Genomic DNA, 57,671 nt, shown 5'->3' on the forward strand with positions numbered 1-57,671 from the left:
TCATGAACCTTCTTCTCTAAATCTTCATCTGTTCTTTCAGCTTCGTATTCACGAACGTCTTTCTTTCCGAATGCTTCAGCTAATCTTACTTGAGCAGCACATTGTACTTTAATCGCTTCATGAGCAAATTTAATAGCATCTGCCATTTCTTCTTCAGAAATCTCATCCATTTCACCTTCTACCATCATTACTGAATCTGCAGAAGCACCAATCATCATGTCTAAATCAGACGCTTCCATTTGTGCTGGTGTAGGATTGATAACAAATTCTCCGTTTACACGACCAACTCTAGCTTCAGAGATAGCACATTCAAAAGGGAAATCTGATAATTGAATAGCTGCCGAAGCTGCTAATCCTGCCATTGCATCTGGCATAACGTCTTCATCATGAGACATCAACTGAATCATCACCTGAGTTTCAGAGTGATAATCTTTTGGGAATAATGGACGTAATACTCTGTCTACTAAACGCATTGTTAATACTTCACCATCACTAGGTCTAGCTTCTCTTTTAAAGAAACCACCTGGATAACGACCTGCAGCTGCAAATTTCTCTCTATAATCTACCGTTAATGGTAAAAAGTTAAGATCTTTTTGTTCGTAATTGGAAACTACTGTACATAATAACATACATTTTCCAGATTGCACAACAACGCTACCATGAGCTTGTTTTGCTAATTTTCCAGTTTCGATAGAAATCTCTCTACCGTCACCAAGGTCAATGACCTCTCTAAATACTTTTGGAATCATAAATTTTTTAATTCTAATTCTAACGCATTATTGCTCGCTAGAATACTGTTAAACAATGGTCGTTGTGTTGTTGTAGTTGTTGTGTGACATGTGATGTCGTGTGACCAATGAAAAACTATTTGTCCCGTTCCGATAGCTATCGGGATTCAGGATCCAGCTTCTTATTTACTATTGTTATACTCTACCGTAAGAGTTAATTGTATAAAAAAAAGAGGCACGAAGCCTCTTTAATATTATTTTCTTAAATTTAATTCTTTAACTATTGCACGATATCTTAAGACATCTTTCTTAGTTAAGTAATCTAGTAAGCTTCTTCTTTTACCTACTAACTTTACTAATGAACGCTCAGTGTTATAATCTTTACGATTTTGCTTTAAGTGTCCAGTTAAGTAGTTAATTCTGTAAGTGAATAATGCGATTTGACCTTCTGCACTTCCAGTGTCTTTTGCATTTTTGCCATGTTTTTTAAAGATGGCTTCTTTTTCTTTTTGATCTAAATACATGCTAATATTGTTGTAAATGATTTTTATGTACGCTGAAAGTCGTTCTTTCAGGCTGCAAATATAGTGATTTTTATAATATCTAATACTGTAAAATTGAAACTTTTTGAAGCGACGTTTCTTTTATATTATTATGCAGTAAAATCGTATATAATTAGTAACTTTAGTTTGATTAATTCTTTGATATACAAGACCTATGCCTATAAATATGAGCTTAATCAAAGACGAACTCTTTGAAAATATTTTCACCCATGCTCATGGAGGAATTGCTATTGTAAGTTTAGAAGGAAAATGGGTTAAAGTCAATAAAAGTATTTGTGAATTATTTGGATACAGTGAAGAAGAACTCTATAGTTTGTCTTTTCAAGAACTTACTCATCGTGATGATTTAGATGCAGATTTAGAGTCAATGACGTATTTAATTGAAGGTGATGTAGATAGCTATCAAGTTGAAAAACGCTATTTTCATAAAAAAGGTCACGTTATTTGGGTTCTTTTATCTGTTTCAATAGTTAGAGATTTAGATAATAATCCTTTATATTTTATTTCTCAAATAGTTGATATATCAGCTCAGAAGTCTGCAAATTGGCATTTACAGTTTTTGATGAACGTTGTAAAAGGGCAAAATGAAAAACTAAATGATTTTGCACGTATCGCAACTCATGATATTAGAACCCATGTTGGTAATTTAGGATCGATTACAGAATTTCTAGAGGAAGATATTGTTACGATTATTGATAACGATAATTATAAAATGCTAAAAGAATCCATATTAAATCTAGACGAGACCATCGAGCATCTTAATAGTATACGATTAGATAAACCTAAAAAGTTTAATTCATTGAACGAATTGAACTTATCAGATTATGTTAAAAAGGCCATGTATAATATTAGCGCTATTGCAAAAAAGGAGCAATGTCAAATTATAAATCATGTTGATAAAGATGTTATGGTTTTAGGTATAGAAGCGTATCTAGATAGTATCATTCTAAATTTTATAACCAATGCTATTAAATATAAATCACCGAATCGCGATCCAATAATTGAAATTAGTACATCTACTAAAGGAGCATTCGTAATCCTAAACATAAAAGATAATGGTCAAGGTATTGATTTAGAAAAGAATCAACAGAAATTATTCACACTCAACGGTACCTTTCATAAACATCATGATTCTAGAGGAGTGGGTTTATACATCACAAAAAACCATATTGAAAGCATAGGAGGTAAGATCGAGGTAGAGAGTAAAGTGGGTGAAGGGACTTGTTTTTATATTTATTTATTGAAGGCATAAAAAAACCTCAAACTTAAAAAGCATGAGGTTTATATTTATTTTGAAGCCACTTCAATAATTGGCTTTCCACGTAAAGGTTGATTTGTAATCAAATCAATATACAAATTGACTTTATCTTTTAATTTATTACTTTTTCCATTCTGTTTTTCCATCTTTTTTTTCTATTGATATGATTTTATCAGCTAAATAAATTGGCTGGTCAAAAATTCCATCAGAATCAAAAACTCCGTCAGAAATTTTGTTACCTTTAAATACTACCTCTATTTTTTCTTTATACTTATCAAAATTTTCTAATGTACTTTGTAGTTCAGAATATTCAGTTTCAGTTGTATAAACATTAATTATCTTACCTGAACTTATTTTTAATTTAAAAAATGGCTTCTTTATTAAATCTTTTTCTAGTAAAATTTTAAAATAATTATTTGATTTTTTTTCAGATTCAGTAAGATTTGTTTGATCAGCGTTTGCAATACTTTTTTTACTTCTTCTAATTTGTTATCTGGTATATTAGATACAATGTTTCTAACATCGATTAATTTGATGAATATTTCACCTTGAATAGTGCTGTTATTATTCTTTGTTTTACAAGAAAATATCATTAAAAGTATAAATGTATAGGTTAATAGTTTTTTCATGAAATTTAATTATCAATAAGGCTAGATTTAACAAGTTTGTTATGTATTAATTAAAAAGATTTTTTATACATACTTTACTTCTTGCAACCATTTAATCCTTCTTTTTCACTAATAGTCCAAACGTTTAAAACTTTAGTCTTATTTGTAACATCTTTAATAACCACATCAATTTTCGAGATACTATTGGATGCAATTTTATAATTAGAACTTTCTAAAAGATATCCATTAACATAGATTTCATTATTTTTTTTAAATCCAAAAAAGCGATTTAGCTCAGATTGAGTTCTATAATCTGTTTCTATATTTAAGCTCACGAAAACAATTCCATTTTCGGTAAGATTATAAAATTTGTGTTCTTGTTTATTTGGTTTATCGACTAATACACTTATATTTTTTATTTCCTTTTCATTTATATCTAAAAAACTTTTGTTCGCAATAATATTGTTTTCAACAATTATTGTAGGACTATTTACTTTTATGCCTGGTAATTTCACATAATTATTGTCTTGTGAGTAAATTGCTGATGAAATAAAAATGTGTAATAGAATTAATATTTTATTCATTTGATTTTTGTTTTAATTTTAGTTAGGACAGTCTCCTTGGCGTTCTTGAGAGTTACTTTGAGTAGTTGTAATGTAGAACTCATAGCTCTTATTTCTTGACCTAATTTACCTTGGACTTCTACCTTTAAAACCATAATCGTTTACGATAGTTGAAGATAAACTCATGCTTCCTAAATTATCAATAACTATTGCAAAATCTGTACAAGCATAGTTATCGGTATTTTAAATACAAGTAAAATTTACGTAATAAGTTAAAATTATTTGAATGCTTAATCTTAATAAAAAAACCTGTCCAGTGTAGACAAGACAGGTTTGGTTTTCTTTGAATTAAAAATAAATCATATTAGGGCTTATTTTTTCCAATCTGTTTTTCCGTCTGTTTTTTCTATTGATATAATTTCATCTGCTAAATAAATTGGCTGGTCAAAAATTCCATCGGAATCAAAAATTCCATCAGATATTTTGATCCCTTTGAATTTTACCTTTATTTTTTCTTTATATTTATCAAAATTTTCTAACACTTTTTGTAGTTTAGAATATTCAGTTTTAGTTGTGTAAACATTAATTATATTACCTGAACTTATTTTTAACTTAAAAAAGGGCTTCTTTATTAAATCTTTTTCTAGTAAAATTTTAAAATAGTTACTTGATTTTATTTCAGATTCAGTAAGATTTGTTTGATCAGCGTTTGCAATACTTTTTTTTACTTCTTCTAATTTGTTATCTGGTATATTAGATACAATGTTTCTAACATCGATTAATTTGATGAATATTTCACCTTGAATAATACTGTCATTATTCTTTGTTTTACAAGAAATAATCATTAAAAGTAGTAATGTATAGGTTAATAGTTTTTTCATGAAAATTTATTTAATATTAACAATCATCCGATCTTTCTGGAGCATTTCCTCCTTCATCATCTCTTGTAGCTCCGAGAGGTAATGTGAATTCTCTCATGTCTTCTCCTAAATCTGAAGGGTTTGCTCCTTCAAAAACAGTAACTCCCCATTGAGATTTAGTTCCAATTGTCCTTGGTAAATTTATTCCCCCTAAAGAAGCAGTTACAATTCCAAAATCTGTACAATTATAATTATTTAAATCATATAAACTAGAATAATTTTCTATATAATTAATGATATTTGTTAATTGATTTGAATCTATATCTGCTGAAATACTGATGTGGTATGGAGAGGAAGAATTATTATGAAGTTCACTACCTTGAGGTCCTAATAGATTTGCTGCACCTGAATTATCTGGATAAAAACCAATATTTCTTACAACTCCATCTTGTTCAATACCGATAAATGTATGGCCCAATCTAGATGTTACTTCTCTTGAATTTTCAATGCATTGTTCTGCATAAATTGTTAGTTTAGCAGGTAAAGTTTTATCAAAACATTCTAGTTCTTCAATTATATTATCAATCTTTTTTTCAGGATCTGCGTTTATTTCTAAAATGAAATCTTCAAATTGTGAAGTAGGATTAGCAGTCATTAGATCAATAATCGTATTGATTGCGCTTATCGAAGATGAATCACAATTATTTGAGTCTATCAAAAATTCATGAATTAAGTTGATGTCATTATAATCAAAGTTTTCGTTGAACCATTCTTGATTATAGCTTTCTTGAAGACAATCTGCTAAATCTTGTTTTTTAACAACTAAATTTTCTAATTCAATAATTACGCCAACATCACCATCGCAAGGAGACGATGTGCTTGACAATCCTCTACCAGCTGAGCTCCAAGTATCACCAGTACATGTGTCTATTGCTACGAGAGGAGTCCCACCACAGCATGGTCTGCCAGATGGTTCATGGCCAGTCATAGTTGGCAAATCTTCATCTGCACAACCGCAATTACCATAATAAAAATCCATACCACATGGTTCATCTTGATCTGGATCTACAAACTCACCATGACCACTGCTTGTAGTATCTCCATTGGAGTCTGGGTCATCATTGTCGTTTCCAGTATTTGTGTTATTGTTTCCACCACCACTAGTATTAGAATTGTTGTTATTGTTATCATCAGTATCATCCTCAACAATATCTTCTGGACATGGATCAATGTCTCCATTATTTTCTATTAAACTACCATCATCCAGAATAAAATTCCCTATAATTAAACCATCCATATCATAAAAAGTCATTCCTCCAGTAAATCTTGTCATATCTATCGCTCCAGATGGAGTACGAGGTATAGAAATTGTTGAATCAAAAATATATTGAATAAAATATTCAATAATATCACCATCCATATCTACAACAACTAAATTTATGACGCTATTTGAATTGGCGGGATTACTAACTTTAAAGGTGTATTTTGTGTTACGCTCATTATAGACTTGTACTACTTTGTTAGTTTGGACAATTCCTAAAGGTGTTTCTCTACTTAATTCATTAACCCCAGAAGAAGATAGCTTAACTTTATTTTTAACAATACTCACTCCAAAATTGTTATTAGTTTTTGTTTTCACAAAGTCTAAAATGTGAGATGGTATTTCTCTAGAGTTTAAATTAAAAGCATTTAGACTTTCAATCTGAGTTTCTTCTTGTAGAATTGGTGTGTCATCTTTTTGACAACTAAAGACAGAAAACACTATGAGTAAGCATGATAATGTTCTAATAAGGTACTTCATTTTTTATTGATTTTAAATTAGTTATAAAAGCAATGATATATGAAAAAAATAATTTGAAAGTACAGTATTTATAGATAGTTAAAGATTTCGGACATATTTTTTATATTCATTTGGTGTTTTATTTGTGAATTTTTTGAATGCTGAATAAAAACTGGATTTAGAATTAAATCCTGCCTCTAAACCAATAGCTATTATCGTATAATTATCATACTCTATGTTAGAAAGCATTTCTTTGGCTTCATTTATTCTTAATGAATTTATAAAATCATTAAAATTTAAATCAGAATTTGTATTAATTAATGTTGAAATATAGCCTTCACTCAAATTAAACTCTTTTGATAATGTCGTTAAAGAAACTGATGGTTCTAAAAATATTTTATTAGTAAGAATGACAGATTCTAGTTTAGTGAATGTTGTTATACCATTATTAGTTTCAGGTTTTGATATCTTATTTGATTTTAATTTATTTCTTATTTCTGTTCTTTGATTATATAACTGTTTTTGTAATATCGCTGTGTAGCCTACCCAATAAATTAAAATTGACATACCAATCCAAAGAGGATAAAATCTATAAAAACCTGAACTGATAATGTCGATGAAGATATTTAAAGAAATAAACCATACCACACAAAGAATTATTCCAATAATTAAAATTCTTTTAAGCCATTTCGTTTTAATTAAAACCGTATTATTAACTTGTTTTTTGTTAGATTTTTCATGTCTATATAACATTCTAAATACTAAAATTATAATAGTCAATGATAGACAAATTGATAAATATTCAACAATTAAGTTGAAAATTTTTATGACTTTAAGGTTATCATTTAAAGTGTTTCTAATTATGAGATATATGACACATAAGACGAATGGTGAAAAAAGAGCAAAGAGTTCTGTTTTATTAAGTTTTTTATTAATGTAGCTTTTAACAAAGAGGTAAAAAAAAGGTAAAATTAAAAACTCAAAAGGGATGAAAATGATTGAATTGTTATCGTATTGATATCTTTGAGTTATACCTGTATCTAAGAACCAATATTGAAGATTACTGAAAGCTAATGCTAATACTGTGAAAGATAAATAAAAGTTTGGTTTTGAATTTAACTTCTTGTTTATTAGTACTACAGAACTAAAGATAAAACCATGTATAATTCCAGTAAATATAATAATGTTGAAAATATTGAAATTTAAGTTTTCAAAATTCATTTATCAAAAAATAGATTATTTGGTCTGTAGTATTGAAAAAACCTCAAACTAAAAAAGTATGAGGTTTATATTTATTTGGTAGCCACTTCAATAACTGGCTTTCCACGTAAAGGTTGATTTGTAATCAAATCAATATACAAATTGATTTTATCTTTTAATTTATTACGATGTGTGATGAAATCTAGGAATCCATGCTCTAATAAAAACTCAGACGTTTGAAATCCTTCTGGTAATTCTTGACCGGTAGTATCTCTTACAATTCTTGGACCTGCAAAACCAATTAATGCTCCAGGTTCTGCAATATTAATATCTCCTAACATAGCAAACGATGCTGTTGTACCACCTGTTGTTGGATCTGTACATAAAGAAATATAAGGAATTCCAGCATCTGCAAGTTGAGCAAGTCGTACTGAAGTTTTTGCTAATTGCATTAAGGATAACGCAGCTTCCATCATACGAGCACCTCCAGATTTGGAGATAATCATAAAAGGTATATTGTTTTTTAAAGAATATTCTGCAGCTCTTGCAATTTTCTCACCTACAACACTTCCCATTGATCCACCAATAAAAGCAAAATCCATACAAGCAATGACTAAGTCTTTACCTTTAGATTTTCCTACAGCACATCGAACTGCATCTTTAAGTTTCGTTTTTTCTTGAGCAGCTTTTAAACGGTCTGGATATTTTTTTGTATCCTCAAATTTTAATGGGTCTTTAGAAGTAAGATTAGCATCTAATTCTTTGAATTTATTATCATCAAATAGGATTTCAAAGTATTCTTTGCTTCCAATTCTTACGTGATATCCATCCTCTGGACTTACGTAAAAGTTTTTTTCAAGTTCTTCTGTATCTATTATTTTACCTGTTGGAGATTTGTACCACAGCCCTTTGGGTGTATCTTTTTTCTCTTCGGTAGAGGTTGTGATTCCTTTTTCTTTTCTTTTAAACCAAGACATATTTTTAATTTTCGATATTAAATATACGAAATTAGAAGTGTTCTAAATCGGAAATGCGTTAAGGATTGTAGCGACATCCTTTTTTAAAAGTTGGTTTTGTTTTAAAACCAACTTTTAAAAAAGATATAGCGTAAAGCCTGACGACAAAATTAAACACAAAAAGTTTAATTTTGTGGTAACGCCCAAAAAAATATTCAATTCATTTAGACTTTTTGACTTTTAGCGAAAATTAAAAAAGTCTAAATGAGTTTACTATAAGGTATTTACATTGTTAAGATCTTCAAACGCTTTTTTAAGACGTTCTACAAATGTAATTTCTCCTTTACGTAACCAAACACGAGGATCGTAATATTTCTTGTTTGGAGATTCTGGACCATCTGGAGAACCGATTTGAGATTTTAAATATTCAGCATTTTCTCCCATATAATCACGAACACCACTCATAAATGCATATTGCATATCTGTATCGATATTCATTTTTATTACTCCGTAACCAATAGCTTCTCTAATTTCTTCTAATGTAGAACCTGATCCACCATGGAACACAAAATCAATATGGTTGTGTGGTAAGTTGTGTTTTTTAGATAAAAACTCTTGAGAATTTTTAAGAATTTTTGGTGTTAATTTTACGTTTCCTGGTTTGTAAACGCCATGAACGTTTCCAAAAGCTGCAGCAATAGTAAATTGGTCACTAACTTTGCTTAGTTCTTCGTATGCATAAGCTACTTCTTCTGGTTGTGTGTATAATTTAGACTCATCAACATCACTGTTATCTACACCATCTTCTTCTCCTCCTGTGATACCTAATTCTATTTCTAAGGTCATCCCTATTTTGCTCATACGCTCAAGGTATGTTTTGCAAATGGCGATGTTTTCTTCAATTGGTTCTTCGGAAAGATCAATCATATGTGAACTGTAAAGTGATTTACCAGTTTCTTTGAAATGTTGCTCACTTGCGTCTAATAAACCGTCAATCCAAGGTAATAATTTTTTAGCACAATGGTCTGTATGTAAAATTACAGGAACTCCATAAGCTTCTGCCATTAAGTGAACGTGTTTTGCACCTGCAATAGAACCTGCAATTGCAGCTTTTTGATCGTCATTGCTTAATCCTTTTCCTGCGTTAAAAACAGCACCACCATTTGAAAATTGGATGATTACTGGTGCATTTAAAGCTTTTGCAGTTTCTAAAACACCATTAATGGTATTAGAACCAATGACGTTAACTGCTGGTAAAGCAAATCCTTTTTCTTTTGCTAATTTGAAAATTGCTTGAACTTCTTTTCCTGTAGCAACTCCTGGTTTTATGTTATGACCCATGATTGTTTTTTCTTTGAATGTTAAGTTTCAAAAGTACGTAAATTTTGAATATATATGTGTGTTTTTAGGACTTTACTAGCTGTTATTGTAGCTAAAACGTTGTAGTTAGGGAAAAAATAAAAGAAGACAATTTGTGTTAAAAAGGATAGTTGACACCAATATTATAAACTGCATTGCCAAAGTTATAATCTTTAAACCAGCGATTGCCAAGTTCTCTAGAAGGATCGTAGGTTTTAAAGCCAATATCACCTCTGAGTACGAAGAAGCTAAAATCATATCGAATACCAAAACCAGAGCCTACTGCAATGTCTTGTAATGAACTAAATCCATCAAAAGTTGCTGCATCATCTTCTACATCGTCAAATACATTCCAGATGTTTCCTGCGTCTACAAATACAGCTCCATTAAAACGACCTAGTAGATTGAAGCGTTGCTCTGCACTTAATGTGATTTTTAAATTGGCTTCATTAAATTCATTGGCAGATAATGAGCTTCCTGGTCCTAAATTATAAGCACTCCAGGCTCTTATATCGTTTGGTCCACCTGCAAAGAAACTTTCTGCAAATGGAATGTTATCTGAATTCCCGTAAGGTATAGCTATCCCAAAGTAACTACGTATTGCAAACTCACTTTTACTGCCTAGATCCCAGTGTTTGGCATAATCAATCTCAGCTTTTATAAATTGTGAAAATGGAACTCCAAAAACTTCATATTTACCATCTTGATTTTTGTCAAGGCTTAAAACATTTGATAAGTTAGAAAGTAAGTTTCCTGCGAGTTTTAAACGTAACCTTAGGATAGAGAAATTATTGTCTAATAAATTCTCACGTCTATTTTTTACATAATTAAAGCTTGATGAAAAAATAAGGTTGTCTTCTGTAAGTCTGTCTTTACGTTGTTTGATGTAGCTTACCGTTGTGTAATCATCGTCTGTTGTTGTGAGTGTGCCATTAATAACCTCGTTTATAAATTCGTCTGCAGGTGCAAATGATGCGCCTGCAGCTATAGGGTCTCTTAAAATCTCATTTTCACCAATATACCCAATATCTCGGGCGATGACATTTAAACTTTCAAATGAATTTGTATAGACACCAAAATAATTACCAATGTTTAGATTTTTTACATACTGTACATTAAAGAGATCAAAATTATTAGTTACTTTTTTTGAAGGTAACCAATTATAATTGATACTTCCAGTAAAGGCTTGTTTGTCTAATCCAATATTACGTTGACTGGTAGCGCTTAAGTTTATTTTGGTACTCGGCGACATGTATTTAGGTACGATTTTTTCTGTTTTAAATGGAAGAAAAAATCTAGGAATGTTTAATCGTATATTACCGCCAATTTCATTAATGTCAAAAAATTGATCTCTACTATTAGACGCTTCTTTAGATGCGCCAATAGCACCAATTCCTGAGATTTCTAGAGTTTCTGCTCCTCTAAAAATGTTTCTAATTAATAAACCAGCATTAAATGCAAAACCAACGGTTTGAATATTACTTTGAGAAACCTCAAAACTAGTAGTTAACTCAAATTTTTTCTTCGGAACAAGATACACGTTAGCTATCAACGTTGAGTCCTGTTCGTTTGGAATATAGTCAATTCGTGGATATCTAAAAGCCTGTAACTCGCTTAGATAACGATAGGTTCTCGTTCTATCAATGTCTTTAAATACATCGTCTTTTGTTATAAATATGGCATCTGTAATAGCTTTTGGTCTGTACTTTAGTTTCTTGTAGCTATATAAATTGTAGTTTTTAAAGTTTACAGAGTCGGTAATTGTAGAATCTCGATATTCGTTTTTATAATCTGTATAAATATTGACATCTTTTATTTTGTATCTTTTGAAAGGAACTATAGCTACAGAGTCTTCATTTCTTATTGCTCTATTAGCAATAATTAAATTGGTATTAATTTTTTTATTGGTTCGAACAGTGTCAATATCAAAAGTAATATAATCCTGTCCAAAGTAATAAAAACCAGAATTTCTTAGTTGTGTTGTGAGTCTTTCTCTTTCGTTAGCATAATTAACTTCATCATACTGCTGTCCTTTTTTAATTAGAGAACCTTTTTTTAATCGAGAAGCATATAAAGAATCTATTATAGGTGTTTTAATACTTGGTTTAATAGAATCTAAAATATAAGGTTCTCCAGTAGTTACTTTATAGGTGACTCTAGCTTTTTGAGAGCTATCCTTTTCGGTCTCAAAAGAAGTTTCTACATTAAACCATCCTTTACTGAAATAATATTTCTTAAGTGCTAAAGCAGTTCTTTCGGCTTTTTTCTCATTGTAAATTGTAGGCGCTTCTCCAGTTTTTTTGAGCCAATTATTAAAGTTTTTTCTAGATTGAAGTTCCCCATAAAATTGTTTTTCTGAAAGCAATTTCGTTTTCCAAGCTACTTTTCTAGGATTGTCTAAAACTTTAGCTTTTAAAATAGAATCTATATTTGGTCGTGCTAGATTAAAGATGTGAATACGTAATGGGATTCCTAAAAGAGTACCATTAGGTTTTTGATATTGAAGATTTTCTATGGTCTCTGTAGATGTCGTTTTTTCATTTACTACAACCGTATTATTGACCAATAAATGCTCATCTTTTTTAACACGCTTCATAACATCACATGAAAATGTAGAGCATATTAAACTAAAGATTAATAGTCTTAAAACGGTATATTTCAAAAGAGAGAATGTTTGCATTTAAAATCTATTCAAATTTACTGATTTTATTATCTTCTAAACGTCTAAGGATAACAAATAATACACCAAAAAAGTATTACTTTGTAGATTTAATATAATAATACAAAAATATAACCCATTTAATGTTAAGTAAAAGCCACATAAAACTTATTAAGAGTCTAAGTCAAAAAAAGTTTAGACAGCAAGAGCAATTGTTTGTGGTTGAGGGCATCAAAGGGATTAAAGAGTTTTTAAACTCAAGTTTTAAGCTCCATATGTTATTTTCTACGGAATCTATTTTTGATGCTGAAACGATATTGATTTCAGATAAGGAACTACTAAAGATTAGTAGCCTAAAATCACCAAATAGAGCAGTTGCGGTTTTTAATATTCCGAAGAAAAAAAATATAGAGTCCAACGGATTAATTATAGCGCTTGACGATGTGCGTGATCCTGGAAACCTAGGGACCATTATAAGACTTTGTGACTGGTTTGGTATAAAAAACTTAGTGTGTAGTAATGCAACAGTAGATTGCTATAATTCTAAAGTAGTACAAGCAACCATGGGATCGTTAGCAAGAATTGATATTCAATATGTTGATTTGCAAGCGTATTTAGATGTTTATGAGAATGATATCTTCGGAACATTTATGGACGGAAAAAATATATATTCTGAAACATTACCAGAAAACGGAATTATCGTCATGGGTAACGAAGCGAATGGAATTTCTGAAGCAATTGAAAAACGAGTTACTAATAAACTAAGCATTCCTAGATTTGGAGACCTAAAAGCAACTGAAAGTTTAAATGTGGCAACTGCAACAGCTATTGTGTTGAGCGAGTTTAAAAGAAACTAGTATATCTTATAGTTCTAATACTGAAACTAAACCCTACTGAAATGTGAAATTTATGAAAACACCTCTGGTTTTCATGGTAGTTACATTTCCTGTCCAAGGACTATTTGGATCTTCATCTCTAACTAATTCATCATTAAGAGCAAAAACACCACGAATAGAAGGCGTGAATTTAAACCATTGGTTATAAAAATCTATTCCAAAACCCAACTCATAAAATACCACATTTTTCTTTGTTCTAAATTGTCCTGCTGCATTGTCATCTGGATTTTCTTCGTTACTGGATAAGTTTAATGCAGTAGAAAATCCGCCAATAATAAAAGGTTTAATATTATTAAATCGTTTGGTTGATACTTTTAGTAGCAACGGAAAATGCACATAAGTTGATTTAACCTCACGCAATAAATCAGAACTTGTAGGATCTAAACCAGCAAAATATGAAGGGTCATACATTACATTTCTGGTTGTAATGAATAAACCTGGCTCAAAACGTAAATCGAAATAGTCGTTAAGCCTTAGGTTAGAAACTAAACCAACACTAAAACCCATAGACGTTTCTACTAGAATATCTGGTTTGTCTTCTTCGTAAACAAATTGATAATCATAAGTGTTAAGTCCTAGGTAGAATCCCCAAGACACTCTTTGTTTATCAAAATTTTCTATATTTTTTATTTTTTCCTTACTAAAAAGTTGAGCAGACGCTGTTTGCGAAGCTATTAATAAAGTTAAAATTATAAGTATTCTCTTCATAAATTACTAAATGACTTAAAAACGTTACGCTTTAGATGCTGTGTAAATTGTAGCGACACCTAAAGTTTGAGGTTTGTCTTGCACGTTAATAAACCCAATTTTACGTAAAATATTGTTTAAAACCTCACCATAAGGAAAAACAGATGCAGATTCTTGTAAATAAGTATAAGCAGATTGGTCTTTAGAAAAGAGTTTTCCAATGGTAGACATTACGTATTTGGTATAGAATTTATAGCCTTGTTTAAAAGGAGTTTTTGTAGGTACAGAGGTTTCTAGAATGACGAATGTTCCGTTTGGTTTTAGAACTCTAAGAATTTCTGCCAGACCTTTTTCTAAGGTTTCAAAATTTCTAACACCAAAAGCTACAGTAATCGCATCAAAGCTATTATCTTCAAATGGTAAATCTTCAGAATCTCCAACAACCATAGAGATAAGGTTGTCTAATTTTTTATGCTGTATTTTTTTTCGACCCACTTCCAGCATTCCATCGCTAATGTCTAAACCAATAATTTCTTTGGCATTAGTTTTAGCAAGGCTAATGGCTAAATCACCTGTTCCTGTTGCGATATCCAAGATACGTTCTGGGTTTGTCTTAGATACAATATCAACCACTTTATTTCGCCATTTGATATCAATACCAAAAGAAATCACACGATTTAAACCATCGTATTCTTTTGAGATATTATCAAACATTTGAGCGACTTGTTGCTTTTTGTTTAAATCACTATCCTTATATGGAGTTACTTTTGAGGACATTTCTTTTTTTGCAAATATACTGAAAACTAATAGCTTTAAATAATAGTATGTCTTATTTGTAAGTAAGCTTATCACATAATATTATAGTATATTTGTATGCTTTTTTGAATAAAAATTTCTATGAAAATAATTATAGCAGGAGCAGGTGAAGTAGGATTTCATTTAGCTAAGCTTTTATCATACGAGTCGCAAGAGATTACTTTAATCGATACCGACAAAAATAGTTTAGCGTATGCAAGTGATCATTTAGATATTAGAGTGATTAAAGGAGATGTGACTTCAATTGCTATTTTGAAGGAAGCTAGAATTAATACCTCAGGACTATTTATTGCTGTAACTTCTTCAGAAACTACTAATATTACAGCTTGTGTACTCGCCAAACAATTAGGAGCTAAACAAACTATTGCTAGAATTGCAAACGAAGAATTTTTAGATCAAGATGAAGATTTAGGTTTTACAAAATTTGGTATCGATGAATTAATTTCACCAGAAATTTTAGCAGCTTCTGAAATTGAATTACTTCTAAACCAATACGGTTTCAATGATACTTATGAGTTTGAAGAAGGTAAATTAACAATGCTTAGTTTGCGATTATCAAGGACTGCAAGTTTTGTTGGTAAAACGGTTAGAGAAGCTGCAGAGGTTTTTCCTGAGTTACACTTTGTGCCAATTGCGATACAACGTTTTGGGACTCAATATACGATTATCCCTAGAGGAGATACAGAGTTTAAAGAAGGTGATAAAGTAGTCTTCATGACCTCTAAAGGTGGAGATGAAGAATTGTTTGAATTGTCTGGAAAAGTAAAAGCTGAGCTTAAAAATATTATGATTTTAGGCGGAAGTAAGATAGGATATAAAACAGCCAAAGATCTTTGTGAAAGTAAATTTAGAGTCAAACTTATAGAAAAAGATAGTGAAATTGCTTTTGAATGTGCAGATGATTTACCAAACGCCTTAGTGATTAATGGCGATGGGCGAAATGTAGAGTTGCTAGATGAAGAAAATATTAGTGATATGGATGCTTTTATTTCTGTAACAGGAAACTCTGAAACCAATATCATGTCTTGTCTTGTAGCAAAATCTAAAGGTGTTAAAAAAACCATCGCTCTGGTAGAGAATATGGATTATTATCAATTATCTCAATCTATAGGTATTGATACGCTAATCAACAAAAAACTTCTTGCAGCAAATAATATATTTAGATACATAAGACGTGGTGAGGTTGTTGCAATGACCAAATTAACTAATATGAATGCAGAGTTGTTGGAGTTTGATGTTAATTCTCAATCTAAAATAACCAAAAAGAAAATTAAAGATTTAGATTTTCCACGATCTGCAATTATTGGAGGTGTGATTCGTGATGATGTTGGACTTATTCCGTTAGGAGATTTTCAAATCCAAATGGGAGATAAGGTTGTCGTATGTTCTTTACCAAGATCAATAACTCAAGTAGAACGTTTCTTTTTCTAATTTCAACACATGAAACATTTAGTCTATATTTTAAAACACTTATTTGCTTGTTCTTTTAATGTTCCATGTGACCATCAAAAAAAATCATAAACGTCCACATGAACCATTCATTCTATATTTTTAAGGATAAAGATAAATTTTCTTTGAATGAACCATGTGACCTTTAATAAAAATTATAAACGAACACATGAAACTTAACTACAAAATCATTTTTCATTTTTTCGGGTTGTTATGCCTTTTCAATGGAGGATTCATGTTATTGTCTACTATCATAAGTCTTATTTATGAAGATGGCGTAACAATGGAGCTCATGTCTTCTGGACTTATCGTTGTTTTGATGGGTGTTGCTTTAATGGTATCAACTAAAAAGCATAAAAAAGAACTTAATAAAAGAGATGGTTATATTGTAGTTTCTTTTGGTTGGATTGTCATGACATTGACAGGTACACTGCCCTATTTAATTTCTGGATCTATTCCTGGTTTTACAAATGCGTTTTTTGAAACCATGTCTGGTTATACGACAACAGGCTCTACTATTTTAAATGATATTGAAGCTATCCCAAAAGGTATTTTGTTTTGGCGTAGTATGACACATTGGATTGGTGGAATGGGAATTATCGTTCTCGCCATTGCCATATTACCATTATTAGGTATTGGAGGTATGCAGCTCTTCGCAGCAGAAGCTCCTGGTCCTAATGCAGATAAATTACATCCTAGAATAACAGATACAGCAAAACGTCTTTGGCTTATTTATTTTGGTTATACAGCTGCCGAAACTATTTTACTTCAAGTGGCAGGTATGTCATTTTTTGATGCTATTAATCATTCACTTTGTACCTTGTCTACAGGAGGATTTTCTACTAAAAACGCAAGTGTTGCCTACTGGAATGGACAACCCGTAATCCAATATATTATCATTGTATTTATGTTTTTAGCAGGTACAAATTTTGTATTAAGTTACTTCGCTTTTAAAGGTAAAATACAAAAGGCCATATTTGATGAAGAGTTTAAATTGTATTTTAAATTTATAGCCTTATTTACAATTATTGCTGCATTGATTATCTATTTTAGAGCAGATTTTTCTATCTCATCAATAGATCATCCTATGGTTTACGGAAAAGCCGAAGCTTCTTTTAGACACGCACTATTTCAAGTGATTTCTGTGATAACGACCACAGGTTTTATTACCGCAGATTACACACTATGGACACCATTTTTGGTTGTGTTCTTTTTCGGGCTCATGTTTTTAGGAGGTTCTGCAGGTAGTACATCTGGTGGTGTAAAAGTCGTGAGACATATGATTATGATAAAAAATGGGTTCTTAGAATTTAAGCGTGCTTTGCATCCAAATGCTATTTTACCCGTTCGTTATAACAAAAAAGCAGTTGCAGGAAATATTGTATTTAATATTCTGGGATTCTTCATTTTATACATGTTATCCTTTATTGTTGGTGCTTTGGTGTTCTCAATGTTTAATATAGATTTTGAATCTGCCATTGGTTTATCTGCTTCAAGTTTGGGTAATGTTGGTCCTGCATTGGGTAATTTTGGACCTGTAAATAATTATGCAGAGCTACCAGCTTTGGGTAAATGGTGGGCTTCATTTTTGATGCTTATTGGTAGATTAGAACTCTTCACAGTTTTGATTTTATTGACACCTTTCTTTTGGCGAAATAGATAATATTTCAATTATTTTTAAAAATATTTTTTCTTCGGAAATATTAATATCTATAGGTATTTCGGGAATTTAACATTGGTTTTTAATGGTTTAGAAATGAAATAGGTTGTAACATTTTATCTTTATGTACGTCTTATTTGTATAATCAATTAAATCAATCAATCATGGAATTAGTACTTACATCACAAAAATTAGAGCCTTCACCCAAACCTAGAATAGAAATCGAATTTGTTAGACCAGAAGGTTTATTAAATTCAAATTACAAGTCTATTGTAAAGTGTAATTTACATCATACAAATTCATCATCAATCTTTGGTATTAAGCAACGCATAAAAGGCAGACAATATCAATTTACTTCAAGTATCGAAACACTTTTAAAATTGTCTGTTTTTGCCATAGTTCTTGGCTTTATATTATAGTTAGACTATAAAAGACCTTTTTAACTGGTATGATTGAGTTCTCACTCAAAACTATCTTTTACACTTTTATTCAATACGTTTTTGGCATACTTATATGTATTCTGAAAGGTTTGATATACTTCAATTTTTAACGGTTGGACTTCTGAATTTGTTTCAGAATAAAAAAAAGATATCATGGGAATTTCATCAATGAATAGCACAATAAATAATAATAGAAAATTATTAAAAAACGGAAAACGTGTTCCATTTACAAAAATGAATGGAGGTTCTAGTAGAAAATTAGGATACAAGCAATATGTTTTGCCTAAAGTTTCGCCTCATATTTTAAGACGCGTTAGGATTAAGACTAAAAGAGAAAATAGGCGTTTGCTTATTAAGAAAATCATTATTGGCACTATTGTAGGATCAATTGTTTTGTATTGGTTTTATAGAATCCAATATGGATGAAAAGAAAAGACCTTTCAGGTTTTTTAATTTCTGAAAGGTCCTAATATTATTTTTAGATTTTAAGTCTAGCTTACTGCTTCCTTAATTCGCTTAATCGCTTCAATGATTTGCTCTTGCGATGCAGCATAAGAAATTCTAATACAATCTGGACTTCCAAAAGCAACACCTGTTACAGTAGCGACATTTGCGTGTTCTAATAAGTATAGCGAAAAATCTGTTGCGTTTTCAATTTTTTGTCCTTTTAGCGTTTTTCCGAAGAAAAAAGAAACATCAGGAAATACATAAAATGCACCTTCTGGAACATTAGTTTTAAATCCTTCGATATCGTTTAGTAAACCAAGAATTAATTCTCGTCTTACTTTGAACTCATCAATCATAAATTGAACACGTGATGGCGACTCATTTAAAGCAGTAATTACTGCACGTTGTGCAATACAGTTTGCTCCACTTGTGATTTGACCTTGCATTTTAGTACAAGCTCTTGCAATAACTTCGGGAGCTCCAATATATCCAATTCTCCAACCTGTCATGGCAAAGGCTTTTGAAACACCATTAACCGTTACAGTTCTATCAAACATGTCATCAAACTGAGCCATACTTGCATGACCACCAATAAAATTGATGTGCTCATATATTTCATCTGAAACAACAATGATGTTTGGATACTTTTGGAGTACATCTGCTAATGCTCTCAATTCATCTTTGCTATAAACAGATCCGCTTGGGTTACAAGGAGAACTGTACCAAATCATTTTCGTTTTTGGCGTAATAGCAGCTTCTAATTGTTGAGGTGTGAGTTTAAAATCGTTGTCTATTGATGTCTTTACTTCAACAGGAACGCCTTCGTTGAGTTTAACAATATCACTATAACTTACCCAATATGGGCAAGGTAAAATAACTTCATCTCCTTTGTTAAGCATAACCGCAGCAATATTTGCTAATGATTGTTTTGCTCCTGTAGACACTACAATTTGGGAGTGTTTGTAATTAAGATTGTTATCTCTCTTGAATTTGGTGATAATGGCATCTTTTAATTCTACATAACCATCAACAGGTGTGTATGAATTATAGTTGTCATTTATAGCTTGAATAGCTGCATCCTTGATATAATCAGGTGTGTTGAAATCTGGTTCACCTAGACTTAAACCAATAATATCTTTTCCTTCTGCTTTTAGCTCTCTTGTTTTGGCTGCCATTGCTAATGTGGCAGATGTTGCCATATTGAGAACTCTGTCTGAAAGTTGTGTCATTGTGTGTGATTAGTTGTTTTTAAGCTATAAATTGTATTAAGCCAAGGTTGGCTTTTTACCTAATTCTTTTAATTGTTGGTAATGCTCTCCTATGGCTGTCCAAATAGAGTTGTATTCGTTATAAGGCAGACTAAATTCATGAGCAGTTTCTCTTACAATTTTTGCAATGTTTTTATAATGAACATGACTTATGTTTGAGAATAAATGATGTTCTACTTGTCTATTTAAGCCTCCAGTATAGAATTCTACTATCCAACTTTTAGGAGAAAAATTAGAAGTGGTAAATAATTGGTGAATTGCCCAAGTGTTTTTCATAGTACCATTTTCGTCTGGTAAAGGCATTTCGGTATTTGGCATTACATGTGCTAATTGAAAAACGACACTTAAAATAATTCCAGCAGTATAGTGCATAATTAGAAATCCTATTAAAACTTGCCACCAAGCGTAACCTAAAACTATAGGTAGTACTACCCAAATAGAATAATATAGAATTTTACCTATAATTAACTTTGTCCATTGCGTTGCAGGATTAGGAAATTCTCCATAAGAGAGTTTTCTTTTAAGGTATTGGTAGGTTTGTTTAAAATCTGTTGTGATAGCCCAATTAACAGTTAATAAACCGTATAATAAGAATGCATAATATTTTTGGTATTGATGTATTTTTGACCATTTAGAATGTTTAGAAAAACGAATTATTCTACCAGCATCAATGTCTTCATCGTGTCCTTGAATGTTAGTATATGTGTGGTGTAACACATTGTGTTGTACTTTCCAGTTATAATCGTTACCAGCTAATATGTGGATGCTGCTTCCCATGAGTTTATTTACCCATTTTTTACTAGAAAAAGAACCATGATTAGCATCATGCATGACATTCATACCAACACCTGCCATACCAATACCAATAACCATCATACTTATAATTTGTAACCAAATTGGTAAGTCAACCGTTAATAATACAACTAAAGGGCCAAGTAATAATGTGAACATTACTATAGCTTTAATGTATAGCTTCCAGTTTCCTGTTTTTTTTATGTTATTTTCTTTAAAATAATCATTAACACGTTTGTTTAGTGTCCTGAAGAATTTTGCAGAATCTGTTCTTGAGAAGGTTAAGGTTTGTTTACTCATGCTATTAATTTTTTCAATATAACGCGATAAATCACATTTTCATATTACCTACAAAGATAAATAATAAAAGCTGTGCGAAGTATAATTAAATCTTAAAAATATCCACTTAAAAATACATACTTTTGTCGAAATCTTAAAAAATGAAGCTGATACAACATTATTTTCCTGATTTAACTGAAGAACAAATCCTTCAGTTTAAAAAATTAGAAGACCTTTATAAAGACTGGAATTTAAAAATCAATGTCGTATCTCGTAAAGATATTGACGAATTGTATTTGCGTCATGTGCTACATTCTTTAGGTATTGCAAAAGTGATTCGGTTTAAACCTGATTCTAATATTTTAGATGTTGGTACAGGTGGTGGTTTTCCAGGAATCCCATTAGCTATTCTACATCCAGAATGTCAATTTCATTTGGTAGATAGTATTGCTAAAAAATTAAAGGTAGTCAATGAAGTTGTTGAAGGCCTAGGTCTCACAAATGTAAAGACAACTCATAGTCGAGTAGAAGATATTGATGAGCAGTTTGACTTTATAGTCAGTAGAGCAGTGGCAGCAATGCCGACTTTTGTACATTGGGTAAAAGGTAAAATTGCAAAGACCTCAAATCACGAACTTAAAAACGGAATTCTATACCTTAAAGGAGGAGATCTCACCGAAGAATTAGAACCATACCAAACTGCAACAATTTATAACCTTGAAGACTATTTTAAAGAAGAATTCTTTGAGACCAAAAAAGTGGTGCACTTACCAATAAAATATCGCGGATAAAAAAAAGCTTCATGAATTTCATGAAGCTTTTTTTTATTTTTTTTTGATTAGAAAGAAGTTGAGAGATTTAAAGTAATTCCGGAATTTGGACTTACAGGTCTACAAACTCCACCAACACAGATTAAGCCTCCACGTTGTCTTCCGTAGTTTAGGGCTACCCTAGTTGCACCTTTAGAATAGCTACCTCCTAAATTAAAGAAGTGTATTTTTGAATTTTCAACAATAGGGCTTTCTTCATAATTGTATGAATCGTTTAAATAAAGACCGAAATTTGAATTAAAGAAATATTCTACTGTTCCACCCAACCAATTTCTAGCGTCATCATTTGTAGATAGATGTTGACCTTCAAGTCTTAATGATTTACCTTTACCCATTTTAAGTGTAGTTTCAGCAACTCCAATCCATGCATTTAAAGATCTTCCGTTAGCTTCAACTAAATAATCTGAGTTGTAAAAAAGATTTATATATGTAAAGATGGAACTCCATTTTTTAGACCATTTTTTCTTTACTTCAAAATTAAAATCTGAGTACAGTTTATTCTTGAAATTTAGAAAATCACTAGTATATGTCAAATTATCACTGCTAAAAAAAGGAATTCCATCAGGATCAGAAACATCTATATTTAATGCAGCCCAATAAGATAAATTAGCTGAAAGTTTAGTTCCATATTTTCCTCCAAATAAAGATCCTTTTGGTATGTTGTAAAATATGTCAACTTGATTACCTATTTCTCCTGCTTTAACCCTTGGGGCTTCATAGTTTTCTATATAAAGACCTGGTTGAGCTTGGTATAAATAAATATTTGCCAATGTGTAGTCTTGTTGTTTGGTTAGAGCAGGAATGTAATTGAGAGTACCTCTTTGTGTAGGATTGTTGATTAAATTTGCATCTTCTCTTTGTGAAAAGAAACTCATATTCTCCAGCCTTCTAAACGTGTAGTTAATTCCAAATCCTTTTCTAGAATACCCTAAATTGAATAAAACAGCACTACCATCAAAAAGTTTATTTTCTGAAAAACTAACGATATTAGGTTGAACATTATTTAATCTTATGTCTTTTTGTTTGTAAACATATTCAACATTTGCATAAACATCTTTAAAACCAACATTTACACGAGCGGAATAAGCGCCAACGTTTTTAGGGATATTGATTTTGTCTGTATTCTCACTTGTACTTGTGAAATCTGAAGATCTATTTACATAACTCAAACCCACAGATAATTGGTCCATTGATGCTGTTGATAATGCATTTTTTAAATCAAGTTCTACGTTAACTCCATATATGTCTGATTCAGAAATGTCAAGACCAACTCTTTGACTACCGTAGAAAGCTTTTACTTCTAAATAATCTAGAGGTTTATATGCTATGTTACCACCTCTGATAGAATTGTTGAGGCCTAAAAAAGTGTCCTCCCAAGTTCTTAATATTAAACCACTACCATATTGTTCGTAGAAATACCCGACAGTTGCATCTATTTTATCTGCTTTATAGTTAACATAATATTGAGCCAAATCAATCTCTTTATTAAATTGTCTATCATAATTAAGTAAAGCTTGAGGTGCATAGCTTTCAAATTGAATTCCAGTAGTAAAGTTTTTTAAGAAAAAATAATTAAGCCTTAAATAGCTATTGGCTCTTACATGGTTATCTTCTTCAAATTCTCCGGTTTTTTTATCGTTTAAATACCATTGAGCATTACTTTCAAAACTACCTGATAGGTTGTTTTTGATTTTGTTAATCGTTGAAATGGAATCATTAACTTTATTAGATGATTCTTGAGAATAGCATAAGCTGCTTGCTAATACAGTGATTATTATAGGTAAATGAAATTTCATTTGAGAGGTTTTTAGTTAGTTTTGAAAAAGTATTATATATGCTTTTTTAGCTCCTCGTATAACATTTCTTCAGAACCTGGTGTATATCCTGTATGGCGATATACAATTTCACCTTTTTTTATTATTACTGTAAAAGGAACTGTACTAGTGTTAAATGCCCTTTTTAAATCATTATTGGTGTCTAAGAGGATGGTATAATCCCAATCTTTTCCATTTATTAGAGGTTTTACGCGGTTTACCGTCCTAGAGTCATCAATAGATACAGCAATTAGCTCTACATTCGTTTCATCCTTCCAATCTTCATATGTGTAACTAATTGCATCTAATTCATTTTTACAAGGGACACACCAAGTTGCCCATAATGTAACAATAACTAAATCTTTATCTTTTGTTATTTCTTTAAGATTGGTGTTATTTCCATTTAATGTTTTTAAAGGTGTGTCCATAACTTGATTCTGAGAAAATGCTGTTAAAGACAATAAAAGGATAATAAAAGGAATAAGTTTTTTCATAATTATATGGTTTTGAATTTTGTTAAATTAATGATTAGATTTTGCTAATTTTTTGTTAAAATCACTATATTCGTGACAAATAAACCAAATAATATACCAAAATGAAAGTATTAAGTAAATTTAAGTTTTTTATGTCATTTTTCGTAGTCGTGATGACAATTGTTTCTTGTAGCTCGTCAGATGATGGTTCGGGAGAAGGAGGTGGCAACCAAACTACATCAATTACTTTGTCTGCAAGTGCTAATACAGTTTTTGTGGATAATCAAGTAACGTTTTCTGTTGTTGATGATTTAGGTAACGATCTTACGAGTCAAGCAACTTATAAAGTTAACGGTTCTACGGTTTCAAATCCTTATACTTTTAATCAATTAGGAAGTTATGACATTGTTGCTAGTTATTTGAGTTTCACATCTAATATAGCTACAGTTTTAGTAACAAGCCAATCTGATTTAACGTTGCTTTTTAATTTTAATCCAGCTACTACAGATCAAATTGTGACTTTTGTGGTATTAAATAATGTTGGAGTAGATGTGACTTCAGAGTCTACATTTACTTTAGATGGGAATTCCATTACAAGTCCTTATCAATTTGTTAATATAGGAACTAATACAGTAATAGCCTCTTATGATGGTTTATCTACTTCAAGTAATATAGAGATTACCAGATCATTTACAAAAAAAGCATTATTAGAAGATTTTACAGGAACATGGTGTCCTAATTGCCCACCTGCTGCTGCTGCAATAGCATCTGCAACAAGTGCAAATGAAAATGTTTTTGGAGTTTCATATCATGATGGTGTCAATGGTTATCCAGATCCAATGGAAATTTCTGAAACTTCATTTTGGTCAGGTTATTATAACGTAACAGGATTTCCAACTGTTTATGTGAATGGTCCTGATACGCGTTGGAATTTTCCAAACATGGCTCAAGTTAACGGAGAACTTAGCGAATTAGCTACATGTGGTCTTGCATTAGATGCTTCAATTACAGGAGGTCAATTAAATGTAGAGGTTAGAGTTGCATTTAATACTGTGCCAAATGAAGCTGTGCAATTAATGTTGTATTTGGTTGAAGATAATATTACTACAAACTCATCTCAGGCAGGATCATCTCAAGGAGCTAATTATTTGCATAGAGATGTTTTACGTGAAGTATATACTAATCAATTGGGTGATGTTATACCAGCAGGTAGTATATCTTTAAGTCAAGATTATGTTAGGAATTTTACTAGTTTAACTTTACCTACAAATATTGACGATACTTCTAATTTAAAAGTTATTGCTTTTGTTAGAAATACATATACTAAGACATTTACTGATTACTTTGGAGAAGTACACACTAATTCTCCTCATTATGATATTTATAATGTACAAGAAGTAGAAGTAGGAAGCAGTATTGATTTTGATTAATCAACACGAAAATATTTTTGAAAAGCTAGATGTTTTGTATCTAGCTTTTTTTGTTTTAAGAGTTTTTGTAATCGTTAAATTATAAACTATTTACCTTATTGAGTGTTTATTACAATACCCAATGTAGCTATAAGATCACACTAAGATTAATTTTGGTATTAAGTGAAATAAGCATTCTATTCAGTTTAAAATATTAACATAAAAAAGAGACTAGAATATTCTAGTCTCTTTTTTGTGAGTTATAAATAGATGTCATCTATTTTACAATAACCTTAGTTCTATATTTAAAGTTATATTGTGTTTCTATGTTAAGGATGTACATACCAGAATCTAAATATAATGGTAATGTTAATCGTCTATCTAAAGTTTGAATAGATTGATATACTATTTTACCTGTAATATCAATTAATGATATTGTAGCGTTGTTAACAACCTTATTACTGAGGATAGTTAACTCATTATCAATTGGGTTTTTCTCAATCTTAAGAGTTGCAAAATTTTCAAATTCAACATTAGACAACGTTTCTGGCATAATTTCACTTAAAGCAAAAGCAACATTTTGTTCAGTTAATTGTACGTGATTTTCATTGTCATCTGGCATATACCAATTTACAAATGGTGTAGTATTGGTTGTGTCGCCAGAACTTCCAGGAGTTCCTAAATTAATATCATGATACCAATCAATTTCATCGTTAGTAATCTCTAAAGCCATACCGCTTACAGAAGGGATAAAACTAAATTTATCTAATAGTAAAGATGTTAGGAAACTATCAATTAATGGGTTGCCTCCTAAGCCTTCTGTGAATCCTCCAAGGTTAAAAAGACCTCCTGATGCAGCATCAACACCATCAGAAAAAGAAGGTGCTTGTGCTTCAACTTCAACATCGATTAGTGTGATTGGAAAAATAAAGAACCCTTGAACAAGTAATTTACTAATTACTTGTTCTCCATCAGCTGTTGCTGGTGTTAGATTGATGTTAATTGTAGCAGTTACATCAGATAAAGGTGGAACATCTGGAAGCGGTAAATTTTGAAGGTTTAAAGCAGCAAAACCAGGAGTTACAGGTGTATTGGCTATAGATTGATATGGTGAGCCAATTCCACTACCGTTAATCATAGATACATTACGTGTGTTTTGAGGGTATCCTCCTATATTATTTAAAAAGACGTTTCTATATGGATGCGCTTCTGGTAGTAGTTTAGTAGGATCAAATTCTACATCACTTCCACTTAATAAATGTGATTCAAAATGATCAACTAGCAATTGCTTTGCAGCTGGAGATTTTAGGAGTCCATCGACAACACCTTGCAATGCGACAATATTTAAGTCTTCACCTAAACCAAAGCCTAGGAAATTAAACTGATGTTGGAAACCTAAAGGAACATTAGCACCTAAATGAGGTGCATCAAATGAAATCCAAAGACGTGTTTCGTGATCTTGTGAATTATTTTCCATGTAGTTTAATGCAAATCTAGAAATCAGTCCACCCATGCTTGGGCCAATGATTACGAGATCTTCATCTCCAACTTTATCAGCATTAAGCGTATTTATTAAATCTACTAGTAACATAGAGTTACGTTCAATAAAATCTGCACCACCATTTACAAGCGTACTTCCAGGATAATCTGCTTCGTCAATTATAGTATCTGCGTTAGTATCTGTCGCATCATCAATATTTAAAAGTGTATTATCACTCAATCTAAAATAAGAGGGAAAGTTTAAGACAACAACATCAAAGCCTTCTGCTCTAACTAAATCTCCTAGGTTTTGGTCACCTTGTGATCCGTTAAAATCTAATAAGCCATATAAACCAGAGATCGTTCTTGTGTCACCAGGATCAAAACCATCAATAAGAATTATTGGTTTGTCTAGAACACCATTGTCTGTGTCTAAAAATATTTCATACTCACCTAAACCAGCAAATTCAGGAACTCCAGTATAACCTGATAAATCTGCAGTAAGTGTAGATTCAAACTCAACAGTTTGAGCCTGTACTAATAGAGGTAGTACTAATAAAAGTAAAAAGTAATGTTTTTTCATAGTTGATCAATTTAAATAAATTTGACCAACAATATACAAAGTTTCATCTAGTTAATTATGTGTCATTTAATGTTTTAGGTTTAAAGGCAAAAAAAATCCTCAAACCGTAAGATTTGAGGATTTATAATAATTATATGTTGAATTTTTATCCTAAAAACGGATAGCGATAATCTGTAGGTGTTACAAATGTTTCTTTTATCATTCTAGGAGATACCCAACGTAATAAATTTAATGCACTACCAGCTTTGTCATTTGTTCCAGAAGCTCTTGCGCCTCCAAATGGCTGTTGACCAACAACTGCTCCTGTAGGTTTGTCATTAATATAGAAGTTTCCTGCGCAGTTTTGTAATGCTTTTGTAGCTTCTTGAATTGCATATCTATCTGTTGATAAAATAGCTCCAGTTAGTGCATATTCACTTGTTTCATCTACAAGTTTCAATGTTTCAGAATACTTGTTTTCATCATATACGTAAATAGTCATTACAGGTCCAAATAACTCTGTACACATTGTTGAATATTTTGGGTTAGTTGTTACAATAACTGTTGGTTCTATAAAGTAACCTTTGCTCTTATCGTAGTTTCCACCAACGATAATTTCAGCATCACTATCATTTTTTGCTTGGTCAATAAATTTAGCTAATTTATCAAATGAACCTTCATGAATTACAGCAGTTACAAAGTTGCTTAAATCTTCAGGAGAACCCATTTTAAAAGACTTCACATCTTCTATAACACGTTTCTTTACAACTTCCCACATATTTGAAGGTACGTAAGCTCTTGAAGCTGCACTACATTTTTGACCTTGAAATTCAAATGAACCTCTAGAGATAGCTGTTGCGACTTGAATAGGGTTGGCACTTTTATGCGCAACAATAAAATCTTTACCACCAGTTTCTCCAACTATTCTTGGGTATGTCTTGTAGTTGTGAATGTTATTTCCGATTTTTTTCCAAAGTTCTTTAAAGATGTAAGTCGAACCTGTAAAATGTAATCCAGAAAAATCTGGGCTATCCATAACTGTATCTGTAATCATAACTGGATCACCAAAAACAACATTAATAACTCCAGCAGGTACACCAGCTTCTTTGAAAACGTCCATGATAACTTTTGCAGAAAAGATCTGACTATCACTAGGTTTCCAAACCACGACGTTACCCATCATTGCCATACATGCAGGAAGATTTCCAGCAATAGCAGTAAAGTTAAATGGTGTTACAGCGTATACAAAACCTTCTAGTGGACGGTATTCTAATCTGTTCCAGGCATCACTTGTACTGTCTGGTTGTTCATGGTAAATATCTGTCATGAACTGCACATTGAATCTTAAAAAATCTATCAATTCGCAAGCAGCATCAATTTCTGCTTGATGAACCGTTTTAGATTGCGCAATCATAGTTGCTGCGTTTATTTTTGCTCTATAAGGACCAGCGATTAACTCAGCAGCTTTCAAGAAAATTCCTGCACGTTGCTCCCAAGGTAATTGAGACCATTCTTTTCTAGCTTCTAAAGCTGTTGCAATAGCTTCATCTACATTAGACTTTTCTGCTAAATGATAAGTCCCAACAACATGTTGATGATCATGAGGTGCAGACATGGTTTTAGTATTTCCTGTCTTTACATCTTTACCGTTGATGTACATTGGTACGTCAATAGTTTCATTAAACATTTTTTTATAAGCCTTTAAAACTTCATCACGCTCGGGAGATCCTGGAGCATATGACTTAACAGGCTCATTTATAGCTATTGGTACATTGAAAAATCCTTTTCCCATCTTAATATAAATTTATAATTTGGTTATTATTTTTGAAGCTGCAAAGTTACGATTTTTTGACGACTAATGGATTGCCTAGTATTAAAACAAGGTTAAAATAATCGGTAATTTTTTGTAAGTTGCCACCTTTAATTATGAATATGAACGACGGAATAATCCTAACCCTCGCTTACCCAGAAACCATTGTCTCACACGCAGAAGAATGGTACTCAAAGTTTTTGCGCTTTTTTTTCATTGGAAGTAAAAAACATGTGAGAGCTGGTCATGCAGCATTGGTTTTAATTGATAAATCAACTGGTGTTTTAGAATATCATGACTTTGGACGATATATTACGCCATCTCCAAACGGAAGGGTTCGTGGTCAAGAAACAGACTTTGAACTTGATTTTCCAATTTCCGCAGAGATAAAAAATAATACTATTGAAAACTTAGATGAGATTCTTAAGTTTTTGGCAACACAACCAAAATTAACGCATGGTGATGGCAATTTATATGCTTCGGTTTGTAATGCGATAGATTATAAAAAAGCAAGATCTCATATCACCTCAATGCAACATAAAGGGTTTATAAGATATGCAGCTTTTGTTAATGACGCTTGTAATTGCGCGCGTTTTGTTACAGATACTTTGATTGCTTGCGTGACCAGCGATTCTATAAAATCTAAACTTATTAAGTCCAAAATTTTTACGCCAAGTACTATTGGTAATGTTGTGATTGCAGATACAGAGGATGATGTGTATTTAGTTTCTGAAACTGGTGATATCTCTGAGTTTACATCTACAGTAAGTAAAGAAAATAGACGTTTGTTTTTAGATGTGTTAAAAGGATATAATCCTAGTATCGTTGGGACGCTCGAGCCTAAACATCATGATGTGAAAGTAGAGCATGGGCAATGGTTGAGCGGTATTGCAGCTGGAGCATGGTTTGAAATCTATGATATAGGTAGTGAAATCGAATATAGATACAGACGTATTTCTCCCTACGGAAATGTGGATTGCGATGGGATTTATAAAATTACTACGGAAGGTTTTGAACTTAATTCAGATTATGAGTTTATTCATTATTCTAACTGCAAATTCTTTCATATTAAGCAAAACGAAACCACTTACAGATTTGAATATCTGAAGGATTTTGACTTATAGAAAGAATAGATTCTCTAGTCAAATCTTTTTCTTAATGACAAGAGTTAAATGATTTATTGAAAAGAATAGAAAAGAATACTAATTAAGCGCAAAAGGAGCGCTTAATTTAAAAGTAGGTATGATTACTTTAAAATGATTGGTATTTGTAAAATTGACCATATTGTAATGACCTTGCATCGCTCCAAAAGGAGAGGTGAGTAGGCAGCCAGAATTATAAGTATGAGATTCCCCAGGTTTTAAAACTGGCTTTTTACCAATAACACCTTCGCCATCAACAATTTCTTCATTGTTAAGAGCGTCAAGAATTCTCCAATGTCTTGAGTTTAATTGAACAGAATCTTTGCTTTGGTTCTCAATAGTTACTTTATATCCAAAGGCGAAGTGCACTTTATAATTTTTATAAAATGTGCCTTCGAAAGATGTTTCGACAGAAATTTTAATTCCACTTGTAACTTGTTGTACCATTTAATTGTGGTGATATGATCAAAAATAAGCTAATTATTCTACTAAATTGGCTACTTTTTTAGAATAATGCAAATTTTTAACATTTTAATATTCTACTATCGATTAAATTGATTATAAATCAGTTGAACTTGCAAATTTTTCAATAATCGCAAAGAAATTGATAATGTCTTTTTCTTGTAAAATGCTATTAATGGTAACCATCCTAACGAATTCTTGATTTTTAAAATTTCCGAAGCCAACCATAAGTTGTACGTCTTCATACAGAGCAGTGCATAATTTATTTGCAGGAATATCTTTATAATTAAAACACACAGAAATAGAATCGTCAAAACTGTATAATGTGTAATCTGGATGTTGGTTGATATAATCTCTCGCTATTTGAGCTAGATTGAATTGGTGATTTACGATAGCTTTCAATCCGTTATTTCCAACAGATTTCCAAAGTGTCCAAAGTTTTAAAGCATCATTTCTTCTACCACATTGGAGAGAGGTTTTTCCGAGGTTAAAATCGTCATCATTGGTTTGGTACAGATATTCTGCTTCATTAGAAAATGATTGATATAAGTGTTTTTTATCTTTCGTTACAATAATGGAGCAACCAAGAGGTGTTCCTAACATTTTGTGAGCATTGACGCTAAAAGAATTAGTGTGTTCAATGCCTTTTACCAGATGTTTATAGTTGTCACTAAAAATTACTGAACCACAATAAGCACCATCCAAATGCAACCAAACGTCATGTTTTTTACATACTTTACTTATCTGTTCTACATCATCAAAAGCGCCTAAAACAGTTGTTCCTGCAGTTGCATTCACAAAAAAGGGTTGGAAACCTTGCGCTATGTCTTTTGTGATTTGGTGATCTAAATCTGTAGCTAGCATTTCGCCTTTGTCATTTGTTTTTATAGCTCGCACTTGATTTCTACCAACGCCAATAAATGATGCGTTTTTTGCGATGGAGTAATGCGAAGCTTCTGAAGTATAAAGAGTCATTTTATTTGTGACGCCTTCGGTTCTTGCTTTTGGGTTGTATTTGTCTCTAGCCATTAATACAGCCATGTAGTTACTCATTGAGCCTCCAGGAGCAAAGGTGCCATCTGCTGTTTCTGGATAGCCAATCATCTCACAAATGGTTTTGAGAATGGTTTTCTCAATCCCAACTTGTGGACCTGCGACTTTGTAAGTATACATGCTATTATTGAGCATTACTGCCAATAAATCGCCAAGTGTTGCTCTATCAATTCTACCTCCAAATAATTGATTAAAAAAGGAAGTGGAAGCAGTTTTGGGTGTGCTTTTTATAATCTCTTTTAATGTTTTAGTAAAATCTTCATCAATAATTGGATGGTCATTTAAACTAAGATCTAAAGTCTCATAAAGTTTTGAAGTGTCAATTGGTGTAGCAACAGGATTGTTTTTTTCTTCGGAAATGAGATATTCCGCAAGTTCTGTAAACAATTTAAGGTCTTTAAACATCTGTTAAGGTGGTTCTTTAATTTTGGCTTTTTGTAAATTTATTCCTATTTTATCGAAAAATTATTATAATCCCTTTAAAAATCAATTACATCTATTGAAATCTCCTGAGACTATTCAAAAATTATTACAACTATTGTCGCAATCTCCTACTGAAGATTACAATGTTATTCTCAATGCTTTTGATTTTGGGTCTTTAGATTTTGCGCCTTTTGAGAGTTGGTCTAACGAAAAGTACACAAGAAATTGTTTATTTAAAGATGCTAAATTTGAACTTATTTTACTGTGTTGGGAACAAGAGCAGGAAACAGCTGTTCATGGACATGATGGTGAGGATTGTTGGGTGTATTTGTTAGAGGGTGAAATGGAAGAAGTTTTCTTTACGATTGATGATGATCAATGTTTAAGAGAAATTGGTAGTCAAAAAGTACAGTCAAATCAATTAATATTTATGAATGATAAAATTGGGTTTCATAAATTAAAAAACAGTAACCTTGGACGATCCATAAGTTTGCATCTTTACGCAAAACCAATAGAGAATTGTGTGTCTTTTGATGAGGTATCTCAGACTTTTATTGAAAGACAACTAAGTTATGATACGTTTAAGGAGCTTGCCTTAAAAGATTAATTAGAAATATCTACAGATGATGCTTCTCCAAAACCAATGAGTTCATCAAAACGTGCTCCTAAATCTCTATAATACACGAGTACTTTATAATTGTTTTCTGTTTGCCAAAAATTACCACTGATTTTACCTTCATTTAATTTTCCTTTAGCATCAACCACTACATATTTGTAGTTATAAAATCCTTGTTTGAGTTTTATTGTGCTTTTGTAGAGTTTTTCGGTGTTATCAAATGTGAGTTTGTTTTGGTTGTTTAGTGCGTAATTGTTAAAATTTCCGTAGACATAAATAGTGCTACCATCGGTCAGTTCTGGATATTGTAACGCGAAATGAACATTGGTGTAATCTGCTTCTATATTCACATTCTCTGTGTCTAATGCAGTAATTAAGAAATTACCATTAATATCTGGGTTGTAAGTATAAGGTCTCTTGTCTCGTGGACCACTAACATATAAATAGCTTTCATAGATGTCTTTTAAATCAATAAATTGAACACCTACGTTTGCGCCTCTTACATCTTTAGTTTCAAAAAAGCGATATTCATTACTTGCCCAAAATGCAGTCTCATTGGTGTATTTGTATATGAGCTCCTTACCAATAGTATATTGAGGCTTAACATTTGTAATTGCAGTGTTGAGGTTGTTGTTTTGGATAATTAAGGTTTTAATGTTTTCTTTAGGGTTGTTTAAATTTAAACTACCAGAGTTTATAACTATATCAATACTTTGTTTGCTCTCAATATATTTCACATCTCTAAGGCGTTTTACAGAAACACCTACTCCTAATTGCTCTTTGTAAATCATGAATTTTCTAGTAAATACAACCTCTTCATCTTCATTATATATGGTAATGATATAATTTCCAGATTTTTTTAATCCGCGAGTTTGCTCATTTGGGATTTGTAAATCATAATGAGAATAGAGTTGGTAGGCATTAAATGAATTTTCATAATTGACGATTCTATAGTTGTCAAAACCATCCATGTATTCCATTTTAACCAAATTAGATTGTGTCCAATCATAGTTGTAATGTTCTATGGTATAGTAGAAATCTGGCTCATCTGTTGTGAGAACATCAAATTCTAAATTAAATGCTTCGCCTAGACGTATAATAGGTAATTGACCTTGAGAAGATGTGCGACTCTTAAAAGTGACGGTCTTTATGTATTCTGGTGGATTGATTTCTTCTGTTTGAGAAAATCCTTGAATAGAAATTAGAATAGCTAATAAGAAAAAATAGATGTTCTTAGTCATTTAATAGAGTTTGATATGTAAAGATAAACAAAATCTGTGCCTTAATATTGCTTCGTTTATTTAGAATCGTTAAAAATAATAAACTTAAAAAACCTCACTATAATATTACTCAATAAATTCGTATTTTTGCACCGATTTTTAGAGAACTAATTTCAATATAAAGCGTATGTCAAAAGACATTAAGATTAAAAAAGGTCTGGATATAAAACTTATAGGCGAAGCTGATAAAACAGTAGAACAAGCTATTATAAGTAATTTCTGCACTATCAGACCTGAAGATTTTCATAGCGTTATTCCAAAACTTATTGCTAAAGAAGGTACTCGTGTAAAAGCAGGTGACGTTCTTTTTCATAATAAGGATGTTGAGGCTATGAAGTTTGTGTCGCCAGTTTCAGGAGAGGTGGTTGAAGTTCAAAGAGGACCAAGACGTCGCATTGATGCTATTAAGATTCAAGCAGATAAAACTCAAGATCACAAAGATTTTGGGAAATTCAATATGAGTTCTGATGCAGCAGCAACCAAAGCACATTTATTAGCTTCAGGATGTTGGGCTTTTATCAAGCAAAGACCTTATGATGTAATTGCAAATCCAGAGAGATCACCAAAAGCGATTTTTATTTCTGGGATTTCTACTGCGCCATTGGCAGCAGATTTAGATTTTGTACTTACAGGAAAAGAGGAGGCGTTACAAGCAGCAGTGTCTGCTTTAGCAAAATTAACAGAAGGCCAAGTTCATATTGGTGTTGGGTCTAACAACTCACCATTAGCAAATATGAATGACGCTACAATTCATAAAGTATCTGGTCCACATCCAGCAGGAAACGTTGGTACCCATATCAACAAATTAGATCCTGTTAATAAAGGAGAAACAGTTTGGACGATAAATGCACAAGACTTAGTTATTATTGGAGAATTGTTACTTACCGGGAAATTTAATGCAGAGCGTATTGTAGCTTTAGCAGGTTCTTCAGTGAAAAAGCCAAGATATTTCAAAACTACAATTGGTAGCGAAGTTGCTACTATGGTTTATGATAATGGTGTAGATAAAGATGGTAATGATCGTATTATCTCCGGAAATGTGCTGTCAGGAAAACAATTAAAACCAGATGGAAGTTTAGGCTTTTATGACAATTTAATTTCTGTAATTCCTGAAGGTGACGATTATGAATTTTTTGGTTGGAATAAACCAATTTTTAATAAAATTTCTACCTCTAGAGCATTAACATTTTCTTGGTTAAACCCTAAGAAAAAATATGCGTTGAACACGAATACTAATGGCGAGCATCGTGCATTTGTAGTTACGGGTTCTTATGAAGAAGTTTTTCCTTTAGATATATTTCCAATGCAAATATTAAAAGCTTGTAAGTATGAAGATCTAGATGAAATGGAAGCTTTAGGTATGTACGAAGTTGCACCAGAAGATTTCGCATTAACAGAATTTATATGTGTGTCTAAGCAACCACATCAAGATATTATTAGAAAAGGATTAGACTTAATGCTTAAAGAAATTGGTTAATTATTAAATTTTATACGGAAATAGATGGTTGTTTAAGATTGTCCAATTTCCGAAGTAAAATGAAACATATAAAAGATGGGTTTAAAAAATAACTTACATAATTTTAGAGAAAAGAATAAAGACAAAAAATGGTTGCCAGCATTTTCGGCAATACATACGTTTTTATACTTGCCTAATGAGACAACCCATAATGGGACTCACATTAAAGCTGCCGATGATTTAAAACGTACCATGAATATTGTTATTATGGCAATGGTACCATGTTTAATCTTTGGTATGTTTAACGCTGGATATCAACATCACTTGGCCTTTGGAGAAATAGAACGTGTTACTTCAGGTTTCTTTAGTTCTACATTTTGGACGATGGATAATTTCACTGTTGGTTTCTGGAAAATTCTTCCACTAGTTGTGGTTTCATACGGAGTAGGTCTTGCAATTGAGATTCTATTTGCTATGAAAAATAGCCATGAAGTAGAAGAAGGATACTTAGTAACTGGTATGCTTGTGCCATTGATTGTTCCTATTGATATTCCTTTATGGATGTTAGCAGTTGCAGTTGCATTTGGTGTAGTCATTGGTAAAGAAGTATTTGGAGGAACAGGAATGAATATCTTAAATCCTGCTTTAACTATTAGAGCATTTTTATTCTTTGCATATCCAACTTGGATGTCTGGAGATAAAGTTTGGGTTCATGGAGCAGATCCACGTGTTCAAGATCTTGCAAATGGAGCAACACCAGATGCAATTTCGGGGGAGACCATTTTAGGAAGCTTAGCGCAAAACAACTCTAGCATGATTGATTCGGCTGGAGATATATGGAATGCTTTTTACGGATTTATACCAGGTTCAGTAGGAGAAACATCAACCTTATTAATCCTTTTAGGAGGATTGTTTCTAATATTCACGAAAGTAGGAAGCTGGAGAATCATGTTATCATCTGTTATTGGTGCCATAGTAATGGGATTAATATTTAATGGTGTTGCAGATGCAGGATGGATTTCAGAATCAAGTAAGTTTTATGGCTTAATGAGTACTGATTTTTGGATGCACTTATTAGTTGGTGGTTTTGCTTTTGGAACAGTTTACATGGCAACAGATCCAGTAACAGCTTCACAAACAAATAAAGGAAAATGGATTTACGGTTTCTTAATTGGTTTTATATCAATTATGATTCGTGTATTTAACCCAGCATATCCAGAAGGTGTAATGTTAGCTATTTTATTAATGAATGTCTTCGCACCTACAATTGATCACTACGTTGTACAAGGAAATGTAAAACGCAGAATGAAACGTTTAAAAGTTAAAACAGCATAATTATGGCAGTTAACACAGATAAAAATTCATACACAATCATCTTTGCAGTAGCAATGGTACTTGTTGTTGGTTCATTGTTAGCCTTTACAGCATCGTCTTTAAAGCCTAATATTGAAGAAAATAAACGTATGGAAAAGCAGCAGAATATTCTGTATGCTATGGGAATTAATGGTAATGAAAGCACTGGAGATATTACATTTGTTTCTACTGATAAAGTAGCAGAAGCTTTTTCTGAAAATGTTTCAGAACAAATTGTTCTAGAAGTAAAAGATGGTAAGATTTTAAAAGAAATGACTCGTGATGAGTTTATGAAATCGAAAGCACAAGGTGCAGGAAAAGAACCTTATTTAATAGATATTAAGAAGGAGCAAGCAAAAGCAAAAAATGGAGAATCTAGATTTTTACCTCTATTTATAGGACAACAAGATAACAAAACAGTTTATGTTGTGCCAATTAGAGGAAAAGGACTTTGGGATGCTATTTGGGGCTTTGTAGCTTTAGATGAAGATATGGTTGTTAAAGGGACATTTTTTGATCATGCAGGAGAAACGCCAGGTTTAGGAGCAAATATTAAGCAACGTTACTTTATGGATGATTTTTACGGAGAAAAATTATTAACTGAAGCAGGTGTTTTCAAAGGTATTAAAGTTGCTAAAGGAAATAATGATCCAGTAAATAATGATAAAGATGATTTTGAAGTTGATGCCTTAGCTGGAGCAACAATTACAGGAGATGGTGTATCTGCAATGATAAAGAAAGATTTAAAATTGTATTTACCATACTTTAAAAACTTAAAAAAGAATAATAACTAATATGGGACTACTTTCAAAAAAAGACGCAAAGTTAATCACAGATCCATTAGCAGATAATAATCCAATTACTATTCAAGTATTAGGTATTTGTTCTGCATTAGCAATTACTGCAGAGCTTAAAGCTTCTTTAGTAATGGGAATCGCTGTATTGTTTGTATTAAGTGTAGGTAATGTTGTCATCTCTTTAATGAGAAATATCATTCCTTCAAAAATTAGAATTATTGTACAACTAATTGTAGTTGCAGCATTAGTAATTATTGTAGATCAAGTACTAAAAGCATTTGCTTTTGAATTAAGTAAAACACTTTCTGTATTTATTGGATTAATTATTACTAACTGTATTATTATGGGACGTTTTGAAGCTTTTGCTTTAGCAAACAAACCATGGCAATCATTTTTAGATGGTATCGGTAACGCTTTAGGATACGCAGTTATTTTAGTGATTGTTGGATTCTTTAGAGAATTATTAGGATCTGGTACGCTTTTCGGAATTCCTGTATTAGGAGATCCTATCGGAAGTCCAGAAACTGGACCAACAGGAGTTTATGCATTTGGTTATGAAAACAATGGATTTATGTTAATGCCACCAATGGCTTTAATTATTGTTGGATTAATAATTTGGGTACAACGTAGTAGAAACAAAAATTTAATAGAAGATTAAAAAAGAGTAGTCAGTTTTTAGTACTCAGTTTGCAGTTTATGCAAATCGATAACAAAAAAATTGAAACCTATAAAATATAAGACAATGATAGAACACATCGAACTATTTTTTAAGTCCATTTTTATTGACAACATGGTATTTGCTGTATTCTTGGGTATGTGCTCATATTTAGCAGTATCCAAAAAAGTAGCTACAGCAGTAGGTTTGGGTGCAGCAGTAATATTTGTATTAGCCATTACAGTACCTTTAAACTGGTTATTAGATCAATATTTATTACAGCCAGGAGCACTTGCTTGGGTTGATGGAAGTACAAATGGAGAAGGTTTCTCTGGTATGGATTTAGGTTTCTTATCCTTTATCATGTTTATTGCAACCATCGCAACAATGGTACAGTTAGTAGAAATAGTAGTGGAGAAATTTTCACCTTCATTATATAACTCTCTTGGTATTTTCTTACCACTTATTGCAGTAAACTGTGCAATCTTAGGAGGATCATTATTTATGCAATCAAGAGAAATTGAAACTTTAGGATTAGCATTTAACTATGGAATCTCTTCTGGTATTGGATGGTTTTTAGCAATTCTAGCCATTGCTGCCATTCGTGAAAAAATTAGATATTCAAATGTGCCAGCACCTTTAAGAGGATTAGGAATCACATTTATCATTACAGGTTTAATGGGTATTGGTTTCTTGAGTTTTGGAGGAATGTTAACAGGTGGTGACGAAGAAGAAGAACCAACATCTACACCAACATCACAAGTTGAAGAAGTAAACACTGAAGATGCTAAGGAATTAGCTGAAAACACTAAAATAGTTGAGTAATATGATTTTAGCAGCAGGAACATTAGGAACAGTAATAACTACTGTAGTCGCGTTTTTAATTATCGCACTATTTTTAATAAGTATCTTATTATTTGTAAAGCAAAAACTATCACCATCTGGTCCAGTAAAGATTAAGATTAATGGTGAGCGTGAAATAGAAGTTGCATCAGGAAGTACATTATTAGCTACTTTGGGTGCCGAAAAAATATTTTTACCATCTGCTTGTGGTGGAGGTGGAACATGTATTCAATGTGAGTGTCACGTCCTTTCTGGAGGTGGTGAAGCATTACCTACAGAAACGCCTCATTTTAGTAGAAAAGAACTAGCACATGGTGCACGTTTATCTTGCCAAGTAAAAGTGAAGCAGGATATGGAAATTACAATTCCAGAAGAAGTCTTCGGAATTAAAAAATGGGAAGCTACTGTTGTTTCAAATTATAATGTAGCGACATTTATTAAGGAGTTCGTTGTAGAAATTCCTGAAGACATGAATTACAAAGCTGGTGGATATATTCAAATTGAAATTCCTCAGTGTGAAGTGAAATATTCAGATATGGATGTTTCTGCTCACCCAGAAGATCATCCAGGTGAACCAGATAAGTTTAAAGGAGATTGGGAGAAATTTGGTTTATGGCCTTTAGTAATGAAGAATGATGAGCTTGTTGAAAGAGCTTATTCTATGGCTTCTTATCCTGCTGAAGGAAGAAAAATAATGCTTAACGTTCGTGTGGCTACTCCTCCTTTTGATCGCGCCAAAGGCGGTTGGATGGATGTAAATCCAGGTATTGCTTCATCTTACATCTTTAATCAAAAAGTTGGAGATAAAGTAACTATTTCAGGACCTTACGGAGAATTCTTTATCAATGAGTCTGATAGTGAAATGTTATATGTTGGTGGTGGAGCAGGAATGGCTCCAATGCGTTCACATTTATACGAATTATTTAGAACATTAAAAACTGGACGTAAAGTAACGTATTGGTATGGTGGACGTTCTAAGGCAGAATTATTCTACATCCATTACTTTAGAGCTTTAGAAAAAGATTTTCCAAATTTCAAGTTCTTTATTGCGTTATCAGATCCAACAGAAGCTGATAACTGGCAACTTAAAAAAGATGTTGAAGATGAATCAGGTGACGGTTTTACAGGTTTTATTCACCAAGTGGTAATAGATCAATATTTATCTAAGCACGAAGCGCCAGAAGATATTGAATTATATTTCTGTGGACCTCCTTTAATGAACCAAGCAGTTCAAAAAATGGGTGAAGATTTTGGAATTCCAGATGAGCACATTAGATTTGATGACTTTGGAGGCTAGAAGATAACTTTCATTCCGTACTTAATGCGGAATCTATATAATAAAAAACCAACTCAATTTGAGTTGGTTTTTTTATTTCACTTGATTTAAAATACATTTAAATATCATCTTCAGTATCCTCTTTATCTTCCTTTTTCATTTTAATATAACCCGTCACTAATCTTACACCTAATCGCGCAAATAGAATGATTGCAATGACCATGACAATATCAAATCCATTCATAAGATTATTTATATTCAACAATTAAAAAAACCGCAGTGCTATCTCCAATATTGAGAACTTCATGTGTTGAGATCTCATCTTTGCTAAAGCTATAACCTGTTGGGACATTAACTTCTCTAGTTCCTGTGGTATCTTTTATTTTAAATTTACTACCAGCAACCGTATATCCATAATGCGGATTATGATAATGTTTCTCATGACCAACACCTGGCTCAAATGTACATTTTAAGACTCTTACATTATCGTTCTCTTCAACGACTTCACATACAGCATCATTGTTCCAACCAGCTTCTAAAGGGTCTGGTAAAGTGTTTTTATTTTTGCAGTTTAGCATTATTAACGATAGAAGTAGGATTAACCACAATGGGTCGTATTTTTTAATAAGATGATTGCGATGCATTTAATGTTATGTTATTCTTCGTCAATCAATATACTGATTTTTGATGTATCGTTTATTAATATTTTTAGTTTATATAGAGGTTCTTTATTAACTTGAAAATGAACTATTACATTATAAAAATATTCCTTTTTCACTTGTAGTAGAAAAAAAAACCAACTCATTTGAGTTGGTTTTTTTGTAATTATTAATACTCCTAATCTTGAGAAACTTCTTGCAATATGTTTTTTAAGGTTTGAATTGCAATAGGCTTTATTATGAAATTAGATACATTTTCATATCGTTTTGCGCGTTGCAAATCTACAGGGTCAATAGATGAACTTACAATATATATTGTAATCAATTTGTGAGATTCAATTTGAGTAAACTCATCTAAAAATTCCCAACCGTCCATTATTGGCATATTTATATCCAATAATATAACTTCTGGTATTTCTTCTCCAGCGAGCATTATTGATTTTAAATTATTAATGGCTTCTTGTCCATTTTTAAAAATCATAAATGAATTACAAAAATCTGATAATTCCATCATTCTTTTTGCACCAAAAATAAAAATTGGGTCATCATCAATGATGCATGCTATATCAATTTTATTCATATTTATTTAAATGTATATAAAAGGTTGTACCTTCATTAACTTTACTTTTTACTTCTATTTTACCTCCTATGGCTTCAACTTGATTTTTCGTTATAAATAATCCTAATCCACGAGAATCTTCATGTCTATGAAATGTTTTATACATTCCAAATAACTTTTCCCCATATTTCTCGAGATCAATTCCTTGTCCATTATCTTTTATTTTTAAAACAATCTTCTTATCCGTAATATCAGTACTTATATCAATTTTTGCTGGTTCATTAGGTTTCTTATATTTTATAGCATTAGTTAAAAAGTTCAATATAATACTATCTAAATAAGCAGGTATACCTAAAATTTGTAAATCTTTGTTTACGTCGATTTCAATAATTGATTTTGAATCTAAAATAATTGCTGCAATACTTTTTTTTGCTTTATTTAGATAATCTGATAAATTGAGAGATTCAATTATATTATCAGTTTTAATATTAATTGATGCTACCTCGTTGAGATTTTCTACTGTTTCTCCCAAATTATTGACTGCTTCCAAAATTAATGGGAAGACTTCATTTTCCGTCGTTTCTGGTAAATCTATTTTTACAATGTCCAACAACATATCCAAATTAGCATAGTGGGATCTTAAGTTATGGGAAACAATATGTGCGAAATTTAAAAGACGTTTATTTTGGTTTTCGGTAGTTTTTAGTAATTGATTAACCTTGTTACTACTTTTTTTAATTTGTGAAATATCGCTTATTTGAGCTACAAAGTGGAGAGGTTGCCCATTGTCATCTCTAACAATTGAAGTTGATAATTGAGTCCATATTGTATCTCCTTTTTTGTCTAAAAAACGTTTTTCTGTCTCATAATCATCGAGTTTGCCATTGATCATATCGAACCTAGATTTATACCCTTTTTTTAAATCTTCTGGATGTGTAATGTCTGTAAATGAAAGGCTCATTAACTCTTCAGTACTATAGCCAAATGTTTTGCAAAGGCTTCTATTTACATTTATCCAATTTCCTTCAAGGTCTATAATTGCCATGCCAATTAAGGCACTTTCAAAGGTTTGTCTAAGTTGTTTTTCTTTAAAGTTTAAAGCTATAGAATTTTTTGTTTTTTCATCAATATCTTGAAATAATCCTTGAACTTTGCAACATTTATAGTTTTCAATTATGGGCATACCTATAACTCTTACCCATTTGTTTATACCTAGAGGTGTAACAATTTCAAGTTCTATATCAAAATCTTCGTGCTTTTCAATGCAATTAGTAAATAATTTGGTAATCGTAGTTCTGCTATATCCTATTCTATAAAAAGAAATTCCAGATTCAACTTTAGGTTCAAAATCTACGGAAACTTCGTGTATCTTTTTTGTTTCAGAACTCCAATGAACAGAATCTAATTCTACATCATATTCCCATGTGCCAATAGTTGCATGTTTTTGGATAAATTCTAATAAGGAAACTTTACTCTGTTTTTGCATTTTGATCTTTTATGTGGGGTAAAATGTATAAATCAAGAATGATTTGATGAGTAAATATAATTTTTTTTTCAAATAACAACTACAAAGCGCCTTTTTTTACGTTTAACGTGTATTTTTTGTAGTCTTTGTCTTACTTATTGATGATATAGGAATTAAATTGTTGAAGAAGTTTTAATAATTTGGGTATTTGTTTTTTATACTCTATTGAATTTAGAGGCTATTAAAAGTATTAAATTCTTCATCTAATATATTATCTATACGAATTTGATTAACATTCAATATATCGTATAGAATACCATTTAATTCATGCTGTCAAAACTCTATAATGGTGAGTTTTTTATTTACGTTTTAATTAGGCTCAGTTTGTTGATGGAAAAAGCCTTTTAAAATTATACGCTATTCATTCGCTTTTAAAACCCTCAAAATATTTCCACCAAGTATTTTATAGATGTCTTTCTCACTATAGCCTTTTTCTAATAGAGCTTTAGTGATTTTTGGATAATCGGTGACATCATCTAATAATGTTGGTGGCTGATAGATACCGTCAAAATCAGAACCAATTCCAACATAATCTACACCCACTAAATTAACAACATACTCTATATGTTTAATGACCCATTCAAAAGGTGCTCTGAGTGCTTCAGACTCAACAGTATATTTTCTGTATATAGATTCTTCTGCATGATATTTAAACATTCCTGTTTTTACAAGGGAATCTATTTCTACTTTATGATTTTTAATAAATGCCTTTTCCCTTGGTCCTACAGTGGGATCAATAAATCCTGAATTAAAATTAATTTGAATAACACCTCCATTTTTCGCAATGGCTTTTATTTGTTCATCTTTTAAATTTCGAGGATGTGGACAAAGTTGATAAACTGAACTATGTGAAGCAATAATAGGTTTTGTTGTCGTTGCAATAACATCATAAAAAGTTTGTTCACCAACATGCGAAACATCTACCATTATCCCTAAATTATTCATTTTTTGGACGATTTGTTTACCAAAATCTGTCAGTCCTTTTTTTTCTTCTGAATTTTTTGCGCCTTCGGGATTGGTTTCGTCAGCAGCACTTGTGGCCCAAGCTGTGGAATTGTTCCAAGTGAGTGTAATATAGCGAACTCCACGATTGTAGAGTACTTCTAGTTTGCCTAAATCATCCTCAAATTGATGACCACCTTCCAAACCAAATAAGGCAGCGATTTTGTGTTGTTTTAATGCCTTTTGAAGTTCTGCTGAATTGGCGACTTTCTCGATTTTATCAGGATTTCTTTTTATTACCGCATCCATACTATCAATTTGACGATTGGCATAATTGTATGGATTCGGCTGTTTGCCATCGCTAAAAACAGAAAAAAATTGAACGTCTACACCGCCTTGTTTCATCCTATTAAGGTCGCTGTGTGTTTTACCTTTTAAATTAGTATCGAAAACGAATTTTTTTTCCATTGTTTGCATTAGGAAATCGTTGTGTGTATCCACTAAAATGGCCTTCTCATGAATTTTTTGATAGTCTTGAGAGAAAATTGTAATAGAAAAAAGTAAAAGAACGCTTGTGCAGAAGAGAGTTTTCATAAGACTGGTTTTACAAAATTAGTATTTGTTAAGTTATTGATTTTTAGTCTTTTTTATGTTTTTGAAGCTAAATAATTTTAATAAATAATTTCAAGTGTGATTTTTCCAATAGCGTAAAGCAAATACTTTTTTGTTTTTCCTTCGGAAATGTAACGTTGAGGAATATGTCTAAATAAGTTTGTCATCTGCTTAAAACTTAAAAAAAGTCAACCCTCGTTTTCAAAGTTGACTTTTGTGAAATTGCTTATTTTTTCATCATTTCATCAAGCTGTTTGGTATCTATATATTGTTGGAATGCTATTATTTTTCCGTTAGAAACTGTCCATAAATGAGCAGCCTGAGCGTCTAGTTTTTTGCCATTGTGGACCGAAGTCGCTTTATAGCGTAAAGTGGCAAGAACTTGATTTTTGCTCATTTCAGTTAAAACAATATTTTCTACCCTAAAATTTTCAAAGTCATTTGGTAGTTTTGCAAACACACCATTCAAAACTGCATCAGGTCCAATGTATGGGTTGCCAATTGCCAATGCGTTTCCTTCAGCTTCATTCCAAACAATATTGGCATCCATAGTTCCTAGTAATGCAGGAATATCGCCTTTGGCAAGTGATTTGTAAAGTTTGTCAACAATTTGAACGTTTTGATTGGTGGTTGGAGTTTTTATCTCAACTCTAATCAATCTTATCGATGCAGTTTTGCTTAAATTAGTCACTGTATGTGGTGCTTCTGGTTCTTTGTGCATTACAAAAGGCATTTGTAAAGGCTCATCTAGTTTGCGTGTATCAAAGATAATATTGCCTTCACTATCAGAATCTGTAAAATCACCAGCTTCTTGTATATAAAGTGTACTTTGCCATTTATGGTGGTGCAAATTCTCTATTTCTCCTGGCGCTAAAGTGACTTCTAAAACTCTCACTTGGTCATTTTCTAATAGAATTTTATGATTATTAGGTGCAGCGACTACCGCATCTAATTCAGCTGGCCAATCTGCTGGATTTCCGGTTTTGTAGATAATATTATAATCGGTATTTTTATCTTGACCAAGACACACCAAGTTGATCGTAAATACTAAAATAAGTGTCACTATTAGTTGACTTACTTTACTTACAGAATTTCTGTTTTTTGTTTTGTGTTTGTCATTTTTATTCGAAAAATTCATAATTTATATTTTTAGATTATTATTAATGTTATTTAGATTTATGCACTTCGAGTTCAATCTCTATCATAAATTCTGGTACTGCTAATTCTGTCACACCAAGCCATGATCCTGTAGGGAATTGTTTTTTATAGATTTCAGTTCTGTAACCAGCAAACTCTAAAAACTTTGCCATATCTGTAGTAAAGACATCTTCTTTTACCACATCATCAAATGTGCAACCATAGTGTTTTAAGACTTTTTCTAAATCTGAATAACAGTTTTTCATTTGTTGTTCAAAATCACCAACAGCAGTAGGATTGCCTTCGTCATCCATACTCACAGCTCCAGAAATTTTAATTGAGTTTCCTATTTTTACAGCATGAGAATAACCATAGGCTTTCTCTACTTCTGGACGTAGAAGGAAGTATTCTGGTATTTCATTTACTTGTTTGTGTTCAATAGCTTCAGATTTTTCTATTGCTGTTTCTGTTTTAGTCTTTTCATTACAACTTGTTAATATACTTGCTATAAAAAGTAAGATGAATGCTGTTAAAAAAATTGATTTGTTCATTTTATTAGTGTTTAATGGTTTATTTATTTTTAATCTTTCTTCCTTGTAAAAAAATCTCAGCAATAAATAATGGAATTGCCCAACATGCCCAACTCATCAAGACCATGATTTCTTCGTTAGTTCCAATTTCTAATGCTCGTAAAATATCTTCTACAAACCTAAATGTGACAAAAGCAAATGTGATCACGTAACTACGAATCATCCAATCTTTATGTAGGTCCACTTTTTTGTTTTTTATAGATATAAGCGCCATTATAGAAGATGTTGACCAAACGACACCTAACATAAACAAACCAACTGCATATGGTAAATTAACGTCAGAGGTAGCTGCCATATACATGCCAGATATTCCTGCTAAAACTGTAGAAATAATATAAACACGTCCTAATTGTCGATGTGTTTTTAGATAGTTGTTTCGTATTGCTGGTATAAATTGAAAAGGCCCAATTACAGTAGCGACTATACCTAAAACAATATGTGGAAATACCCAGAATACTCTATGGAAGTAATACGAACCGTAAACTTCTTCGGTTGGAATTAGCATAGGAAATGCTCTTGTGATTACGTAATAACATATCAATATGCTTGTCAATATTGATAACGCTATTAAAGTGTATTTGCCTATTGTGTTATTGCTCTTAGACCTGTTCATTTTGATTTATGTTTCATGGTTGTATATGTTGTTTTTTTAAATTTCAGTATAAAATATTGTCAAATACTTTTTCTAAGTAGCGTTCTTTCATCACGAATTTATTGTCTGCATGAAACACAGCTAATATTTCTTTTTTTAATTCGTGCAGTTCTTTTGGTGAATATTCATGATGGTTAATAGCATTTTCTATCTTTTCGAAACAAGCATCTTCTTCATCACAACAAAATTCATTGTACAAAAGATTAAAAGTTTCTGCATCAGTTTTTGCTTTTATAAAAGCAATTTCGGCTTCAGATTCTTCTGTGTCTATTTTAGCGCATAGTATTAGGATGTAAATCTTGAGTTCTGCTTTAGACCATTTTTTTAATTCGTTATTCATGATTTCGTTATTTTATGTTATCACTATTGGTTTATTTGAATTCCCCAGAATTGACATCTTTTATGAATTTTATCAATCCAGAGAAGTAAGTTTCAGGATCGTCATATTGTGATATATGTGCTGCGTTTGTAGTTAAACTTCTTCCGTTTTGAACTTCTGTACTCATCCATTCCATATATTTTGGATCCATGGTATCGTATTTACCACCAATCATTAAGGTTGGAATCTTCAATTCATTTAATCGGTTAGAAACGTCCCAGCCTTTCAAAGTAGCATCACCAGTTACTCCAAATTCACTGTGACCTTGCATATAAATGTAAATATTAGGATTAAGGTGAGAGAAGGTACGATTAATGAATTCTGGCCACTCATCTAAAGGTTTATGCAGGACGTGTTTTGTATAATAGTGTCGCATAACGAGTTCTGTATAACGAGGATTGCTAAAATCTTCTTTAGCTTCCATAGCTTTGATTTCATTATAAACTTCTAGTGGCAACTGAGGACCCAACACTTCTGCTGCATATTTTTCATATTCAGGAATGCTGGCCATCATATTAGAAATGACAAGACCTTTTAAATTATCTTGATATTTCAGAGCATATTCCATGGCTAAAATTCCTCCCCAAGATTGTCCGAGTAGGTAAAAATTGTCCTTGTTTAAATCTAATGCTTTTCTAACTTGTTCTACTTCCTCTACAAAGTGATCTATCGTCCAAAGGGTTGAGTCATTTGGTTGATCACTATAATAAGAATCTAATTGATCATAATAGATATATTCTATTTCTTCATTAGGCAAGTAGCCATCAAAATTCTCAAAGCTTTCATGCGTGGCTCCAGGACCTCCATGAAGCAGTAAAACTTTCATTTTTGGATTGTTACCCACTTGTTTTGTCCAAACATTAAATGTTCCTTTAGGTGTTTTAATAGGAATCATTTTAATACCACCCGTTTTTTGATCATCACTGTTGGAATAATCTAAATAACTGCTTTTTTCTGCATTTGTGATTTTCTTTTCTTCGGAAATATTACAACTCATAAAAATTAGGAGGAAAAGCAATAGAATTGATGTTACTTGTTTCATATTAGTATGTTTTGATTAATTTTTATGTGTCTTAAATGGTTATTGAGTTTTTATATTTCCGAAGAAAATAGTTTCCAATAGTCTTGTTTTTATAATATAATTTCATGAATTATACTCTTTTAGAGTGGATTGTACCGACTGAAATGGGACACCCAATTGTCGCTCTGCTAACTGGTTTTGATATATGATTTTTGCAGCATGCTTTGGTGATTGATTGTTCAACATCAAGGTCACATCAGATACAGGATATGTTTCACTAGACAACAAATAATTTTTGCCATGTAAACCAAGAATAGTTGCTGCTTTATAGACACTAATTGCGACGTCATTAACATTTACTATAGCCATAGTAACATCTTCATCATAAAACATTTGAATGAAAGGATTTGGTACGATTTTGTTTTTGAACAAAAATTGGATACCTGTAGATGTAGAATCCTCTCTATTAGACAATGATTTACCCATGACCATAACTGGCGAAACACTAACGATTTCTGTGTCTAGGTTTGGATACTTTTTGATAAAATCATTGACGGTTTGGTTAGCTATAAATTTAGCTTGCGCATAAGGATGACTTTCTTCGCTTGTAAAAGGAGTGTCATTTTTACTAAACTCATCTGATGCTGATTTATTACCTGCAGGTAATGGGAAATTAGTGTTCCAAGCAGCAACCGAAGCAATAATTACAACCTTTTTTACTTTTGGTGAATTATGAATGGCCTCAAGAAAATTCTCTGTTCCTTTTATGGTTGGATCAAATAAGTCTCTCTTTGGGTCTTCAACATCTAATTGAAAGGGAGTTCCAGAATGGATGACAATATCACAATCTTTTACAAAATGTTCCAATCGGTTTTTGTCTTCAACATCTAGCTCTGAGAAGCTTAAATTATTGGCGTTTTTGAGCTGACTTAAATGTTGGTATTTGTCTAAGTTGGATAAATCTCTTGTGGAGACCTTAACCTCAAACCCATTGTCTAAAAACTGTTTGGTAATATGGCTTCCTATAAACCCAGAGCCACCAATAATGCCTGCTTTTTTCATGTTAATCGATTTTATTAAATTTTATATTTATTGTCTATACTAAACAGCCAAACTCATAATGAGTTATGGTTTTTTAATACATAGTGCTATCAATCCATATAAGCAAAATCAATTCTTAGGGTAGTAGAATTAGCTTAATTAAAACACACATGTTGCGTATATTTTAACTTTAGCTAAGTTAGTTCGTAATTGGTTTATTGTCAATCACATGTTCATGTGATATTGGGTAATATCTTTTTGTATATTTGAGATAGCTATTAATTATATTTTCATTTTGAAGTTATCTAAAATCCTGTATGCAGTCGTTCAGCAATTGGGCTTACTCTTTGTTTGCTTTAGTGTCTATTCTCAAAATCCATCTCAAATTGATGTGCTTACTACAGAGCAAGGATTACTATTTAGAGATATTACATCCATAACTCAAGATGCTAATGATGCCATGTGGTTTGGTACAGACCTTGGTTTAGTTAGGTATGATGGTTATAACTTTAAGGTGTATAATTCTGATAAAAACAACCCTTTTTATATTGAAGAAGAACTTATTAATGGAGAATTGGTGTTTGATGCTGCTGCCAATGAACTCTGGTATATGGCGAACGAAAAACTCTTTAAACTCCAGTTATTTAAAGATAATGTAATTTCATATAATGATTCTCACAATATAAAGGGAAATGTTTTGCGATTATTGAAGGCTAAAGATGGTAGTATCTGGATATTGACCGATGATTTTTTAATTGCTGAAAAAGGAAACGCTAAACAATACCTTCAAAAATTGATTAATGGTAAATTTGAAGTTAAGGCCTCCATTCCTAGGGCTAAACGGGCTTATTGCAGATTAATTAAAAATAAGGAAGGTGATATTTTATGGAGCTCACCAGAAGGAAGTTTAAAATTTGATTCCGAAGGAAAATTAGTAAATACCTTTAAGCTATCAACATATAATTGGCAAGGTCTTGACTTAAATTTTACGGTATCTTTTTACGATAGTAATAATACCCATTATTATTTTCCGCAGAAAGAAGGTGGTATTTTTATTTTTAATGAAGTAGAATTAACCTCAAAACGTCTTATAGATAACGGAAATCAATTTTATTATGCCATAGAAGATCACCAAAAGAGTGTGTGGTTTGCTGGTAACAAAGAATTGTATCGCATGAGTCCTGATGGTAAATTTAGAGATTATACAGAACAGTTAAAAGCGAAATTCGAATATTCAAAAATCAATTATTTATTTATAGATGCGACTAAGTTACTTTGGGTTGCTACCGACAATGGCTTATTTAAAATACGAATAGGAGAAGAACTTTTTAAACCGCTTTTTAAATCTAATAGTGAAGGTTGGGGAAATACAATGCGTGGGATTTTTGAAGATGCTAACGGAACTATTTTTGCAAAATGTGAAAGCCAAAATGAAATTCTCTATAAAACGTTAAATGGTAGAATTGATACGCTCAAACTTAAGTTAGATAGTGAGTCAAAAGAGGCATCACAGTATATTTCAAATTTTTATGTTTTAGACGTTTCAAAACAAAATGTATTTACATTAGGCGCGAGTTTATTGAAAATAAATTTAAAAGATGGAACCACTAAAAGTTACGACCAATTTAGTCCTAACGTCACCTTTAAAGGGCAAAATCCTTTAATGAAACTTAGAGATGGTAAATTACTTTTCGGACAAAGTTTAACCAGATTAGTGCTTTTTGATCCAGAAAACGAAACAAGTAAATTAGTTTTTAATGACGAAAAACTTGAAACTGATATTGCAGATTTTAGATACTTCAAAGAAAGTGAAACAGATAGTATTGTTTGGGTAGGAACACAAAATGATGGGCTATTAAAAATACATCTCAGTGGATATGTTGAGAAAATGTACACAACAGAAACCAAACCAAGTATTTCAAGAAATTATATTCTCGCTATTGAAGAAGATGAAGATGGAAGTCTTTGGGTTGGCACTTATGGTGGAGGACTTAATTATATTTCTGCAGATGGAAAATCAACAAAAACCTATACCAAATCACAAGGATTACCAGATAATAATATTGTTGGTATTCTAACCGATGAGCAGAATAATTTATGGATTAGTACCTATAATGGCTTATCAAATTTTAATAAAAAGTCTAAAATTTTTCAGAATTTTTATACTGAAGATGGTCTAACGCACTATGAGTTTAATTACACGTCCTTTTTTAAGGATAGTAAAGGAAACTTTTATTTTGGAGGAATGAATGGTCTCAATACTTTTAAACCTAATGAAGTTTTAAAACAATCAGAACCACCACAATTACATTTTTTAGGAGTTTCAGGATATAATAGTAAAGATAAAACGAGATTCAATATAGATTATAGTCAAGTAGAATTTAGGGAATTTCAATTATCACCTTATGATCAGTATTTTGAAATCAGTTGGACCATGCCAAGCTATTTTCAGAATAAAAAAAACACGTACAGTACCAAATTAGAAGGTTTTGAAGATCGTTGGTTTTACCAAGGTAATTCTGCTTCCATTCGTTACAATCAATTACCAGCTGGAGATTATGTATTAAAGGTAAAAGGTAAAGATTCTAGAGGAAATGAGAGTGCGTCTATATTATCTATTCCTATTACAGTACGTCAAATATTCTATAAAAAATGGTGGTTTATTGCGCTTGTGCTTTTAGTAATTATAGCCATAATGTATTCTGTTTTTAGATATCGATTTCAACAAGCTTTGGCTATGGAGCGACTTCGAACAAAAATTTCCAGTGATTTACATGATGATGTTGGTTCCTTGCTTTCTGGTCTCGCCATGCAAACCGAATTAATGGAAATTAATGCTTCGGAAAAGGATAAATTTAAACTTCAAAAAATTGCAGGTATTAGTAGAAATGCCATTTCTCAAATGCGTGATTTGGTTTGGAGTATCGATAACAGGCGAGAAACGATCAAGGATTTAATAGAACGTATGCATGAACTTGCAGAAGAATTATTATTATCAAGAGAGATCTCTTTTCAAATAGATAGTTCTAACATTAAAAACCCGAATAAAAAGTTGCCAGCTCAAACTAAACAAAATATTTTTTTAATCTACAAAGAGGCAATAACTAATGTATTACGTCACTCAGACGCTACAAACGTCAATATTGTAATTACCAATCAAGCAAAAGGGTGTCAATTGATTATAAAAGATAATGGTAGTAAAAAAGAATCATATAAATCTACAGGTTTAGGCTTGTCTAATATGGTAATGCGTGCAGAAAACATTAAAGGCAGCTTAAGCTTTCAAATGGAAAATGGATTTGGAATACAGTTAAATTTACCATTTCAATTGTAATATCAAATCAATTATATGGGTTCTTTTAAAATTTATTTGACATAAAACCACATTTTAATGTGATTGTACAACTGCTTTATTGTTATAACTTTACATGAGAAAGATTATTGTAAACATGAGCACCATAAGATTAGCAATTATAGAAGATGATGTATTGATTCAGGAAAGCCTGAACGACTTCTTTGATACGCAATCTCATATAGAATGTTTACAGATTTCATCTTCAGTAGAGGGTTTTCTTAAAGTTATTATTACTTCGGAAAAATTGCCAGACATTATACTTCTCGATATAAATTTACTGGGAATGTCTGGGATTAAAGGTATTCCGCTTATCTTAAATGAACTTCCAAGAGTAGATATTATTATGTTGACTACATTTGAAGATAATGATAGTATTTACAAAGCATTGTGTGCAGGAGCATGCTCTTATTTATCTAAAAAAACGCCTCTTAAAAAAATTCTAGAAGCTGTTGAAGTTGTTCACAATGGCGGTTCTTATATGTCTCCATCAATTGCTCGTAAAATTGTAAATAGATTTGCTCCAAAACAAAATCATAATGATGTGTTGACGCCAAGGCAAAAAGACATTGTAGCTGGTATTGTAGATGGTAAAAGTTATAAAATGATTGCCAACGATTTGTTTGTCTCTCTAGATACAGTACGTAGTCATATCAAAAACATTTACAAAGCTTTAGAAATTAATAGTAAAGCAGAATTGATAAAAAAATCTTACAATAACGAACTATAATTTAGTATTCAAGATACGATAGTCTTCTATTTTTACGTTATCTTATTTATGAAGAAATTTCTACTTATCCTCTTAATTTTAACCTCACTTGTAGTATTAGCATTTCAGTTTAAACCTGTAAAAAGGGTAGCAAGTATAGTTGAAGCAAGTATCTCTACTCCAAGTCTTATTAATAAAGACAGTTTAACCATTGCATCCCGTGTAAATATACCTGAAGGTTATAAGCGTGTCACTTATGCGAAAGGGAGTTATGAGGATTATCTTAGAAACTATAAATTGAAACTCTTTGGAAGCAAAATTATAAATTATGATAATTCTGAATATTTCTGGCAAGGTGGTCATATTGGAATCTTAGAAATTTCTGTACCTAAAAACGGATTACAACAATGCGCAGATGCACTCATTAGAATTAGAAGCGAATACCTCTGGAAAAATAATAGAAAGGACGAGATAGGTTTTAATTTCACTTCTGGTCATTACTGCTCTTGGAAAAAATATGCAGAAGGCTATCGACCAAAAATTAGTGGTAATAAAGTGAGCTTTAGTAAAACAGCAAGCGCAAACCCTTCCGAAGAAAATTTTTATAAATACCTTAATTTAATTTACATGTATTCTGGTACGTTATCACTGTATAATGAATTAAAATCTATTGATGCCAAAGATTTGCAACTAGGCGATATGCTTATTAGAGGTGGTTCTCCTGGTCATATTGTGATGATTGGTGATGAGGTTGTAAATGAGAATGGTGATAAATTGTATTTGTTGTTTCAAGGCAATACGCCTGCTCAAAGTGTACATTTGGTTAAAAATTTGGAAGATTCTACAATTTCTCCTTGGTATCAGTTAGAAAATGATGTAGTCATACCTGTTTCTAATTATACGTTTGGTAGTGCAAAGTTTGTAAGATTTAAATAAATTCTATGACTGTGCTCACATTTTAAAATGGTTTTGATGTAGCTTATAAACATATAAATGCTGTTTTTTATGACACTATTCTGTGTCTCAATGAGCGTGTGTTTTCAAAACATTTTTACAGGTGATGGATATAGTTGGTAAGAATCCTATAACTGGTCATATTTTTGACGTGCCTCAATATGGTGATGATATCTTCATTGATGGCGGTTTTGTCTAGGGAGGATTAACATTTGGGACTTGTGACTCACTAGGACTTAGAAATGAATCTACTCTTTTTACTCAAAGCAATATTGATTTATCTGTTGTTTTTTTTAGTTTTCAACATTTTTAGCATATTATTTTATTTTAAATAAACTACACCTATCATTATTTCTAATAATCAAAATGTAATTTTGTTGACCAATTGTAATAGGCTTCATGTGTTGTACATTTCCAGGGATTTTAAATCCACTTTCTGAAGTAGTTTCGACCTTAAAATTTGAATCTTCAGTATTGATTAAAACCGAGCCTACAGATGCATCGTATCTTCCAAATTCGGCATCTGTCCCATAAAAATTACCACCTGTGATTATATCTTTTTTACCATCATGATTTAGGTCAAGTATTAGTGCGTCATTCAATACAGATACTTGAGTTGCATTGGCAAGTGCTTTAGGTGTGAAAGAGATACCGTTATTATTTATAAATAGTGTGTGCTCAAAATGATTGGCTTTTAAAATAGTAACATTATTTAATTCTTCTGCAGTAAATAAATCAGTTACGGTTGCATTTGCATAAGACTCGTAACGTGTAAATCGCTTTTTTAACATAACCATATGACTAAGCATTCGATCTCTATTATGAACAGGAAAACTCACACCATTAATGTAAGTAGACAATATAGCATCAACACTTCCATTATTATCAAAGTCTTTATAATGGAGTGTGGCTGGTTCTTCATTTGAAGCTTTGAAAAAAGAATTAAGACCTAAATTTCCTGCAAGAATATCGTTGTAACCATCATTGTTAATATCGTCTATAGTAATTGATCTCCACCAACCTGTTTTATTTGCTAATTCAAAATTTTTAGTTGTATTGACAAAGTAATCTTTTTCCATTTTAAATACAGAAATAGGCATCCATTCTCCAGCAATAATAAGTTCTTTAGTACCATCATTATTTAAATCTGAAAATTCAGCATCAGTGACCATTCCTATGTTTGAAAGTCCTTTAGACCATTGCGATGTTACATCTTCAAACTTACCATTATTATTATTTAATAAATAACTTTTTGGAACTTCAGGATAGCGACCAGGCGTTACACGTCCACCAACAAAGAGATCTAATTGACCATCGTTATTTACATCATGAACTTTAACAACCGAACCACTTACAAAAATATCGGGAATAGCATTTGCGTCCTTTTTTAACTTACCAGTTCCATCATTGATATACAGGCGATCTTTATAATTTTTTGAGTTTGCTTTGTGTTCATTTCCACCACTAACTACATATAAATCTAGATGACCATCTGAGTTGGCATCAAAAAACACAGCATCAATATCTTCATATATACTGTCTTCATCAAAATTGGGTTGAGATTGAAGCTTAAAACTTCCTGAAGTGGTTTGTAATAACAGTTTTCCTGAAAAACCTAAAGCACCTCCTAAATATATATCGTCTAAACCATCTCCATTAACATCTGCTATTGCTACTGCAGGTCCTTCTTCACTGTATTTGTGATGTAATAAAACTTCGCGTTTAAAATCTATAAACTCATTTTCGTTATGTGTAAAATCAGCTCCTAATTTTGAGCTGACATCTTCGAAATATTTTGAGATGATTTTGGTGTTATTATATGTTGAATTTGGAGCTCTATTAATTTTTAATGTTTGATTTAAATCAGGGTTTTCAATACGCTGGACTTTCTTATCTGGCCAAATAATTTCTAATCGTTCGGCTTTCAAATCTTTTTTTATGCCAAAATGAAATCGATGTTGAGACGATGAAAGAAATCCACGAGTAGGATTATATGTTTCTGTTAAAATGGTGCCATCAGATAATGTTAAGTTTGCTAAGGCTCCTATATTGGTAATGCCTTTTTGATGTTCGAGTTCAATAGTGAGATAATTGTTTTCAAATAATTGGCTTCCATTGTTTTTCATTATGAAGGGCAATTCGTTGATGTTACTTACCACAAGATCTAAGTAGCCATCATTATTTAAATCGGAATACGCAGATCCATTTGAAAACGTTGGTTTACCGCTATTCCATGTACTTGAAATATCTTTAAACCTATTGTTCCCTTGGTTTTTAAATAAAAAAGCAGAAACAGGATTACTAGGTATTTCTTCTATCCAATCTTTTAAGGTAATTTCTTTTGCATTAAATTTTTTTTGGAGCACATCCATGTTATATCGAGCATAATCATTGTTGGTGACATCTCTTTTATAACCGTTTGTAATATGAATATCTTTTAAACCATCATTATCAAAATCAGCTAATAACGTACTCCAGCTCCATTCGGTATGAGCTAAATTGTCTACAAATGAAATGTCTGAAAAATTACCGGAGCCT

Annotated in this window: 51 protein-coding genes (2 of these 51 running past the window's edge); 19 read left to right on the top strand and 32 right to left on the bottom strand. The window is 31.6% G+C overall.

From position 1 onward, the window contains the following. Positions 1-749, bottom strand: the beginning of a protein-coding gene (locus IM744_RS14575) for a polyribonucleotide nucleotidyltransferase (protein WP_194508892.1). 1,507 nt of this gene lie to the left of the window's left edge; the window shows 749 of its 2,256 coding nt (coding positions 1-749); the start codon lies at positions 747-749; its stop codon lies off the left edge, out of view. Between the two features lie 233 nt (positions 750-982). Then, positions 983-1,252: a 30S ribosomal protein S15 gene (rpsO, locus tag IM744_RS14580; RefSeq protein ID WP_194508893.1), complete on the bottom strand. Its 270-nt coding sequence runs from the start codon at positions 1,250-1,252 to the stop codon at positions 983-985. 205 nt (positions 1,253-1,457) lie between these two features. Here rpsO and IM744_RS14585 point away from each other — a divergent pair, with 205 nt between their 5' ends. Continuing rightward, positions 1,458-2,543: a sensor histidine kinase gene (locus IM744_RS14585; protein WP_241738338.1), complete on the top strand. Its 1,086-nt coding sequence runs from the start codon at positions 1,458-1,460 to the stop codon at positions 2,541-2,543. 709 nt (positions 2,544-3,252) lie between these two features. Here the strand turns inward: IM744_RS14585 and IM744_RS14590 are convergent. From IM744_RS14590 to tamL, 7 genes are all read right to left on the bottom strand, one after another. Continuing rightward, positions 3,253-3,741: a hypothetical protein gene (locus tag IM744_RS14590; protein ID WP_194508894.1), complete on the bottom strand. Its 489-nt coding sequence runs from the start codon at positions 3,739-3,741 to the stop codon at positions 3,253-3,255. 350 nt (positions 3,742-4,091) lie between these two features. Beyond that, positions 4,092-4,601 carry a hypothetical protein gene (locus IM744_RS14595; RefSeq protein WP_194508895.1) on the bottom strand — a complete coding sequence of 170 codons (510 nt, stop codon included), beginning with the start codon at positions 4,599-4,601 and terminating at the stop codon, positions 4,092-4,094. Between the two features lie 16 nt (positions 4,602-4,617). Continuing rightward, complete coding sequence (locus IM744_RS14600) at positions 4,618-6,381, bottom strand: hypothetical protein (RefSeq protein WP_194508896.1); 1,764 nt, start codon at positions 6,379-6,381, stop codon at positions 4,618-4,620. A 78-nt stretch (positions 6,382-6,459) separates the two neighbouring features. Further along, on the bottom strand, positions 6,460-7,581 hold the full coding sequence (locus IM744_RS14605) for a helix-turn-helix domain-containing protein (protein ID WP_194508897.1): 1,122 nt from the start codon (positions 7,579-7,581) through the stop codon (positions 6,460-6,462). 71 nt (positions 7,582-7,652) lie between these two features. Then, positions 7,653-8,537 (bottom strand): acetyl-CoA carboxylase, carboxyltransferase subunit beta, encoded by an 885-nt coding sequence (gene accD, locus IM744_RS14610; protein ID WP_194508898.1) that lies wholly within the window; start codon positions 8,535-8,537, stop codon positions 7,653-7,655. Between the two features lie 252 nt (positions 8,538-8,789). Next, a complete protein-coding gene (gene fbaA, locus IM744_RS14615) occupies positions 8,790-9,857 on the bottom strand; it encodes a class II fructose-bisphosphate aldolase (RefSeq protein ID WP_194508899.1) in 1,068 nt (355 codons plus the stop codon). 136 nt (positions 9,858-9,993) lie between these two features. Then, the gene (tamL, locus tag IM744_RS14620; RefSeq protein WP_194508900.1) at positions 9,994-12,555 is read right to left on the bottom strand and encodes a translocation and assembly module lipoprotein TamL; all 2,562 of its coding nucleotides are present in this window, start codon (positions 12,553-12,555) and stop codon (positions 9,994-9,996) included. A gap of 122 nt (positions 12,556-12,677) precedes the next feature. Between tamL and IM744_RS14625 the strand changes: the two genes are divergently transcribed. After that, the gene (locus IM744_RS14625; RefSeq protein WP_194508901.1) at positions 12,678-13,391 is read left to right on the top strand and encodes a TrmH family RNA methyltransferase; all 714 of its coding nucleotides are present in this window, start codon (positions 12,678-12,680) and stop codon (positions 13,389-13,391) included. A 33-nt stretch (positions 13,392-13,424) separates the two neighbouring features. On the opposite strand, the gene porT is transcribed toward IM744_RS14625, so the two are convergent. Together porT and ubiE are read right to left on the bottom strand one after the other, a co-directional pair. Then, positions 13,425-14,138: a type IX secretion/gliding motility protein PorT/SprT gene (gene porT / locus IM744_RS14630; protein ID WP_194508902.1), complete on the bottom strand. Its 714-nt coding sequence runs from the start codon at positions 14,136-14,138 to the stop codon at positions 13,425-13,427. 24 nt (positions 14,139-14,162) lie between these two features. Beyond that, the gene (ubiE, locus tag IM744_RS14635) at positions 14,163-14,894 is read right to left on the bottom strand and encodes a bifunctional demethylmenaquinone methyltransferase/2-methoxy-6-polyprenyl-1,4-benzoquinol methylase UbiE (RefSeq protein WP_194508903.1); all 732 of its coding nucleotides are present in this window, start codon (positions 14,892-14,894) and stop codon (positions 14,163-14,165) included. Positions 14,895-15,014: 120 nt separating this feature from the next. On the opposite strand from ubiE, the gene trkA reads away from it, so the two are divergent. From trkA to IM744_RS14655, 4 genes are all read left to right on the top strand, one after another. Continuing rightward, positions 15,015-16,364: a Trk system potassium transporter TrkA gene (gene trkA, locus IM744_RS14640; protein ID WP_194508904.1), complete on the top strand. Its 1,350-nt coding sequence runs from the start codon at positions 15,015-15,017 to the stop codon at positions 16,362-16,364. Positions 16,365-16,551: 187 nt separating this feature from the next. Continuing rightward, positions 16,552-18,045, top strand: coding sequence for a TrkH family potassium uptake protein (locus tag IM744_RS14645; RefSeq protein ID WP_194508905.1), 1,494 nt, complete (start codon positions 16,552-16,554; stop codon positions 18,043-18,045). A gap of 161 nt (positions 18,046-18,206) precedes the next feature. Next, a complete protein-coding gene (locus IM744_RS14650; protein ID WP_194508906.1) occupies positions 18,207-18,461 on the top strand; it encodes a hypothetical protein in 255 nt (84 codons plus the stop codon). A gap of 174 nt (positions 18,462-18,635) precedes the next feature. Next, positions 18,636-18,908: a hypothetical protein gene (locus IM744_RS14655; RefSeq protein WP_194508907.1), complete on the top strand. Its 273-nt coding sequence runs from the start codon at positions 18,636-18,638 to the stop codon at positions 18,906-18,908. A 65-nt stretch (positions 18,909-18,973) separates the two neighbouring features. Here IM744_RS14655 and IM744_RS14660 read toward each other — a convergent pair whose 3' ends face one another. Then, entirely contained in the window at positions 18,974-20,158 is a 1,185-nt protein-coding gene (locus IM744_RS14660) for a pyridoxal phosphate-dependent aminotransferase (RefSeq protein WP_194508908.1), read from the bottom strand. Between the two features lie 36 nt (positions 20,159-20,194). Further along, positions 20,195-21,289 carry a fatty acid desaturase family protein gene (locus tag IM744_RS14665; protein ID WP_194508909.1) on the bottom strand — a complete coding sequence of 365 codons (1,095 nt, stop codon included), beginning with the start codon at positions 21,287-21,289 and terminating at the stop codon, positions 20,195-20,197. A gap of 140 nt (positions 21,290-21,429) precedes the next feature. On the opposite strand from IM744_RS14665, the gene rsmG reads away from it, so the two are divergent. Beyond that, positions 21,430-22,059, top strand: coding sequence for a 16S rRNA (guanine(527)-N(7))-methyltransferase RsmG (rsmG, locus tag IM744_RS14670; RefSeq protein ID WP_194508910.1), 630 nt, complete (start codon positions 21,430-21,432; stop codon positions 22,057-22,059). A 47-nt stretch (positions 22,060-22,106) separates the two neighbouring features. On the opposite strand, the gene IM744_RS14675 is transcribed toward rsmG, so the two are convergent. Both IM744_RS14675 and IM744_RS14680 read right to left on the bottom strand, forming a co-directional pair. Further along, entirely contained in the window at positions 22,107-23,894 is a 1,788-nt protein-coding gene (locus tag IM744_RS14675) for a DUF6029 family protein (protein ID WP_194508911.1), read from the bottom strand. A 32-nt stretch (positions 23,895-23,926) separates the two neighbouring features. After that, positions 23,927-24,406: a TlpA family protein disulfide reductase gene (locus tag IM744_RS14680; RefSeq protein WP_194508912.1), complete on the bottom strand. Its 480-nt coding sequence runs from the start codon at positions 24,404-24,406 to the stop codon at positions 23,927-23,929. Between the two features lie 131 nt (positions 24,407-24,537). Between IM744_RS14680 and IM744_RS14685 the strand changes: the two genes are divergently transcribed. Beyond that, entirely contained in the window at positions 24,538-25,815 is a 1,278-nt protein-coding gene (locus IM744_RS14685; RefSeq protein ID WP_194508913.1) for an Omp28-related outer membrane protein, read from the top strand. A gap of 256 nt (positions 25,816-26,071) precedes the next feature. On the opposite strand, the gene IM744_RS14690 is transcribed toward IM744_RS14685, so the two are convergent. Beyond that, the gene (locus IM744_RS14690) at positions 26,072-27,856 is read right to left on the bottom strand and encodes a T9SS type A sorting domain-containing protein (RefSeq protein WP_194508914.1); all 1,785 of its coding nucleotides are present in this window, start codon (positions 27,854-27,856) and stop codon (positions 26,072-26,074) included. Positions 27,857-28,001: 145 nt separating this feature from the next. After that, positions 28,002-29,627 (bottom strand): L-glutamate gamma-semialdehyde dehydrogenase, encoded by a 1,626-nt coding sequence (gene pruA, locus IM744_RS14695; protein WP_194508915.1) that lies wholly within the window; start codon positions 29,625-29,627, stop codon positions 28,002-28,004. Between the two features lie 140 nt (positions 29,628-29,767). On the opposite strand from pruA, the gene IM744_RS14700 reads away from it, so the two are divergent. Further along, entirely contained in the window at positions 29,768-30,769 is a 1,002-nt protein-coding gene (locus IM744_RS14700) for a DUF6695 family protein (RefSeq protein WP_241738339.1), read from the top strand. Between the two features lie 78 nt (positions 30,770-30,847). Here the strand turns inward: IM744_RS14700 and apaG are convergent, their stop codons facing one another. Together apaG and IM744_RS14710 are read right to left on the bottom strand one after the other, a co-directional pair. Beyond that, on the bottom strand, positions 30,848-31,234 hold the full coding sequence (apaG, locus tag IM744_RS14705) for a Co2+/Mg2+ efflux protein ApaG (RefSeq protein WP_194508917.1): 387 nt from the start codon (positions 31,232-31,234) through the stop codon (positions 30,848-30,850). 111 nt (positions 31,235-31,345) lie between these two features. Beyond that, complete coding sequence (locus IM744_RS14710) at positions 31,346-32,707, bottom strand: pyridoxal phosphate-dependent decarboxylase family protein (protein ID WP_194508918.1); 1,362 nt, start codon at positions 32,705-32,707, stop codon at positions 31,346-31,348. A gap of 94 nt (positions 32,708-32,801) precedes the next feature. Between IM744_RS14710 and IM744_RS14715 the strand changes: the two genes are divergently transcribed. Then, complete coding sequence (locus IM744_RS14715) at positions 32,802-33,332, top strand: cysteine dioxygenase (protein WP_194508919.1); 531 nt, start codon at positions 32,802-32,804, stop codon at positions 33,330-33,332. On the opposite strand, the gene IM744_RS14720 is transcribed toward IM744_RS14715, so the two are convergent. Continuing rightward, the gene (locus tag IM744_RS14720; RefSeq protein WP_194508920.1) at positions 33,329-34,582 is read right to left on the bottom strand and encodes a type IX secretion system plug protein; all 1,254 of its coding nucleotides are present in this window, start codon (positions 34,580-34,582) and stop codon (positions 33,329-33,331) included. The genes IM744_RS14715 and IM744_RS14720 overlap by 4 nt on opposite strands. 166 nt (positions 34,583-34,748) lie before the next feature. Here IM744_RS14720 and IM744_RS14725 point away from each other — a divergent pair, with 166 nt between their 5' ends. From IM744_RS14725 to nqrF, 6 genes are all read left to right on the top strand, one after another. Then, positions 34,749-36,098 carry a Na(+)-translocating NADH-quinone reductase subunit A gene (locus tag IM744_RS14725; RefSeq protein WP_194508921.1) on the top strand — a complete coding sequence of 450 codons (1,350 nt, stop codon included), beginning with the start codon at positions 34,749-34,751 and terminating at the stop codon, positions 36,096-36,098. A 75-nt stretch (positions 36,099-36,173) separates the two neighbouring features. After that, positions 36,174-37,412 (top strand): NADH:ubiquinone reductase (Na(+)-transporting) subunit B, encoded by a 1,239-nt coding sequence (locus tag IM744_RS14730; protein ID WP_194508922.1) that lies wholly within the window; start codon positions 36,174-36,176, stop codon positions 37,410-37,412. Between the two features lie 2 nt (positions 37,413-37,414). Beyond that, entirely contained in the window at positions 37,415-38,224 is an 810-nt protein-coding gene (locus tag IM744_RS14735; RefSeq protein WP_194508923.1) for a Na(+)-translocating NADH-quinone reductase subunit C, read from the top strand. A gap of 1 nt (position 38,225) precedes the next feature. Then, entirely contained in the window at positions 38,226-38,885 is a 660-nt protein-coding gene (locus IM744_RS14740) for an NADH:ubiquinone reductase (Na(+)-transporting) subunit D (protein WP_194508924.1), read from the top strand. Positions 38,886-38,969: 84 nt separating this feature from the next. Next, complete coding sequence (gene nqrE / locus IM744_RS14745; RefSeq protein WP_194508925.1) at positions 38,970-39,707, top strand: NADH:ubiquinone reductase (Na(+)-transporting) subunit E; 738 nt, start codon at positions 38,970-38,972, stop codon at positions 39,705-39,707. A 1-nt stretch (position 39,708) separates the two neighbouring features. Then, positions 39,709-41,022 (top strand): NADH:ubiquinone reductase (Na(+)-transporting) subunit F, encoded by a 1,314-nt coding sequence (gene nqrF, locus IM744_RS14750; RefSeq protein WP_194509147.1) that lies wholly within the window; start codon positions 39,709-39,711, stop codon positions 41,020-41,022. A gap of 97 nt (positions 41,023-41,119) precedes the next feature. Here the strand turns inward: nqrF and IM744_RS20800 are convergent, their stop codons facing one another. From IM744_RS20800 to IM744_RS14800, 11 genes are all read right to left on the bottom strand, one after another. After that, entirely contained in the window at positions 41,120-41,245 is a 126-nt protein-coding gene (locus IM744_RS20800) for a hypothetical protein (protein WP_262892988.1), read from the bottom strand. Positions 41,246-41,249: 4 nt separating this feature from the next. Further along, positions 41,250-41,579 carry a cupin domain-containing protein gene (locus IM744_RS14755; RefSeq protein ID WP_241738340.1) on the bottom strand — a complete coding sequence of 110 codons (330 nt, stop codon included), beginning with the start codon at positions 41,577-41,579 and terminating at the stop codon, positions 41,250-41,252. Between the two features lie 259 nt (positions 41,580-41,838). After that, positions 41,839-42,240 carry a response regulator gene (locus tag IM744_RS14760; protein ID WP_194508927.1) on the bottom strand — a complete coding sequence of 134 codons (402 nt, stop codon included), beginning with the start codon at positions 42,238-42,240 and terminating at the stop codon, positions 41,839-41,841. Beyond that, on the bottom strand, positions 42,233-43,705 hold the full coding sequence (locus IM744_RS14765; RefSeq protein ID WP_194508928.1) for a sensor histidine kinase: 1,473 nt from the start codon (positions 43,703-43,705) through the stop codon (positions 42,233-42,235). Before IM744_RS14765 ends, IM744_RS14760 begins: the two co-directional genes overlap by 8 nt. Positions 43,706-44,101: 396 nt before the next feature. Continuing rightward, positions 44,102-45,280: a dipeptidase gene (locus IM744_RS14770; RefSeq protein WP_194508929.1), complete on the bottom strand. Its 1,179-nt coding sequence runs from the start codon at positions 45,278-45,280 to the stop codon at positions 44,102-44,104. Positions 45,281-45,524: 244 nt separating this feature from the next. Next, positions 45,525-46,436: a nuclear transport factor 2 family protein gene (locus IM744_RS20710; RefSeq protein WP_241738341.1), complete on the bottom strand. Its 912-nt coding sequence runs from the start codon at positions 46,434-46,436 to the stop codon at positions 45,525-45,527. A 28-nt stretch (positions 46,437-46,464) separates the two neighbouring features. Next, the gene (locus tag IM744_RS14780) at positions 46,465-46,986 is read right to left on the bottom strand and encodes a RidA family protein (RefSeq protein WP_206694505.1); all 522 of its coding nucleotides are present in this window, start codon (positions 46,984-46,986) and stop codon (positions 46,465-46,467) included. Positions 46,987-47,005: 19 nt separating this feature from the next. Beyond that, positions 47,006-47,638 (bottom strand): DUF2306 domain-containing protein, encoded by a 633-nt coding sequence (locus tag IM744_RS14785; RefSeq protein ID WP_194508930.1) that lies wholly within the window; start codon positions 47,636-47,638, stop codon positions 47,006-47,008. A 43-nt stretch (positions 47,639-47,681) separates the two neighbouring features. Next, positions 47,682-48,017, bottom strand: a complete 336-nt coding sequence (locus IM744_RS14790) for a hypothetical protein (RefSeq protein WP_194508931.1) — start codon at positions 48,015-48,017, stop codon at positions 47,682-47,684. Between the two features lie 31 nt (positions 48,018-48,048). Continuing rightward, entirely contained in the window at positions 48,049-49,098 is a 1,050-nt protein-coding gene (locus IM744_RS14795; RefSeq protein ID WP_194508932.1) for a proline iminopeptidase-family hydrolase, read from the bottom strand. A gap of 102 nt (positions 49,099-49,200) precedes the next feature. Next, positions 49,201-50,139 (bottom strand): NAD-dependent epimerase/dehydratase family protein, encoded by a 939-nt coding sequence (locus IM744_RS14800; protein WP_194508933.1) that lies wholly within the window; start codon positions 50,137-50,139, stop codon positions 49,201-49,203. 274 nt (positions 50,140-50,413) lie between these two features. Between IM744_RS14800 and IM744_RS14805 the strand changes: the two genes are divergently transcribed. The 3 genes from IM744_RS14805 to IM744_RS14815 all read left to right on the top strand — a co-directional run bounded on the left by IM744_RS14805 (position 50,414) and on the right by IM744_RS14815 (position 55,115). After that, complete coding sequence (locus IM744_RS14805; protein ID WP_194508934.1) at positions 50,414-53,452, top strand: two-component regulator propeller domain-containing protein; 3,039 nt, start codon at positions 50,414-50,416, stop codon at positions 53,450-53,452. 115 nt (positions 53,453-53,567) lie between these two features. Then, the gene (locus IM744_RS14810; protein WP_194508935.1) at positions 53,568-54,200 is read left to right on the top strand and encodes a response regulator; all 633 of its coding nucleotides are present in this window, start codon (positions 53,568-53,570) and stop codon (positions 54,198-54,200) included. Between the two features lie 48 nt (positions 54,201-54,248). Further along, positions 54,249-55,115 (top strand): DUF4846 domain-containing protein, encoded by an 867-nt coding sequence (locus tag IM744_RS14815; RefSeq protein ID WP_194508936.1) that lies wholly within the window; start codon positions 54,249-54,251, stop codon positions 55,113-55,115. Between the two features lie 335 nt (positions 55,116-55,450). Here IM744_RS14815 and IM744_RS14820 read toward each other — a convergent pair whose 3' ends face one another. After that, positions 55,451-57,671, bottom strand: partial view of a VCBS repeat-containing protein gene (locus tag IM744_RS14820; protein WP_194508937.1) — the 3' portion only. It continues 1,136 nt past the right edge of the window; only the last 2,221 of its 3,357 coding nucleotides appear in the window; the start codon falls outside the window, past its right edge; it ends in the stop codon at positions 55,451-55,453.

It is taken from the genome of Psychroserpens luteus, assembly GCF_015319355.1.
GTDB classification, from domain to species: domain Bacteria; phylum Bacteroidota; class Bacteroidia; order Flavobacteriales; family Flavobacteriaceae; genus Psychroserpens; species Psychroserpens luteus.

Bases quoted from the DNA above. Each gene is read 5' to 3' on its own strand.
- ubiE (WP_194508903.1), bottom strand. From the start codon at position 14,894: ATGTCCTCAAAAGTAACTCCATATAAGGATAGTGATTTAAACAAAAAG.
- accD (WP_194508898.1), bottom strand. From the start codon at position 8,537: ATGTCTTGGTTTAAAAGAAAAGAAAAAGGAATCACAACCTCTACCGAA.
- IM744_RS14590 (WP_194508894.1), bottom strand. From the start codon at position 3,741: ATGAATAAAATATTAATTCTATTACACATTTTTATTTCATCAGCAATT.
- pruA (WP_194508915.1), bottom strand. From the start codon at position 29,627: ATGGGAAAAGGATTTTTCAATGTACCAATAGCTATAAATGAGCCTGTT.
- IM744_RS14655 (WP_194508907.1), top strand. From the start codon at position 18,636: ATGGGAATTTCATCAATGAATAGCACAATAAATAATAATAGAAAATTA.
- IM744_RS14720 (WP_194508920.1), bottom strand. From the start codon at position 34,582: ATGACTAAGAACATCTATTTTTTCTTATTAGCTATTCTAATTTCTATT.
- IM744_RS20710 (WP_241738341.1), bottom strand. From the start codon at position 46,436: ATGAATTTTTCGAATAAAAATGACAAACACAAAACAAAAAACAGAAAT.
- rpsO (WP_194508893.1), bottom strand. From the start codon at position 1,252: ATGTATTTAGATCAAAAAGAAAAAGAAGCCATCTTTAAAAAACATGGC.
- IM744_RS14585 (WP_241738338.1), top strand. From the start codon at position 1,458: ATGAGCTTAATCAAAGACGAACTCTTTGAAAATATTTTCACCCATGCT.
- IM744_RS14740 (WP_194508924.1), top strand. From the start codon at position 38,226: ATGGGACTACTTTCAAAAAAAGACGCAAAGTTAATCACAGATCCATTA.
- IM744_RS14755 (WP_241738340.1), bottom strand. From the start codon at position 41,579: ATGCTAAACTGCAAAAATAAAAACACTTTACCAGACCCTTTAGAAGCT.
- IM744_RS14665 (WP_194508909.1), bottom strand. From the start codon at position 21,289: ATGAGTAAACAAACCTTAACCTTCTCAAGAACAGATTCTGCAAAATTC.
- IM744_RS14725 (WP_194508921.1), top strand. From the start codon at position 34,749: ATGTCAAAAGACATTAAGATTAAAAAAGGTCTGGATATAAAACTTATA.
- IM744_RS14810 (WP_194508935.1), top strand. From the start codon at position 53,568: ATGAGCACCATAAGATTAGCAATTATAGAAGATGATGTATTGATTCAG.
- IM744_RS20800 (WP_262892988.1), bottom strand. From the start codon at position 41,245: ATGAATGGATTTGATATTGTCATGGTCATTGCAATCATTCTATTTGCG.
- apaG (WP_194508917.1), bottom strand. From the start codon at position 31,234: ATGGTACAACAAGTTACAAGTGGAATTAAAATTTCTGTCGAAACATCT.
- IM744_RS14760 (WP_194508927.1), bottom strand. From the start codon at position 42,240: ATGAATAAAATTGATATAGCATGCATCATTGATGATGACCCAATTTTT.
- IM744_RS14660 (WP_194508908.1), bottom strand. From the start codon at position 20,158: ATGACACAACTTTCAGACAGAGTTCTCAATATGGCAACATCTGCCACA.
- IM744_RS14650 (WP_194508906.1), top strand. From the start codon at position 18,207: ATGGAATTAGTACTTACATCACAAAAATTAGAGCCTTCACCCAAACCT.
- IM744_RS14780 (WP_206694505.1), bottom strand. From the start codon at position 46,986: ATGAACAAATCAATTTTTTTAACAGCATTCATCTTACTTTTTATAGCA.
- IM744_RS14815 (WP_194508936.1), top strand. From the start codon at position 54,249: ATGAAGAAATTTCTACTTATCCTCTTAATTTTAACCTCACTTGTAGTA.
- trkA (WP_194508904.1), top strand. From the start codon at position 15,015: ATGAAAATAATTATAGCAGGAGCAGGTGAAGTAGGATTTCATTTAGCT.
- tamL (WP_194508900.1), bottom strand. From the start codon at position 12,555: ATGCAAACATTCTCTCTTTTGAAATATACCGTTTTAAGACTATTAATC.
- IM744_RS14785 (WP_194508930.1), bottom strand. From the start codon at position 47,638: ATGAACAGGTCTAAGAGCAATAACACAATAGGCAAATACACTTTAATA.
- IM744_RS14770 (WP_194508929.1), bottom strand. From the start codon at position 45,280: ATGAAAACTCTCTTCTGCACAAGCGTTCTTTTACTTTTTTCTATTACA.
- IM744_RS14645 (WP_194508905.1), top strand. From the start codon at position 16,552: ATGAAACTTAACTACAAAATCATTTTTCATTTTTTCGGGTTGTTATGC.
- IM744_RS14700 (WP_241738339.1), top strand. From the start codon at position 29,768: ATGAACGACGGAATAATCCTAACCCTCGCTTACCCAGAAACCATTGTC.
- IM744_RS14605 (WP_194508897.1), bottom strand. From the start codon at position 7,581: ATGAATTTTGAAAACTTAAATTTCAATATTTTCAACATTATTATATTT.
- rsmG (WP_194508910.1), top strand. From the start codon at position 21,430: ATGAAGCTGATACAACATTATTTTCCTGATTTAACTGAAGAACAAATC.
- IM744_RS14790 (WP_194508931.1), bottom strand. From the start codon at position 48,017: ATGAATAACGAATTAAAAAAATGGTCTAAAGCAGAACTCAAGATTTAC.
- IM744_RS14685 (WP_194508913.1), top strand. From the start codon at position 24,538: ATGTCATTTTTCGTAGTCGTGATGACAATTGTTTCTTGTAGCTCGTCA.
- IM744_RS14795 (WP_194508932.1), bottom strand. From the start codon at position 49,098: ATGAAACAAGTAACATCAATTCTATTGCTTTTCCTCCTAATTTTTATG.
- nqrF (WP_194509147.1), top strand. From the start codon at position 39,709: ATGATTTTAGCAGCAGGAACATTAGGAACAGTAATAACTACTGTAGTC.
- IM744_RS14730 (WP_194508922.1), top strand. From the start codon at position 36,174: ATGGGTTTAAAAAATAACTTACATAATTTTAGAGAAAAGAATAAAGAC.
- IM744_RS14690 (WP_194508914.1), bottom strand. From the start codon at position 27,856: ATGAAAAAACATTACTTTTTACTTTTATTAGTACTACCTCTATTAGTA.
- IM744_RS14675 (WP_194508911.1), bottom strand. From the start codon at position 23,894: ATGAAATTTCATTTACCTATAATAATCACTGTATTAGCAAGCAGCTTA.
- porT (WP_194508902.1), bottom strand. From the start codon at position 14,138: ATGAAGAGAATACTTATAATTTTAACTTTATTAATAGCTTCGCAAACA.
- IM744_RS14710 (WP_194508918.1), bottom strand. From the start codon at position 32,707: ATGTTTAAAGACCTTAAATTGTTTACAGAACTTGCGGAATATCTCATT.
- IM744_RS14600 (WP_194508896.1), bottom strand. From the start codon at position 6,381: ATGAAGTACCTTATTAGAACATTATCATGCTTACTCATAGTGTTTTCT.
- IM744_RS14595 (WP_194508895.1), bottom strand. From the start codon at position 4,601: ATGAAAAAACTATTAACCTATACATTACTACTTTTAATGATTATTTCT.
- IM744_RS14735 (WP_194508923.1), top strand. From the start codon at position 37,415: ATGGCAGTTAACACAGATAAAAATTCATACACAATCATCTTTGCAGTA.
- nqrE (WP_194508925.1), top strand. From the start codon at position 38,970: ATGATAGAACACATCGAACTATTTTTTAAGTCCATTTTTATTGACAAC.
- fbaA (WP_194508899.1), bottom strand. From the start codon at position 9,857: ATGGGTCATAACATAAAACCAGGAGTTGCTACAGGAAAAGAAGTTCAA.
- IM744_RS14625 (WP_194508901.1), top strand. From the start codon at position 12,678: ATGTTAAGTAAAAGCCACATAAAACTTATTAAGAGTCTAAGTCAAAAA.
- IM744_RS14765 (WP_194508928.1), bottom strand. From the start codon at position 43,705: ATGCAAAAACAGAGTAAAGTTTCCTTATTAGAATTTATCCAAAAACAT.
- IM744_RS14800 (WP_194508933.1), bottom strand. From the start codon at position 50,139: ATGAAAAAAGCAGGCATTATTGGTGGCTCTGGGTTTATAGGAAGCCAT.
- IM744_RS14680 (WP_194508912.1), bottom strand. From the start codon at position 24,406: ATGAAAAAACTTATTCCTTTTATTATCCTTTTATTGTCTTTAACAGCA.